This is a genomic window from Arthrobacter sp. NPDC057009, assembly GCF_042673905.1.
Lineage (GTDB): Bacteria > Actinomycetota > Actinomycetes > Actinomycetales > Micrococcaceae > Arthrobacter.
The window spans coordinates 111,820-168,384 of the sequence record NZ_JBHUSB010000009.1; the positions used below are offsets into that span (position 1 = coordinate 111,820).

The window sequence follows — 56,565 nt, forward strand, 5'->3', positions numbered from 1 at the left end:
CCCAGGTCAGGCCGAAGGAGTAGGCCAGCACGGCAACGGTCGCGAGTGACTGGATGCCCAACTGCTGCAGCCCGCCGCCGTACAGCAGGCCGCTGACCCCGTTCGGGGCGCTGCTGGTGGCGAAGATGCCGATCAGGAGCGTGCCGATGATGCCGCCCACCAGGTGCACGCCCACCACGTCGAGTGAGTCGTCGAAGCCCAGGCGGAACTTCCACTCGATAGCCAGCGAGCAGACAGCGCCGGCGATGGCGCCGATGGCCACGGCGCCAAGCGGGCTGACCGCGCCGCAGGCGGGGGTGATGGCCACGAGGGCGGAGACGAGGCCTGAGGCCGCACCCATGCTGGTGGTGGCGCCGTGCCGGATCCGTTCCACGAGTGCCCAGGCGAGCAGGCCGGCGGCTGCAGCCACGGCCGTGTTGAGGAACACCACCGACGCCGAGTGGCCCGCGGTCAGTGCGGATCCGGCGTTGAACCCGAACCAGCCGACCCAGAGCAGGCCGGCGCCCACCAGCACCAGGGGCCGGCTGTGCGGCTTGGTATGCTCCATCTTCGGCCAGCCGGAGCTGCGGCCGAGCACCAGCGCGAGGGCGAGGGCGGCGGCGCCCGCGTTCATGTGCACGGCGGTTCCGCCGGCGAAGTCGATGGCCTTAATACCGCTGGCGATCCAGCCGCCCGCCACCGAGCCGTCCGCGGAGCTAAACGCGAAGACCCAGTGGGCGATGGGGAAGTACACCAGTGTGGCCCACACCCCTGCGAACACCATCCAGGCACCAAACTTCATCCGGCCGGCGGCCGCCCCGGCCACCAGCGCGGTGGTGACGCACGCGAAAAACAGCTGGAAGGCCGTGAACAGCGCCGCCGGCAGGGCGGCGTCGGGATTGTCCTTCAGCATTGGCTCCAGGCCCGCGTACTGCGTGATGTCCCCGATCAGGCCCAGTCCGTTCACGGAATTGCCAAAGGCCAGCGAGTAACCGAACAGTGCCCACAGCACGGCCACCAGGCTGGCCCCGCCGAAGCACATCATCATCATGTTCAGGATCCGGCGCGAACCCACCATGCCTCCATAGAAGAGGGCCAGGGCGGGAATCATCATGCACACCAGTGCAGAACTTGCGAGGATCCAGGCAACATCTCCAGCGTTCATTTCGAACTCCACTCAAAAAATCGGTGGGTGGCATTTTGCTGAGACCTGACGAATGCCGTTAGTCCCCACAACATAGGACTCCGGAAACAGCCTTAGGTTTCAGGAATGTAAATTGCCTGTTACCAGAATTTCTCGCCACAACGGCGACGGCGACCCCCCGGAAAAGGACCGCCGTCGCCGTGTCAGCTGTGCAGTGAAATAGCCCTAATGGGGGATGCCGTGCGTGGTGTTCCCCGGGGTGCCAACGTCGCCAAGCCACCCGGGAACGGCACCGGCTACGCCCAGGGATCCGATGGCGACGGCGCCCACCACTGCGAGTGCACGGACGTGGGCCGACGCCGCTGTCCGCCTCTCCGTCCCGGCTGTTCCCCGGTGCCTGCTGCGAAACAGGACGACGGCGATCACCAGGGTGCCAAGCTCCAGGAGCCCCGCGGCCGAATCAGCGAGGCCGACGGGTTCCGCCGTGCCGGGGTTGGGCCCGACCGGCAGCCCCGAGGTCCGGGACCACAGCCACAGCGCGAGCGGAACCACGCAGACGGCGGCGACAGCAACCAGGACGTTCCGGCCTGGCCGGCCGAGGAGCAGGACGCCGCCCACCACCTCCGCCAGTGCCAGGGCGAGGAAGAAAGCGCTGGCGACCACCCAGTGGTCGAGGTGGCCCGGGATGACCGCGAGGTGGATGGCAGCACAGCCAAACAGTGCCACCGCCGCCAGCGTCTGCCTGAGGTCCATGCCTGCGATCCGCGCAAGGCGGGTGCGGTGGGAGGCCGCCTTCGGCGGGCGGCTGACGTCCAGCCGCCCGCCCAGGATCGCCACCGTCCAGCCGGTCACCACGAGGTTGGTGGCCAGAAGCAGGCCGGCGCCATAGCCCAGAGCGGCCAGCTGCAGTCCCAGCGACGCCTGGTTTAGCTGTTCCACAGACTGTCCGGAGCCCGCATGGTGCATGGTGCTCATCAGCTCGTGCTGCAGGGCGTAGTCCCAGGCTTCACTTGCAGCCAGCGTGAGCGTTCCGGCCAGGGTGCCGGCCGCGGCAACCAGCAACGCAGCCGTGCAGAAGGCCTTCCTGCCCGACAACACCGGCCCGAACCAGCGCAGCGCCAGCGTCAGGGCCGCGATGACCGCCAGGACAAACACCGGGAGCAGCGCGGTTGACTCCCGGAGCCAGCTCATAAAGGGCTCCTGGGTGCGTTCGATGGCCCCCACGGCACCCCTGAGGGACACCATCCAGAACCCGTCGGCGTAGGCCATCATCGCCGCCAGCGGGATGACCGTTCGCCACGGGACCGCCGTCATGGCGTGATCTCCCAGCCGAACATCATGGCGTGGTCCTCGTGGGCAAGGTTGTGGCAGTGGGCCACATACGGGCCCACGAAGTCCCGGAAGCCGCGGTAGATGATCACCGACTCGCCGGGATCCAGGGCCACCAGGTCCTCACGGGAGACATCGTCCGGATGGGCCTTGTCGCCGCCCCTGGTCACGTCCCGGCCGTTCCGCATGACGGTGCGGTGCTCCTCCATGTGCAGGTGAAAGGGATGGACCCAGCCGCCACCGCCGTTGCGGATCTCCCAGAGGTTGAAACTGCCCTTCCGCTGCTGCGCCAGAGGGGAGCGGCCGGCCCGGTTCTTCAAACTTGTCGCCACCGTGTCCGGCACGAAGGGCTTCCCGTTGATGAGCCATTCCGTTTCGCCGCCGCCCGAGCCGCGCTCCACCTCGAAGATCAGCCGGTTGTCCAACATCGTCTGCCAGTTGCCCGGCAGCGGCGGCAGGTCGCGCATCTTCACCGGAATCTGGCTGTTGTCGGGGGCATCGTCGCCGATCACGATCTTCAGGACCGGCACCTTGTAGTTCGGGTCCGGAGAGAAGCGGGACGAGTTGGACCACATCCGCCCGTTGGGCATCTTCATCACGTTGGTGAGGTAGATGACGTCACCTTTAGTGGTGGGGGTGCCGTCCTGGTAACGGCTGAAGTCGACCACCACCTCGCGTCTCTTGGCGGGCCACAGCTCAAAGGAATCGCGCTTGATCGGGAACGGCAGCAGCCCGCCGTCGGACGCGATCTGGGTGAACTGCATGCACTGCTGCGCGTCCGGGATGCGGTACTGCCCCTCGAGCTCATCACCCTTGTAGCCCAGTGACGCCGACGTCCTGGGGCCCTTCGTGGAGCTCATCAGCTTGAACTCGTAGATGCGCGCCACTGAGGCGTCCAGGAACCGGAAGCGGTACTTGCGCCGCTTCACCTCCAGCACCGGGAAGGCCGTGCCGTTCACCGTGAAGATGTCGCCCACGAACCCGTGGTTGGGGAAGTGCTTGTAGAAGGTCTTGCCCCACCACTCCGGGTGCTTGGCCGGATTCTTGGCGTCCGGGAACTCCTTCTGCACGTCGTGGATGTCCTGGTGCACGGTGACGCCGTCATCGAGCCGGCAGTCGAAGATCGCCAGCGGGATGTCGTAGTCCACGTCGAAGGACCCGTCCGGGTTGTCCTTCCGGACCCCTGGCAGCCGCAGGCCCTGGCGCTCGTCGCCCATGTCCATGCCGTTCTTCGGGTCGTAGATCGGGTACAGGCCCACCATGCCCTTGTAGACGTTCGAGCCGGTGTGGTCCATCCGGTGGTCGTGGAACCAGAAGAAGCTTTGCTTTTCACGGTCATCGTTCCCGGCGGGCCAGTTCAGGTACAGGTTGTCGCAGAAGGTCTTTGGCAGGTACCCCTCGTACTTGGGGCCGTTCACCATGGAGTAGTGCGGGTTGCCGTCGCTTTCCGGTGCCGTGTGTCCGTTATGCAGGTGGGTCAGGAAGGACCAGTCCGGCGAGCCGAAGTCCTGGCGGTCCAGGTTCAGTGGATTCTCGTCGAGGCGGTTCTCCAACCGCACCAGGACGGGCTTGCCGTACTCGGCGTTGATCATCGGGCCGGGAAAGGTGCCGTTGAACCCGTAGATCGTGCTGAGCGGCAGCGTGCGCCTGGTGCCGGCCGGGTACGTCTTGCGCTTCTCGTCGAACGAGATCGTGGGCCTGCCGTTCGCGTCGATCGGCAGGACCTGCGAGGTGGTGAACGCGTGCTGCCGCAGGAGCAGGTCGATTTTGTAGACAAGCGGGTCCGGGTAGTTCAGCTTGGAAGGCCAGATCTGGTGCTGCTCATTCTTGAAGGAACTCTGCTGTCCCTGCCCCGGGCCCGGAGGATCATTCCACTCGGTGTAGCCCTTGGTGATGCCGTCACCTACGGCCGGCACCGGGGCCAGGGCCCTGGGGACGGGCAACTGGTCCTTGAACGGCGACAGGATCAGCGGGCTCGTGGGGAATGCCTCGATGTAGAACAGCAGGTCGCCCAGGGCGGTGGACGAGGCGGCGAACGCGCCGTCGGGCGAAAGGAGTCCCTTCTGCGCGAGCAGCGGACCGGCCCAGCCCTCGGCGGCGACGACGGCCGCGCCGGCACCTCCGGCTGCGCCGAGCCGCAACAGGGTGCGGCGGGACACGTTGTTCCTGCTTCCTGATTGTTCTGGCATGGGTCTTCGCCTCCTTCGGGGCGGTCTGCTCTTGTTGTTGCCCCGCGCAACTACAGTGGGGGCGGTGGCTTGGAAAAACGTTGGGTGTTTTAGGCGCACGCCCCCTCATTGAGATGGTGGCAAGGGGCGAAACCGGGCTAGAAGAGCGGGGCGAGCCCGTTCCAGCCGGCACTGATGCGCACCCGGGAGGCGAACTGCCCCGTCCCGAGCCCGGGGTAAAGCCACAGGACACCGGCGGTGTCCCGTGCCAGCAGGTCCGGGTTGCGGTCGCCGTTGAAGTCACCGGAGCTTACGACGGCGGTCATCGCGTTCCAGCCTGCGCCCACCCGGATGCGGGGGAGCCACCCGCCCGTGCCGCTGCTGCGGTAAAGCCACAGGACGCCGGTGGCCGCCTCCCGCGCCAGCACATCGGCGGCCCCGTCGCCGTTCATGTCGCCCGGTCCCACCAGGGCGTTGAAGGCGTTCCAGCCGGAACCGACGCGGACCCGCGGCAGGAACCCGCCGGTGCCGTTGCCGCGGTAGAGCCAGAGGACGCCGGTGGCAGACTCGCGGGCGAGGATGTCAACGCGCTGGTCGCCGCTGAAATCACCGGGGCCGATGATTGCGCTGAAGCTGTTCCAGCCGGTGCCGATCCGGATCCGGGGGAGGAACCCGCCGGTGCCGTTGCCGCGGTACATCCACAGCTGGCCGGTGGCGGCCTCCCGGGCAAAGACGTCCTGGGGGCCGTCGCCGTTGAAGTCGCCGGGCGTTTCAAGGGCGCTGAACCCGTTCCAGCCGGTGCCGATGCGCACGCCGGGCAGTCGGCCTCCGCGGCCGTTCCCCGGGTACAGCCGCAGCTCGGCAGTGGCCGTTACGCGGGCCAGGATGTCGGTGTTCCAGTCCCCGTTGAAGTCGGCCGTCGAGCGGGACAGGGTGGACGCCGGAACAGGCAGCGGAGTGAAGGCGTAGGGGTCGCAGGTCAGGTCGTAGTCGCGGACGTCGTCGTACCACTGGGAAATGTACACGCGGCCGCCGGAGAAGCTGGCCGTGCGGCAAAGGTTCTGGGCTTCGCCGGGGAAATCCAGCCGGCCGGCGGTGGCCCATACCGGGACGCCGGAGAGCCGCCAGGAACCGGTGATGCTGGCCCAGCCCGAAGCGAACGAGTACAGGCCGTACGAGTAGCCGGAATCGCGCAGCCCGCGCATCAGGCCCTCGATGATGTACCGGTTTTCGCGCTGCTGGGCCGCGCTCGCGGTTGGCCACGGCTGGGCGGGGCGGGGCTCGACGTCGATCCACACCACGCGCGGTGCGAACCCGACCCGCGCCAGGCTCGCCGCGGCGAACTTGGCTTCCGCATAGCCGACATTGGACAGCTGCCCCGCCCGGGTGGCTGCGGACCACGGCCCTTGGGCCCGGTAGGTGGTGAGCTGCGCGGCGGTAGGGAAGGCGGCCATGGTGTACGCCTGCGCCGGCTTGCGGTTGTTGGCCGCCCACGCAACCTGGCTGGCCAGGCACGGGTTCTCGGTGAAGGGCAGCCCCTTCGTCAGTCCGATAATCACGAACTGGGACGACGCCGGCGGCAGCGGCAGGCCAAAGCCGCCCACCGCCGTCGGGCATTGGGGCCAGGAGATATCGTGGCCGTTGAGCGATACAGCGCGTGCCGGGGCTGCCCCTGTCAGATAGCCGGCGAAAAGAGCGAGCAGAAGCAGCAGGCCCGTCAGCATGTGCCGTGCGGATGATCCGCCCCCCGAATGATGAACTTTGCCGTCCATCGCCAGCGCTCCTTTGCTCCCATCAGTTTACGTCCGGCCGCGTCGGTTGGCGCCGGGTCCATTCGTGCAGATGGCTGCGGGTCACGCACAATTACCCCATGGCAAAAAGCAGCGGCCGGATGCCCCGGCTTGAGGATGTGGCGGAACGCGCGGGAGTCTCGCACCAGACCGTCTCCCGGGTGATCAACAACCACCCCAACGTCAGCAAGGGCACGCGCGAGCGCGTGGAGGCCGCCATTGCCGAGCTGGGCTACCGCCGCAACACCGCAGCCCGGAGCCTGGTCACCCGCAAGTCGCAGACCATCGGCGTGCTCGGCAGCGAGCTGTCGCAGTACGGTCCCGCCAACACGCTGCTGGGGGTTGAGCAGGCCGCGCGCGACGCCGGCTACTTCGTCAGCATCGCAGCCCTCCGCTCGGTGAACCGGGAAGCGATCTTCGACGCCATCCGGCACTTCCTCGACCAGTCCGTGGATGGCATCGTGGTGATCGTGCCGCATTCGGAGACACTCCTGGCCCTGGCCGAGCTGAACCCGGGCGTTCCCGTGGTGGCTGTGGGTTCCCTGGGCAGTGAGGCGGTAAGCGGTGCCATGGTGGACCAGAAGCGGGGAGCCGAGCTCGCCGTCGGGCATTTGATCGAACAGGGGCACCGGCGGATCGGGCACATAGCCGGCCCGCAGGACTGGATCGATGCGGTGGCGCGCGCCGAGGGCTGGAGTGCTGCGCTGCGTTCGGCGGGACTGGACGACAGCCTGGTGGTCGAGGGGGACTGGAGCGCCGGCAGCGGCTATGAGATCGGCCGGAAGCTTGCCGCCGAGCGGGCCGCCACCGCACTGTTCGTGGGCAACGACCAGATGTCCCTGGGCCTGCTCCGGGCCTTCAACGAGGCCGGCGTCAGGGTTCCCGAGGACGTCTCTGTGGTGGGCTTCGATGACCAGCCGGAGTCGGGCTACTTCACCCCGCCGCTCACCACCGTGCGCCAGGATTTCGAGGAGCTGGGCAGGCGGTGCATGGACCTGATGCTGAACGCCATCGCGAACGGTGACACGGTGAGCACCACCGTGGTGGAGCCCGAGCTCGTGGTGCGGCGCAGCACTTCCGCCCCCGCCTGACCGCGCACGTCCCCCAAATCAGTGACCGCCAGCACTTGACGGGCAAAGTTGTTAGCGCTCACAATGGTTTCAGCCCGATGCATCAGGCGGGCGGTTGATCTGGAGGATTCATGGACGTCACAGCAGACGGCAGCGAAAACTATGTCATCGGGGTGGACTACGGCACCCTGTCCGGCCGGGCCGTGGTTGTGCGGGTCCGGGACGGCAAGGAACTTGGCAGCGGCGTGTTCGACTACCCCCACGCGGTTATCACGGAGGCACTTCCGGCGGACGTGGCCGGCGCAGCGGGCGGAACAGCCGCCCGGCTTCCCGGGGAATGGGCACTCCAGGTGCCCAACGACTACCGTGACGTGCTCCGGCACGCTGTTCCCGCCGCCATCGCTGACGCCGGAATCGACCCTGCCGCCGTCGTCGGAATCGCGACGGACTTCACGGCTTGCACCATGGTGCCCGTCAAGGCGGACGGGACCCCGCTGAACGAGGTGCCGGGTTTCGCGAACCGCCCCCACGCGTATGTAAAGCTGTGGCGCCACCACGCCGCGCAGGGCCAGGCCGATCGCATCAACGCGCTGGCCGCTGAGCTGGGCGAATCCTGGCTGCCGCGGTACGGCGGACTGATCTCCTCCGAGTGGGAGTTCGCCAAGGGGCTGCAGCTGCTGGAGGAGGACCCCGGGGCCTACGCCGAAATGGACCACTGGGTGGAAGCCGCCGACTGGATCGTCTGGCAGCTCTGCGGCAACTACGTCCGCAACGCCTGCACCGCCGGATACAAGGGCATCTACCAGGACGGGCGCTACCCGTCCGATGACTTCCTCGCCGCGCTGAACCCGCAGTTCAAGAATTTTGTTAGCGCTAAGCTCTACCACGCCATCGGCCGCCTGGGCGACGCCGCCGGGTACCTGACCGCCGAGGCCGCGGCCTGGACCGGGCTGCCGGAGGGAATCGCCGTCGCCGTCGGCAACGTGGACGCGCACGTCACCGCCCCCGCGGCCAAGGCGGTGGAACCCGGCCAGCTCGTGGCCATCATGGGCACCTCCACCTGCCACGTCATGAACGGGGCCGAGCTCCGTGAAGTGCCGGGCATGTGCGGTGTGGTGGAAGGCGGGATCATGGCGGGGCTCTGGGGCTATGAGGCCGGCCAGTCCGGCGTGGGAGACATCTTCGGCTGGTTCACCAAGTACGGCGTTCCGCCGGAATACCACCAGGCCGCTGCCGAGGCGGGGAAGGGCATCCACGAATACCTGACGGAGCTGGCATCCGGGCAGGCGATCGGCCAGCACGGCCTCATCGCGCTCGACTGGCATTCGGGAAACCGCTCCGTGCTGGTGGACCACGAGCTTTCCGGCATCGTGGTCGGCCAGACGCTGGCCACCCGGCCGGAGGACATCTACCGGGCGCTCCTCGAAGCCACGGCCTTCGGCACCCGCACCATCGTCGAGGCCTTCCGGGACTCCGGCGTGCCGGTGAAGGAGTTCATCGTGGCCGGCGGCCTGCTCAAGAACAAGCTCCTCATGCAGATCTACTCGGACGTGACCGGCCTGCAGCTCTCCACCATCGGCTCCGCACAGGGTCCGGCCCTCGGTTCGGCCATCCACGCCGCCGTCGCCGCCGGAAAGTACGCCGATGTCAGGGCCGCCTCCGAGGCGATGGGCGCCGCACCCGGGGCCGTCTACACACCCATCCCCGAAAACGTGGCAGCCTACGATGCGCTGTTCCGCGAATACCGCACCCTGCACGACTACTTCGGCAGGGGAACCAACGAGGTCATGCACCGGCTCAAGGCCATCCAGCGCAGCAGTACCCAGTCCCTGCCCGACGAATCCCTGAACTCCGTCCCCCTGACTGCCGAGGAGGTTTCGGCATGAGCGCTCTGCTGGAATCCATTGCCCGTGTCCGCCGCGAGGTCTGCGACCTGCATGCCGAGCTGACCCGCTACGACCTCGTGGTGTGGACTGCCGGGAACGTGTCCGGCCGGATCCCCGGCTATGACCTCATGGTCATCAAGCCCTCCGGCGTCTCCTACGATGCCCTGACTCCCGAGGCGATGGTGGTCACAGACCTCTACGGGACACCGGTCAGCAGCCTGAGCGCGGACGCCAGCGGCGTTCCGGCCCAGTGGGAGAACCCGGACCTCACGCCGTCGTCGGACACCGCTGCGCACGCCTACGTGTACCGGAACATGCCCGACGTCGGCGGCGTGGTCCACACCCACTCCACCTACGCCACGGCCTGGGCCGCCCGGGGCGAGGAGATCCCGTGCGTGCTGACGATGATGGGCGACGAGTTCGGCGGCCCCATCCCGGTGGGCCCGTTCGCGCTGATCGGCGACGACTCGATCGGCCGCGGCATCGTGGAAACCCTGCGGGGCTCCAACTCGCCCGCCGTGCTGATGCAGAACCACGGGCCGTTCACCATCGGCAAGGACGCCCGTTCCGCGGTCAAGGCCGCCGTGATGTGCGAGGAAGTGGCCCGCACGGTCCACGTCTCCCGCCAGCTCGGCGAACCGCTGGCCATCGACCCGGGCAAGATCGAGTCGCTCTACGACCGCTACCAGAACGTTTACGGACGCTAGGTCCGGACCCCTACACCCCAAGACTTTCCAAGGAGACACCATGTCCAACGCCAACAGCACCTCCCTCGAGCACTATGAGGTCTGGTTCCTCACCGGCAGCCAGCACCTCTACGGCGAGGACGTCCTGAAGCAGGTGGCCGCCCAGTCCCAGGAGATCGCGGCGGCCCTTAACGAGTCCTCCGAGGTCCCGGTCAGGCTCGTATGGAAGCCCGTGCTGACGGACTCGGACGCGATCCGCCGCACCGCGCTGGAGGCCAACTCGGACGACTCGGTGATCGGTGTGACGGCGTGGATGCACACCTTCTCCCCGGCCAAGATGTGGATCCAGGGCCTGGACCTGCTCCGCAAACCGCTCCTGCACCTGCACACCCAGGCCAACGTGGACCTGCCCTGGGCGGACATCGACTTCGACTTCATGAACCTGAACCAGGCCGCGCACGGCGACCGCGAGTTCGGTTACATCCAGTCGCGGCTGGGCGTACCGCGCAAGACGGTGGTGGGCCACGTCTCCAACCCGGAGGTGGCCCGCCAGGTGGGCATCTGGCAGCGCGCCTCGGCCGGCTGGGCCGCCGTCCGGAACCTGAAGCTGACCCGCTTCGGCGACAACATGCGCAACGTCGCCGTCACCGAAGGCGACAAGACCGAGGCCGAGCTCCGCTTCGGCGTCTCGGTCAACACCTGGTCCGTCAACGAACTCGCCGACGCCGTCCACGGCGCAGAGGAGTCCGACGTCGACACTCTGGTGGCCGAGTACGAGCGGCTCTACGACGTGGCACCGGAACTCAAAGCGGGCGGAGCCCGCCACGACTCCCTCCGCTACAGCGCCCGGATCGAACTGGGGCTCCGCAGCTTCCTCGAAGCCAATGGATCCGCCGCCTTCACCACTTCCTTCGAGGACCTCGGCGAGCTGCGGCAGCTGCCCGGCATGGCCGTGCAGCGGCTCATGGCCGACGGCTACGGCTTCGGTGCCGAGGGCGACTGGAAGACTGCCATCCTGATCCGCGCCGCCAAGGTGATGGGGGCCGGACTGCCCGGCGGCGCCTCGCTCATGGAGGACTACACCTACCACCTCGCGCCGGGCCAGGAGAAGATCCTGGGCGCACACATGCTGGAGGTCTGCCCCTCGCTGACCGCCAAGAAGCCGCGCGTCGAGATCCACCCGCTGGGCATCGGCGGCAAGGAGGACCCGGTCCGCATGGTCTTCGACACCGACGCCGGCCCCGGCGTCGTCGTCGCCCTGTCCGACATGCGCGACCGGTTCCGCCTCGTGGCGAACGCCGTCGACGTCGTCGACCTCGACCAGCCGCTGCCCAACCTGCCGGTGGCACGCGCCCTCTGGGAACCGAAGCCGGACTTCGCCACCTCCGCCGCCGCCTGGCTGACCGCCGGCGCCGCGCACCACACCGTCCTCTCCACCCAGGTGGGCGTGGACGTGTTCGAGGACTTCGCGGAGATCGCCCAGACCGAACTCCTCACCATCGACGAGGGAACCACCATCAAACAGTTCAAGAAGGAACTCGCCTGGAACGCCGCCTACTACCGGCTGGCCGGCAGGCTGTGACCGAAAATAGGCCTGTGACCGAATACAAAATCCGGGCGGGGGAGTACACCGCCACCATTGCGGCACTTGCAGGTGCGCTGCGCGAGATGCGCCATCGGGGGCGGGACCTCATTGTCCCCTTCCCGGAGGGCGGCCCCATCCCTGACTACCGGGGCATTGTCGCCGCGCCCTGGCCCAACCGGATCGCCGACGGCCGGTACACGTTCGACGGCGCCGAGTACGAGGTCCCGGTCAACGAGACCGACCGCGGCTGCGCCCTCCACGGGCTGGTGTTCCCCCTGGAATGGACGCTCGAGTCCCATGATGAATCGTCCGTCACGCTGTCCTGCTCCCCGCAGCCGACGGCGGGCTACCCGCACGAGCTGCGCATCGCCGTCGAATACCGGCTGGCGGAGGACGGCCTGCACAGCACCGTCACGGCCAGGAACCTCGGCGGCACGGCGGCGCCCTACGGGGTCTGCCCGCATCCGTACCTCGTGGCAGGCCCGTCACGCCTCGATGAATGGGTCCTCGAAATCCCGGCCGGAACGTTCCTTGAGGTCACCCCGGACCGGCTGCTGCCGAAGGAAACGCGCAGCGTGGACGGCCATGAGTTTGATTTCCGGACACCGCGCGCCATCGGCGCCACGGAGATCGACCACGCCTTCACGGACATAGCGTTCGACGGCGGCGGGCAGGCCCGCGTGCTGGTCCGGGACCCGGCCGGGACCGGCGTCGGCATGGCCTGGGACCGCACCTGCCAATGGCTGCAGATCCACACCGCCGACAAGCAGCCTCCGTTTCCCAACCGCCTGGGCCTCGCCGTGGAGCCGATGACCTGCCCGCCCGATGCCTTCAACAAAGGCATGGACCTGATCCGGCTGGAGCCGGGAGCCACGCACCGGGCATCCTGGAGCATCTTCGCCACGTGACAACCGACCCCATACAGTGACAGCCAGCCCCGCGCCACGTCCTCCCGTCATGGAGGACGTGGCGCGCCTCGCTGGCGTGTCCCATCAGACGGTGTCGCGGGTGCTGAATATGCACCCAAATGTCAGCGCCCGGACCCGTAAGCGCGTGGAACGTGCCATCGCCGAGCTGGGCTACCGCCGCAACACCGCGGCCCGCAGCCTGGTCACCCGGCGCTCCCAGGCCATCGGGGTCCTGGCCGCCGGCACCGCACACTACGGCCCCGCCAACACGCTTCTTGGCGTCCAGCACGCTGCCCGGAACGAGGGCTATGCCGTCAGCATGGCCAGCCTCAGCGAGGTGACACCTGCCGCCATCCGCGCTGCCCTCGAGCACTTCCTGCTGCAGTCCGTGGACGGGATCGTGGTGATCGTTCCGCACGAAACCATGCTTGCCTCGCTGCGCGCCATCACCGTGTCCGTCCCGCTGGTGGCCGTGGGCTTCGGGGCGGATGAACGCCTGACGGTCGCGGCCGTGAACCAGCGTGCCGGCGCAGCCCTCGCCGTGCAGCACCTCGTGAACCTTGGCCACACCGCAATCGCCCACATCTCAGGTCCGCAGGACTGGATGGACGCCGCGGCCCGGACCGAGGGCTGGCGCCGTGCCCTTGAGCAGGCCGGCCTGCCGGAAGGCGTGCTGATTCCGGGGGACTGGAGCGCCGAGAGCGGCTACCGTGCCGGGCTGGAACTGTCCGCCGTCCCGAACATGACGGCCGTCTTTGCGGCTAATGACCAGATGGCCCTGGGCGCGCTGCGCGCTTTCAGGGAGGCCGGGCTGCGCGTCCCGGAGGACATCAGCGTGGTGGGCTTCGACGACCAGCCGGAGGCCGGCTATTTCGTCCCGCCCCTGACCACCGTGAACCAGGGCTTCACTGAGCTCGGCGCCCGCTGCATCAGCATGCTCCTGTCCGATCTGGAAAACGGCCCCTCGGGCGCGGCATCGGTCCTCAACCCAAGGCTCGTGGTGCGGGGCTCGACGGCGGCGCCCAGGTAGATCTGGCTGGCGCCCCGGTAGTTCTTCGCAGCCAGTACGACGACGGTCCCGCACCTTTTCGCAAAGGTGCGGGACCGTCGTCGTACTTTAACTGTGCTGCCGCCTAGGCGTTGCTCGATTCCCGGGCGCTGGCGCCCACCGGTGCCGGCGTTTCGGCCGCTGCCCTGGTCTCCTCGGCGGCGGGCGGTGTGGTCTTCAGTTTGAAGCGCTTGGCGATGGAGGATCCGCCGCCGGCGCGGTTCTTGTTGAAGATGTCGAAGCCGACGGCGAGCAGGAGCACCAGGCCCTTGATCAGCTGCTGGTAGTCGGTGCCGAGGCCCAGGATGGACATGCCGTTGTTGAGGACGCCCATGATGAGGCCGCCGATCATCGCCCCGGCCACGGTGCCGATGCCGCCCTGGACCGCTGCTCCGCCGATGAACGCGGCGGCGATAGAGTCCAGTTCGAAGCCGGTGCCGCCCGCGGGCTGGGCGGAGTTCAGCCGGGCCGTGAAGATCAGGCCGGCCAGCGCGGCGAGGACGCCCATGTTCACGAAGAGCCTGAAGGTCACGGCCTTGGTCTTGATGCCGGAGAGCTCGGCGGCGTGCAGGTTGCCGCCGATGGCGTAGGTGTGGCGGCCGAAGATGCTGTTGTTCATCAGCGCGGAGTAGGCGATGACCAGGCCGGCAAGGACGATCAGCACGATCGGGGTGCCGCGGTAGCTGGCCAGGAGGAACGTGATGACGAGCATCAGCAGGGCGATGAACGCGGTCTTGGTGGCGAACCAGGCCATGGGTTCGTTCTCGAGGTTGAACTTCCGGCGGATGCGGCGTTCCTTGATGGCCTGGAACAGCAGGGCTGCGGTGCCGCCGACGCCGAGGATCACGGTGAGCCATTCAAGCACCGACGTACCGCCGGAGATGTCGGGCAGGAAACCGCCGCCCAGGGCGCGGAGCTCGTCCGGGAACGGAGTGATCTGCTGGTTCTTGAGAGTGATCAGGGTCAGGCCGCGGAAGATGAGCATGCCCGCCAGGGTGACGATGAACGCGGGGATGCCGACGTACGCGATCCAGTACCCCTGCCAGGCGCCGACGAGCGCCCCGACCAGGAGGCAGGCCGGGATGGCCGCCCACCAGGCCCAGCCCCAGTGCACGATCATCACGCCGGCGACGGCGCCGATGAACCCGGCAATGGAGCCGACGGAGAGGTCAATGTGGCCGGCGATGATGACCATGACCATGCCGATGGCCAGGATGAGGATATAGCTGTTCTGGACGACGAGGTTGGTGACGTTCTGTGGCTGCAGCAGGATTCCGTCGGTGAGGACCTGGAACAGCAGGACGATCAGGATCAGGGCGACGAAGATGCCGACCTGGCGGAGGCGGCTTGCAAGGAAGCCGAGGGATTCGCGTAAGGCGGACATGGTTCGTTATTCCTTCTCTTGGGTCATGTAGTGCATGAGGGTCTCCTGGGAGGCCTCGGCGATGGGGACTTCACCGGTGACGTGGCCGGCGGACAGGGTGTAGATCCGGTCGCAGATGCCCAGGAGTTCGGGCAGCTCTGAGGAGATCACGATGACGGCCTTTCCCTGCGCGGCGAGCTCGGCGATGATCGTATAGATCTCGAACTTGGCGCCGACGTCGATGCCGCGGGTGGGCTCGTCCAGAATCAGCACGTCGGGGTCCGAGAACATCCATTTGCTCAGGACCACCTTCTGCTGGTTGCCGCCGGAGAGTTTACCGGTGATGGCCGCGACGGAGGGGGCCTTGATGTTCATGCTCTTCCGGTAGCTGTTGGCCACCGTCGTTTCCTTGTTCTTGTCCACCCAGCCGCGCTTGGCGAGCTTGGGCAGGGCAGCCATGGAGATGTTCCGCTTGATGTCCTCGATGAGATTCAGGCCGTAGTGCTTGCGGTCCTCGGTGGCGTAGGCGATGCCATTGCGGATGGCCTCGGGAACGGTGGAGGTGTTGATTTCCTTGCCGTACTTGAACACCTTTCCGGAGACCGCCCGGCCGTAGGTGCGGCCGAAGACGCTCATAGCCAGTTCGGTGCGGCCGGCTCCCATGAGTCCGGCGAGCCCCACCACTTCGCCCTTGCGGACGTTGAGGCTGGCATTGTGGACCACGGTGCGGGTGTGGTCCTGCGGGTGCTGGACTGTCCAGTCCTCGATGCGCAGGACTTCCTCGCCGATCTGCGGTTCACGCTCGGGGTAGAGGCTGTCCAGGTCGCGGCCCACCATGCCGCGGATGATGCGTTCCTGGGTGATCTGGCCCTGGTCCACGCGCAGGGTCTCGATGGACCTTCCATCGCGGATGATGGTGACGGCGTCCGCCACCTTGCGGATTTCGTTGAGTTTATGGCTGATGATGATGCTGGTGACGCCCTGGCCCTTAAGGTGCAGGATCAGGTCCAGCAGGTGGTCTGAGTCCTCATCGTTCAGGGCCGCGGTGGGTTCGTCCAGGATCAGCAGTTTCACTTCCTTGGACAGGGCCTTGGCGATTTCGACGAGCTGCTGCTTGCCGACGCTGATGTGCTGGATGGGCGTGACGGGGTTTTCATCCAGGCCCACCCTGGCCAGCAGCTTGGCTGCCTCCAGATTGGTTTTGCGCCAGTCAACCCAGCCGCGGGAAGCCATTTCGTTGCCCAGGAAGATGTTCTCTGCGATGGACAGGTACGGGCTCAGGGCCAGCTCCTGGTGGATGATTACGATGCCGCGCTTTTCGCTGTCGCTGATGGACGCGAAGTCGCACGGCTCGTTCTCGAAGAGGATGTCCCCCTCGAAGGTGTTGTGGGCGTACACGCCGGAGAGCACCTTCATCAGGGTGGACTTGCCTGCCCCGTTTTCGCCGCAGATCGCGTGGACCTCACCGCGGTTCACATCCAGGGTGACATCCTGGAGGGCTTTGACGCCGGGGAAGGTCTTGGTGATCCCGCGCATCTGAAGAATGGGTACGTTCATTGGTCAATTCCCGCTGATCTGTTCTGATCTGTCTTATTGGGGCGGTTTTAAGGGGGCGGGGCGCCCGCGTGCAGGCTCCCCGCCGTCGTGCTGCCGGATTACTTGATGTCGGCGTCGGTGTAGTAACCGGAGTCGATCAGTTCCTGCTTGTAGTTGTCTTTGGTGACGATTACGGACTTCAGCAGGAAGGCGGGAACCACCTTGACCTTGTTGTTGTAGCTTTCGGTGTCATTGGTCTCTGGCTCCTGGCCCTTCAGGACCGCGTCCACCATCTTCACGGCCTGCTCGCCGAGCTTGCGGGTGTCCTTGAAGATCGTGGAGTACTGCTCGCCCGCGACGATGGACTTCACCGAGCCCTTTTCCGCATCCTGGCCGGTGACCACCGGCAGCGCGCCCTTGGAGTAGCCGCCGGTGCTGGTCAGCGCCGAGATGATGCCGATGGAGAGGCCGTCATAGGGTGACAGCACGCCGTCGAGCTTTTTGCCCGAACCGTAGGCGGCGGTGAGGATGTCCTCCATCCGCTTCTGGGCGGTGGCGGCCTGCCAGCGGAGGATGGCTGCCTGCTCAAACTTGGTCTGGCCGCTGGGGACCTTCAGAGTGCCGGCATCCAGGTACGGCTTCAGGGTGTCCATGGCGCCGGTCCAGAAGAAATTCGCGTTGTTGTCGTCCGGGCTGCCGGCAAAGAGCTCCACGTTGAACGGGCCCTTGCCCTCGACCTTCTTGCCGGATGAATCCACCAGGCCGAGGCCGGTCAGCAGGGACGTGGCCTGCTGGACGCCCACCTCATAGTTGTCGAAGGTGGTGTAGAAATCCACGTTCGGGGTGCCGTTGATCAGCCGGTCATAGGCGATGACCTTGACGTTCTGCTCCTTGGCTTTGGCCAGGACATCGGTCAGCGTGGTGCCGTCGATCGCGGCGATGATCAGGGACTTCGCCCCCTTGGTCAGCATGTTCTCGATCTGGGAAACCTGCGTGGGGATGTCGTCATTGGCGTACTGCAGGTCCGTCTTGTAGCCGAGCTTGGCCAGGGACTCCGAGACGTTCTTGCCGTCGGCGATCCACCGTTCCGACGTCTGCGTCGGCATGGAGATCCCCACCAGGGCGCCGGCAGCGTCGGCGCTGCTGGTGCTGGACGCGGCGCCGGGACGGCTTCCGCAGCCGGTGGCCCCCACCGTAACGGCCAGGACGACGGCGACGGCGCCCAGGAGCTTTTTGATTCTCACGTTTATTCTCCTTCCGCGGCCCGGGAGGGCCACGAATCGGTGCTTGAGCGGAAAGCGTATGTACTTTCCGCCGAGGCCGGCCATTTGTGTCCGGCGTACCGAGGCCGTTCCACAGGAGCGGCACCGGAGGCTGTCATCGCCGGAGTTCTAAGTCCGGCTTGCCCCAACGTTTCTGTTAGCGCTAACAATTATGGACAATATTATCGTTGCCGATGCTGTGAAGCAAGACACAGATTGGTGACAGTTCGGTGGTCTTTGTACGGATATCCGGCAGCGCGGGTACCACGCTCTGGCGCTGGTACCCGCGCTCCGATCGGGGATTGACTTCCAGCTCGGCGTCCCACTCGTCGAGCTCGGCATCCTCCCAGGAGCCGTAGGTGGGGTTGGGCAGTATGAACCAGTCATCGCCGAAGTGCCCAGAGTCTTTTTCGACGAGCTGCCGCTGCTGGCCTAGATCGGCTTTAGCGTAGTGCCCGGCGAAGTCATGCAGCGTGTCGCCCAGTTGCATGACGACCTTGTGTTTCTCTTGAATCTTGGTGCGCCGCTCCTCCTTCGACGGGCCCAGCAGCATCACCTGGTCCTTCGATACTTGGGGGAAGTCCAGGCGCTTCAGCGAGGCGATGGTGGCATCGAGGTTCTCCTCGGTCCGGTCGGAGAGGTAGTAGATGGAGACGCCCAGCTCATCGGCCTTTTGGAAGAACTCGGCGGCGCCCGGGATCGCGGACGGTGACCCCTTCAGCTCCCACTGGTCCCAGGTGTCCCAGGTGCTGTAGTCGTGGCAGGCGGCCACATCGCGCGCCAGCAGCTCGGTGTTGTTGATTGCCGTCTCGTCGAGATCGGTGATAATCGCGAGGTTTTCGGATTTGGCTTGCTTGATCTTCTCCTCAAGGCGCTCGCCTGCGATCCGGTAGATCTGGGACTGCAGTGCCTGTGCCTCCGCGCTTTGCTGCTGCCAGCGCAAACCCATGGCGTGCTCCTGTACCGCGCAGTTCCCGGGGTTAGGGCTCTCCGCCGGCGCCGCGCCGGCCTGGTCGGTGGCGGCGCAGCCGGACGCGGCCAGCATGGACTCGATGGCGATACTCGTGCAGGCAATGCTCGTGGATCTCTTCAATGTGAACCTCCTTGTTCGGTGCATGACTTGTTCAGTGCAGGACTTGATCAAGCACATACGGAGGACAGTAGTGGAGGTTGAACAAGCGTTCAATACCTCTGTCGGCCCGTCAAGATAAGGGTTTGGATGTGAACCCTGTCCCATTCACTGCTGTTGGATTAGTCTTTTGCGATGGCTGACATGGAATTCAAGAGGCGCTTGAATCAAGTTGACGAGTTGTACAACGATCTCTATGAATTGCGGCAGCGCGGTGATGATGCCGGCAAAGAAGAAATCGTCCTGGCCGAGATGCGTTTGGATAACGCATGGCGGGAGCTTTATGAATTCATGGGGCTGCCGTTATCGCCCGAGGCTGATATCGCCGACAGTTCCGAATAACAGCTGACAACCTTATTTCCGTTCCTCTACTGCAGCACCCTGCGGGCTAGGTATGCTCTGCCCATGAGCAACGTGGAGGAATCCCCGAGGTCAGAGGTTTTGAGTGTCCATGAGTGCTGGAGGCACCTGCGGTCCTCATCGGTCGGCCGCTTGGCCTTTACCGGCGGCGCAGGGCCGGAGATTTTTCCTGTCAATTATTTGCCGGAGGATGGCACGCTGATTTTCCGGACGGGGGCCGGGACCAAGATGAATGCGCTGCTTGAGGGCAATGTGGTTGTCCTTGAGGCAGATGGGCTCAATTCCTACGGCACCATCGCCTGGAGTGTGGTGGTGAAGGGCCGCCCCGAACCCGTCGCGGAGGATGATCCGGGTCAGGAGGCGGCGGAGCAGGCACTCTCACCTTGGGAGCCGGGTCTGAAGGACTACGTATTCCGTATTTCGCCAACGGAGGTTACTGGCCGCAGATTCGTCATCGATGATTCCAAGCGGTGGTGGCCGGCAAGGGAGCCCCGACCTGGCAACTGAAGGACGGGTCATGAATGCAGAACCAATGCCCAGTATTGTCGTCGGAGTGGACGGCAGTAAGGCTTCAATCCTCGCCCTGCGCTGGGCGGGCGTGATCGCACCGTTGATGAACGCAGAGATCAGGGCTGTGACCGCGTGGGACTTCGATGTCCCGTTCCCCCTGATGGCGCCTGCCGCGCCCAACCCCGACCGTGCGGCGGAACGCACCTGCTCCCTTGCGGTGGAACGGGCATATGGAACCACCGCACCAGCGCCAGTGAACCAGGTGATCCGCCGTGGCGCCCCCGCCAAAGTCCTCATGGATGAGTCCCTGACCGCGCAGCTGCTGATCCTTGGCAGCAGCGATCACGGCCACATGAAGGAGCTGTTCATGGGTTCGGTCAGTACGCTGGCCGCCCAGCAAGCGAAATGCCCGGTCCTGATCGCCCACGGAACCGAGCTTCCCGCCGCGCTCATGCCTGCAGCAGCGGCTGCCCCCGTACAACCGGCCAACAAGGAGACGCGCCGTGAATGATTCCAGAACCGTCGTCGTCGGGTATGACGGCTCAGTCGAAGCGGCCCAGGCAGTCCGATGGGCGGCACGGCAGGCGGCGGCGCGTCATTGCCAGCTCCTTCTGGTCCATTGCTCACTGTGGCCGCTGCTAACGGACAACCTCGGCCCGGTGCCCGGAGTGGCCGACAGCGGACTGGAGCGCTCCGCCCAAATAACGCTTGAAGAGGGACTCTCCCATGCCCGTCACCTTGAACCTGAGCTGGACATAGAAACCAAACTTGTTTACGGGTGGCCCGCCGAACATCTGGTGAAAATCTCGGCAGGCAAAGACCTGCTCGTTGTGGGCAGCCGCGGCATCGGCGGGTTCATGGGATTGCTGATCGGCTCCGTCTCCTTGGAGATGGCTGCCACAGCAGCTTGTCCCGTGGCCGTGATCCGTTCCGACGATCACCCCAAAGGACCAGTCGTTGTTGCTGTGGACGGGTCCGGTTCTCCCACTGCTCTTGAAGACGCCTGCGCCATGGCCGCCACAAGCCAGAGCAGCCTCACCATCATCCACGTCAGGCACACGCCAGCCGGGTACCGGCAACTCCGTGATCCAGTGGACGCCGAAGCTGCAGCGGACGAAGTCGTTAACACCGCCATCGAGACTGCACGCGCCCTCGCGCCAGCCATCGCCGTCGAAGGAAGGGTACTCACAGACACTTCAATCCCGCGTGCGATCCTCAACGCCTCCAAAGGCGCCGGAATAACAGTGGTGGGAACCAAAGGTCAGGGACTCATCAGGGGCACCATAGGATCGACCGCGCATGCCGTCCTGCACCACGCCCACGGGCCCGTACTCATCTCCCGCCGTAGCACTACCAGGGGCGGTCCGGCTGAAACTGACAGCAACGGTCCCTTTGTGGGGTTCGTGTAGCCGTTTGCCCGAGCAGTAGGAAGCCAGCCGGGGAAGCGACTGCCGGGGGCATTAATCCCTTGATGTGGTCAGGGTTCCCCGGATCCGCAGTGTTCCCGGGATCCGGCTGACGACGTGTGCAGGTTCGAGACCGTTGATCAGGTCCAGCAGTACTTCGGCTGCCTTTGCACCCATCTCCGCGAGGGGCGGGGCGAAGGTGGTGATCCCGGGTCCCCAGATCTCAAACCAATCAGGATCACCGTATCCGGCCAGTGAGAGGTCTTCGGGAACCCGGATGCCCGATTCCCGTGTCGCCTTAAGTACGCCCATCACCAGCCTGCTGCTGAGGGGCATGACGGCCTGGGGCAGGTCGGAAAGCAATGTCTGCATTGCGCTGGCACCGCCCTCGGCGGAGAAGTCGGAGGACATTATCCGGAAGCGTTTTCCTGTAGTCGCCTTCTCCGTGAAGCCGGCCTGCTCTGCGGCGGCTTTGAAACCTGCGAGCCGTTCCCGGCTGGTGCTGTAGGTATCGGGGCCGACGATGGCGGCCACGTCTGTATAGCCGGAGGCGATGACCAGTTCGGTCAGTTCTTTCACGCCCACGAAGTCGTCGCTGACGATTGCCGGTACGCTTCGTCCGCTGTAGCGGTTGAGCTCGACGACCGGGACCGGCGACGCGGCGGCGGTACTTGGACCGGAGGGTACGTGGACGATCCCGTCCACCCTGCGGGCCGCCATCTCCTGCAGGGCTTCCTGCTCACGCCCCGGGTGGTTGCCGGTGGTTGCGACGAAAAGGTGGTGGCCGGCGTCGCGAAGTACTTCCTGGAGGACTTCGGCGCTGGCCGTGTAGAACTCGTTGGTCATGTCCGGAACGATGAGCCCGACGCTTCGGGTGCGGCGTTCCCGCAGGGCCCGGGCGGTGGCGTCTCCGGTGTAGCCAAGTTCGCGTGCCGCTTCCAGAACGCGTGCCCGGGCGTCGCCGCCCACCGGGCCCTTCCCGCTGAGGGCGCGGGATGCCGTGCCGTACCCGACCCCGGCGGCGCGGGCGACGTCCGTGAGTTTGACCATGGAGTCCATCCTATTGGCGGGGTCGGGTACGGGCAGGCTAGGGCAGGGACAGCCCGATGGCGCTGCCGATGCCGATGACGGTAAGGAGGATCAGCGGGATAGTAACCAGGTCGGCCACGACGCCGGTTTTGATCATGCGCAGCATCGGCACGTAGCCGGATCCGTAGACAATGGCGTTCGGGGGTGTGGACACAGGGAGCATGGCCCCGGCGTTGCCGCCGAAGATGGCTGCCATCGCTGGGATGAGCGGATCGACCCCGATAGCCAGGGCGATCGGGATGATGATAGGGACGACAATGCCGACGCTGGCAGTGTTGCTGGTGGTTTCGGAGATGACCATGCCAAGGACCACTGCCACAAGGCAGAGCAGCAGGACGCTGTTGACCCCCGTGACATCGGCGACGGCGGTGCCTATGGTTTCGGCCAGCCCAGTGGCTTTCATCATCGCCCCGACGGTCAGTCCGACGCCGACGAGGATAACAGTGCCCCAGTCGATCTTGGCGGCTTCGCTCCATTCGAGCGTGGGGGTCTTTTTCTCGGTGGGGATCAGGAACAGCAGGCCGGCCAGCAGAACAACAACGGATCCCTCATTCAGGTGCGAGGCCATTGTTTCCAGGACCGGGTTGGTGATGCTGAAAGTGGTGACGACGGCGGGGAAGGTCCACAGCACGACGGTCAGGGCGAAGACGAGGGCGACAATCTTTTCGCCGCGCGTCATGGCGCCAAGCTCGGCATACTGCCGCCGGAACGACGCCGTCCCGTTGGGGATGTGGTGGGTTTCCGGTTTGTTCATGAGCACCAGGGCGATGAACATGAGGGTCCCCAGGCCCAGGACATAAGGGCCGGAGATGGAGACCCAGTCGAACAACGGGATTTGGTACCCGGTCATCTGCTCCACGGTGCCGCGGCCAATGACGTTGGCGATGCCGGTCACCGGAGTCAGCACAGAGCCGACACCGGCACCGTACGCGATAGCCAGCATCAGCATGCACGAGAAGCGGGTCTGGTAACTCTTGCGGCCGCTGGCCGGATCGTGAATGAGATCGCCGACCGTCCGGACTACGCCGATGCCAATGGGCAACAGCATGGCGGCGGTTGCGGAGGCGGAAACCAGCATGGCAAGCAGGGTTGCCACGGTCATGAAGGCCAGTGCGGTCAGGTGCGTGCTGTCACCGACCTTGGGAAGCGACAGGACGCGGAGCGCGAACCTTCGGTCCAGGCCGTGGACTGTCATGGCGCGGGCGAGGATGAAAGCGCCGATGACCAGGAACACGGTGGGCGATCCGAAAGCGGAGTACACCTCGGACGGCGAGCCGACGCCGAGGAGCACCAGCAGGGCGATGCCGATCAGGGCGGTAGCGGGAATGGGGATGGTTTCGGTGATCCAGAACAGGACGATGAAGCTCAGCACCCCGAGCATGGCGCGCTGTTCCCAGGGCAGGTCCTGGGGCAGGAAGAGGGCCAGGGCCATCAGCGGCAGCGCCGCGAAGAGGCCGGCGCGTGCGCGGAGGTAGTCGAAGCGGCTGGCCTCTCCGACGTCGTTATGGGTGGTGACTTCTGTTGCGCTCATGCGGGGACTCCTTCGGCTCCGCTTGGGGCTGTTGCCAGTTCAGCGATGGGAGGGCAGGCAGCCTGGAGCGGGGTGTGTGAGTGCCAGATGCTGACTGCAGTCTTGCAGATGGATTCCGCCTCGCCCAGGTAGTCGGCAGCCTGCACGAGCGCTTCGGGCAGCAGGTCCGTCATGCCCTGCTCGGCGGCGACGGTACGCAGGGCATCGGCGAGTACAGTGCCGGTTTCGCGGGCGCGGGTGGAGGCGGCGTAGAGAAGGTCGTGGGCCTGTTCGCGGCCCACCTTCTCGGCGAGCTGGATCATCTGTGCTTCGGCGAGGACAAGGCCGCCGTCCAGTTCCATGTTCCGGCGCATCCGCTCGGCATCGACGCGTATGCCGTCAACGATGACGAGAGTTTCGCGCAGAGCGCTGCCGGCCAGGGAAGCGAGCTGGGGGATGACCTGCCACTCGATCTGCCATTCACCGGCGCTGCGTTCGTGGCCTGCCTCCTGAATCCGGGCCAGCGATGAGGCAAGTGCTCCTGCCGTGCCCGAGAGCCCGATGATTAGTTCGGATGAGATCGGATTGACCTTCTGGGGCATCGTGGACGATGCGCCGCGGTGCGGGGAATACGGCTCGAAGACTTCGGCGATTTCCGTGCGGGACAGGTCCACAATGTTGCGGGCAAACTTCGCGCAGGAGGCAGTGATTGTCACGCACAGCCATCCGAACTCAGCCAGGCTGTCACGCTCGACGTGCCACGGGACGTCGGTGCCCTCGAGGCCAAGCAGTTCTGCGACCCGGGCACGCAGGACCCCCGACTGGGGCCCGTAGGCTGCCGAGGTGCCGCCGGCGCCGAACATGGAGATGGCAGCGATGCGGGGGAGTGCCTGCGCGATGCGCTCCCGCTGCCGCGTGAACTGGCTCAGCATGGTGGCCAGCGTGGCGCCGAAGGTTGTCGGTACAGCCTGCTGGGCGTGGGTGCGGCCAGCCATGACGGTATCGCTGTGGGCCAAAACCTGTTCAGCAAGGCGATCACCCAGCCGTTCGAGATCCTCGTCCAGGAGCTTGAGGGACCGCTGCAGCTGCAGGGCCAAGCCGGTGTCCATAATGTCCTGCGTGGTGGCTCCATAGTGCACCCGGCCGTTGGCACCTTCCGGGAGCGCGGCGGCGATTTCACGGACCACACCCAGGATTGGGTAACCCACGTTGCGGGCAGAGGACCAGAGCCGGTCCAGGTCAACGTTCTCCGGGATGGCGGCCTTGGCAATAGCCTGGGCATCCTCCGGGGAAATGATGCCCAGTTCCGCTTGGGCCAAAGCCAGCGCCCGTTCTGCGGCCAACCAGGATCTGACTGCTTCTGACGGGGAGAACAGTTCAGCCTGTCGGTCATCACCGACGAGATGCATGAGGAGGGAGAAAGGTGTGGAGGTCAACGGTGGCCTGCTTTCGTTGCGTCGTTGCAGTGGATTCGAATCCACTATCAGGTAGCTGAAGTTCCTAAGGGGAAATGGATTCGAATCCATTCGAGCAGTTGCGCGATTTGTTGTCAAGGTCACACAGAAAGGGGTCCGGCCGCCGTAAGGGCTGTTTCACTCCACCCTGGCGCCGGCCGCGAAGCCAGCCGCGTGCGTTATTCCTGGCGGGGCGGGTTCATGCGTTGCTGAACGTGTTCTGCAACAGCAACCAGGCGGGCTGGCAGGCCGGCCTGCTTTTCTTTGTCTTCCATGCGGTGGCGAGGGCCAACCACCGACACGGCACCGATGAAGGTTCCGACGGAGTCCCTGACCGGGCCGGCGAAGGCGATGATGCCGTCCTCAAGTTCCTCGACGGTGCTCGCCCAGCCGCGTTCGCGTACCTTTTTAAGCTCCCGGTCAAGGTCCTCGAAGCTCGTGATGGTCTTCGCTGTGAGCGCATCGAGGTGGTCGCCCAACACCATCCGCCGTTGTTCAGCGGTGAGCTCAGCCAGTAGGAGCTTGCCGGTGGCTGACGCGTGGTGTGGCCACTGCATGCCGTACATCTCTGACATCGTCATGCCCAGGAGGCGCGGTGACGACTGCAGCACCAGGTCCAATTCGTAAAGGCCACGGCGGAGGCTGAAGGTGACGGTCTCGCCGGTCTCATCGGCAAATTCGTCGAGAATGTCCTTGATGCGGGGCACCAGGCCGGAAGCCGGGTCGACGGACTGGGCAATGCGTCCCAGATCCCACCCCAGGGAATACAGCGTGTCCTGCCGGTCCACGAGCCCCTCCTCCTCCAGTGTCATCAGGAGTCGGAAGGTCGTGGCCCGTGCAAGATCGATCCGCTTGGCCACATCAGTGACAGTCATTGGAGTCCCGGATGCCGCCAGCGCGCGCAGTATTCGAACGGCCCGTGAAACGGAGCGGTTGGCCGCGAATCCCTGTTGGGGTGTTTCCTGAGTGGTGCTCATCGTCGGTCAAGGCCTTTCGAGTAGTGATCTACTCAACCTTAACCGGCGGCGGTGTAGTCGAAGCTAACCTCTCCCCAGCCCTCGAAGCGGCCGGTGATGCGGGTACCGGGAACCATCCTGGCTGCAGCAAGGCAGCTGCCCGGGAGGATCAGCTGGCCGGCCCTCAGGGTGATGTCGTACTCGGCGATCCGGTGGCAGAGCCAAACAAGGGCGGAGAGCGGGCTGCCGTAGATTGCGTTCGTGTTTCCCTCGGCCACAACCTCACCATCGAAGGTGATCAGCCCGGGAGTGTCGGAGAGGTTCACCTCGTTGAGCTTCCGGGGCTGGCCGCCGAGGATGATGCCGGCGCTCGAGCCGCTGTCAGCCAGGGTGTCGAAGATGCCGATGTTCCAGTCGCGGACGCGGGAGTCGATGATTTCCAGGGCCGGGACCACGTAGTCGGTTGCGGAAATGATGTCTGCCACGGTGACGTGGGGGCCGCCGATGTCGCGCTTGAAGACGAAGGCAGGCTCGAGTTCGACGAAGGGTTCGATGAACTCTTCTTCGGAACGCGGCAGGTTCTCCGGGTAGAACTGGCTGGCCAGCAGGTACCCGTAATCAGGTTCGTCTACGCCGAACTTTGCCTGCATGGCCTTGGCAATGTTCCCGAGCTTGAAGCCCGCCACGCTGTCGCCGCCGGCCACCTGCAGCCGGATCACTTCCTGCTGGACACGAAAGGCGTCCGCGATGGTGGGTCCGTCTTCGCTGCTGATAAGGGTGTCGACCGGCTTCCTGCTGGCCTTGGCATCCAGGATGCGCTGGGCGGTCTCCGTGATATTAATCGGCAATTTTCTCTGTCTTTCGGCGCTGGGAGCGCTGGTCACCGAGGTGCCAGATGCTCATGGATGAAAGCATTTCGCGGGGATCCCACACCACAGCTTCTGAAGTGATGAGTCCGTCGCGGTGGCTGATGAACGAGGCGCCGCGGACGGTCACGGTGCGGCCGGTTGGAGGGACGCCCATGAATTCGCCGGTGTGTTTTCCGACGGTTTCCCAGTGGATGGCCACGAGGTTATCGTCCTCGATGGCGCGAAGGACCGTCACGTGGAAGTCGCTGAAGGCGCGGTGGGATTCCTCGATCTGCTCGACCACCTGGGCCAGCCCTTCGGAGCCGGTCTTTGACTGACGTTCGTAGTCGGGGGCGACGAGGCGTTCGAAGGCTGCCGTGTCCCCTTCGCCCCAGGCCTTGGTCCAGGCTTCTGTCACGCGGTTAAGCATGCTGGTCATTTCACTAGGCCTTTCCGGTAGGAGCCGGAGTCGCTGCAGGAGCAGGAACCGGCCACTGGTTGAAGTCACCGAACTTGCCACCGCGGAACAGCAGGGCCTCGCCCTCGCCGGGGACAAGTTCCTCGATGGAACCGACGATCATGTAGTGATCGCCGGCCACGACCTCGGAGAGGACTTCGCAGTCGACCCAGGCGGTGGCGCCCAGGATGCGGGGAGTGCCGATGGGGCTTGCTTCGTACTCGACGCCGGCGAATTTTTCATCTCCCTTACGCGAGAGGGCGCGGCATACCGGCAGCTGCTCCGTGGAGAGGATGTTGGCGGTGAACCGGCCCAATGACCTGAGCGTGGGCCAGGTACTGGACGACTTGTCCACGCAGAACGTGACGAGGGGAGGTTCGAGGGAGAGGGACTGGAACGTGCCGACGACGAAACCGCGGGGCGTGCCGTCCTCGGTCAGGCCTGTGATGGCGGTGACGCCCGTGGGCAGTGCGCCGAAGACCTGGCGCTGTACGGCGGGGTCGATCGACGGGGTTTCGGCTGTGACAATGATGGACATGGTGGGTTCCTACTAAGCCTGGTGGGTACGGGTGCGGTGGTAGGCGGCGCCCGGGTGGTCAGAAGCCAGCCGATCCTGCCCGGCGCCGAAGAGGGTCTCGCGCAGGGTGTTGCCGTCGTACGCGGTGCGCATGACGCCGCGGGCCTGCAGTTCGGGAGCGACATAGCGGGCGAAGTCCTCGATGTCGCGGAACTTGACGGCGTGCGAGATGTTGAAGCCGTCGGCGCCGGTTTCCTCGATCCAGGAGATCAGTTCGTCGGCCACGGTTTCGGGGCTGCCAACGATCACCGGTGATGTTCCGCCGATGCCGTTGTACTCGGCGATGTCGCGCGGGGTCCAGCGCTTGTCCGGATCAATCTTGGTGAAGAAGTTGACCATGGTCTGGCCAGCGTTGGTCTTGACGCTCTCGAACGGCTGGTCCGGGTCGAACTGGGCCATGTCCATGCCGGCCCAGCCGCTGTAACGCGCCATGGCGCCGTCGTAGTCGACGTACTTGAGGTAGTCCTGGTACTTGGCCTGGGCTTCTTCATCGGTGGGGGCGCTGATAATCGTGATCATCTGCAGGACGGCGATATGTGACGGTTCGCGGCCGACCTCCACTGCCTTGGCGCGCAGCGCGTCGACCTGCTTTTTCAGGCCGGCCTTCGTTGCGGAGTTCATGAAGACGGCCTCGGCGGTCTTTGCCGCCAGTTCCACGCCACGGGGTGATCCGCCGGCCTGGAAAATCACCGGGGTGCGCTGGGGTGACGGTTCGCAGAGGAAGATGCCCGGTACCGTGAAGTGCTTGCCCTCATGGCCGATCTCGTGCACGCGGCCGGGATCCACATAGGTGCGGGTTGGCTTGTCGCGGACGACCGCGTCGTCGTCCCAGGAACCTTCCCAGAGCTTGAGTGCGACGTCGATGAATTCCTCGGCGATCTCGTAGCGGTCGTCATGTGCCGTCTGGGTGCCGGTCCCCAGGTTGCGGGCGGCACTGTCCGAGTAGGAGGTCACAACGTTCCAGCCGATGCGGCCACCGGTGAGGTGATCGAGCGTGGCGAACTTCCTGGCCAGCGCGTACGGGTGGTCGTACGCGGTGGAGGAGGTCACACCGAAGCCCAGGTGCTTCGTCGCCGCCGCCATCGCAGGAATCAGGTACGCGGGGTCGTTAGCCGGAATCTGTGCGGCATCGCGCAGCGCACCGTCCACGTTCCCGTTGTATTTGTCGTGGTAGCCGTTGTTATCGGCAAAGAAGATGCCGTCGAAGCCCGCGCGTTCCAGCATCTGCGCGTACTCGACCCACCGGTGGATGTTCGTGTACTCGCCGCCGCCGTCGTTCTCGTGCCGCCACAGGCCGGCGGAGAGGTGGGCAGGGCCGTTGAAGTCGAAGGCAAACACCTTTATTTGCTTTGTCATTCCATTCCCTTGATGTGTGTTCACTCAGTGAACAGAGTATTTATCTGATGAACACAACGGTAAAGTGGCCCGCAGCACATCGTCAAGTGCGATGCTCATTTTTCGAACTGCACGTTCAAGTCTTGACGTGGTGATGAACGTCACTTTATGCTTTTGATCACCCAATAACCAAACCGTTCAATCAGTGAACGTACCGCTAAGCCAGCCTCGGAGCCCCCAGTCTCCGGGTGACCCTCACGAATCCTCCCTCTTCTTTCGGTGTCACCGTCGATGTCAACGAAGCGGTGGAGGACTAACGCTCATCACTGAGGAATTCATGACAGCCCAGCCCACCGCATTACCCACCACTCTTCACCGCGAGGAATCCATGGACTCTGACAAACCATTCGTTCGTGTGGAAAACCTCTCCAAGGTCTTCCATACCGGCAGTACCCGGCGAATGCTCGGGCTCCTGCCTCCGAAGTCCGGCCGAAAGGGATTCGTCGCCGTCGACGACGTCTCTTTCGAGGTGGAACGAGGCCAGATATTTGTCATCATGGGCCTCTCCGGCTCGGGCAAGTCGACCATCATCCGGATGGTCAACCGGCTCATCGACGCCAGCGACGGAACCATTACGGTCGATGGCAAGGATGTCCGCTCACTGCCGCCGGCCGACCTCCGCGACTACAGGAACCGGACCATCAACATGGTCTTCCAGCACTTCGGGCTGTTCCCGCACAAGTCCCTCGTGGACAACGTGGCCTTCGGTCTCAAGGTCCGGGGCGTCGACAAGGAAGCCCGGGAAGCCAAGGCGGCCGAAGCGCTGGCCATCGTCGGCCTCGGAGACCGCATCCACGCCATGCCGGACCAGCTAAGCGGCGGCATGAAGCAGCGCGTTGGGCTTGCCCGCGCCCTGGCAACGGACGCAGAGATCCTCCTGATGGATGAACCGTTCAGCGCGCTCGACCCGCTCATCCGCAAGGACATGCAGGAGCTGCTGATCAAGCTGCAGCAGAACTTCAAGAAGACCATCATCTTCGTCACCCACGATCTCAACGAGGCCATGTACCTCGGCGACAAGATCATGGTGATGAAGCAGGGAAAGAACATCCAGTGCGGCACCGCCCTGGACCTGCTGGAAGCACCTGCCGACCCGTACATCGAGGACTTCGTTGCCGAAGTAGACCGGAGCAGGGTCCTCACGGCCGGGATGGTCGCGCGCCGGACAGGACGTCACGGTACCGAGGGGCAGGGGGCAGACCTGCTCAGTTCCGTCTCGGCAAGGGTCCCCGAAAGCACGGTCGTGCAGGACCTGCTGCCTATTCTCGCAACCGGAACAGAGCCTGTGGAGGTCGTCGACCAGGACGGCGCCACAATCGGCAAGATCACCGCCGGGGACGTCTTCTCGGCACTCGCACCCAGCAAGGGGAACAGCAAAAATGCAGCTTGATGTCGGTACTTGGTTCGCAGCTTTCATCGACTGGTCCTTGGCCACTTTCGGTTGGTTCTTCGACGCGGTTTCCTGGCTGGTCAGCCTCCTCGTCGGGAATGTGGAGGGTGTCCTCGTTGGCCTGCACCCCATCCTGATCATTGCCGTTCTGGCCGGCGCGGCGGCCTTTCTCACCCGTAGCCTGGGCCTGACCATCTTCTCGGCCCTGGCATTCCTGCTCATTGTCTCGATGGGACTATGGGTGGAAAGCATGTCCACCCTGGCCGTTGTCCTGGTGTCGGTGGTCTTCTCGCTGGCCATCGGGGTGCCCCTCGGAATCTGGGCAGCCCTGAACGGGACCGTCAGTGCAGTGGCACGCCCCGTCCTTGACCTGATGCAGGCAATGCCCGTGTTCGTTTACCTAATCCCTGCGGTCTTCTTCTTCGGTGTCGGGATGGTCCCGGGCATCGCAGCCACCATCATCTTCTCCATCCCGCCTGCCGTTCGCCTGACCGAGCTGGGCATCCGCAAGCTGGACGTCGAACTGCTCGAAGCTGCCACCGCCTTCGGAGCCAAGAAGGGCCTGATCCTGAAGGACGTCCAGCTTCCCCTGGCATTCCCGTCCATCATGGCCGGTGTCAACCAGGTCATCATGCTCGCCCTCTCCATGGTGGTCGTCGCCGGCCTGGTCGGTGCCGGCGGGCTCGGCGGTGTCGTCGTCGAAGGCGTCGCGCAGCTGGACACTGCGCGCGGCTTCGAAGGAGGCCTCGCCGTCGTCATCCTCGCGATCTACCTGGACCGCGTCACCAGCGGCGCACGCTCCCTGGGGGAAGTTCTCCGGAGCCGGCGCATCAGGAAAGAACAACGAACCGCAATCAAGGCGCCCGCTCCTGCGGCCGCCGTCTAAGCCACAAACTCGCCCCCTACCTCTCATTGGAGACCTACATGATCAAGAAGAAAATCGGCGCGGTCATTGCCAGCGCACTCCTCGTTACCGGTGTCAGTGCCTGCTCCGGCGTCAGCGCGGGATCCCAGTCCAGCGAGAAAACCATCACCGTTGCCCTGCCTGCCGGTTATGACGACAGCGTCGCCGTCACCGGGCTTTGGCAGGAACTGCTTGCAGAACGCGGCTACAAGCTCGAAACGAAGAGCGTGGACCTGGCAGCCGGTTTCTCCGGCATCGCCCGCGGCGACCTTGATGGATACCTCAACGCCTGGCTGCCCACAACGCACGGTACCTTCGTAGACAAGTACAAGGACCAGGTCGAGATCCTTGACAAGCCGTTCTTCGACAATGACCGGCTCGTGCTGGTTGCCCCGAAGTCAGTTCCGGAAAACACCATCGCCGACGTCGTGAAAAATGCGGAAGCCTATGATTCGAAGATCATCGGCATCGAAGCCGGGTCGGGCGAGATGAAGATTCTGCCCGATGTGCTGAAGAAGTATGGAGCAGAAGACAAACTCAGCATCGTTGCGGGCAGCACACCCGCCACCCTGGCTGCCCTTAAGGACGCCACCGCGAAGAACAAGCCCATTGTGGCCACCCTGTGGACTCCCCACTGGGCCTTCGCCTCCATGCCGATCAAGGTGCTCGAGGATAACCTCGAGGGCTGGCCCAAGCCTGACGGCTCCTACGTCGTCCTCTCGAAGAAGTTCGCCGAGAAGGAGGCGGACGTCGTCAAGTGGATGTCCAATTTCAAGATCACTGAAGACCAGTTCTCCAGCCTGATGCTGAACGTCAGCGAGGCCTCCAGCCCCACGGAGGGTGCAAAGAAGTGGCTCGAGAACCCTGAGAACAAGAAGGCAGCGGAAAGCTGGTTCAACTGACGGGATGCCGCCCCGGCGCCTCGTCCCATTCGTGAATGCTCCGCAGTGCGCGCCTGCCGGCGCGTGCCGCGGAGCGGCGGTCCGCCTGGGCCGGTGAGCTTTGTTACCCCAAGATTTCCTGGGCGTTTAACCCGCATTAAAAGCGCCCAAGTTACCGGGAAAGCCCTTGTTTTAACAGTGCTTTGCTCGGATAAAATGAATAAATCATCCATTCAGTGAACGCGCTTCTCCTTGGGGTCGAGGGTTTTGGGCCTCCAGAAGCAGACAGGAAAACCGATGACACTGCAGCTCACCGGAGTACTCACCGCCCTTGCCACGCCCTTCACGGACGATGGCCAGGTCGACGTTCCGAAGCTTCGACTCCTCGTGGACCGATCGATTGACGGAGGTGTCGACGGCGTGGTGGCCTGCGGCTCAACCGGTGAATTCGCGGCCCTCAGCCACGCGGAACGGCGCCTGGTGGTCGAAACTGTCGTGGAGCACACCGCAGGGCGGGTGCCTGTGGTAACTCAGACCGGTGCCACCAGCACCGCGGAGGCTATCCAAAACTCCCGGCACGCACAGGAATGCGGCGCGGATGTGATCATGCTGATCGCCCCCTACTACGAGGCGCTCTCGATGGCTGAGACCGCCGGATACTTCCGCGCCGTGGCCGAAACAGTTGAACTTCCCGTGATGCTGTACAACTACCCGTCCGCCACCGGAGTGAACCTCGATGCCGAAACGGTGGGAAGGCTGGCCCGCGAGGTAGAGAACATCCGCTACGTCAAGGATTCCAGCGGCGACATGGGCCAAGCCACGCAGCTCATCCATCACCACAGCCAATACATTTCCACCATCGTCGGTTCGGACAACCTGATCCTTGCAGCTCTGACGGAGGGGGCCCCCGCTGTCATGGCGGGGACGGCGAATATCATCCCGGGCGAAATCGTGGCCGTCCACCGGGCCGTCGCCGCCGGAGACTTCGTGACGGCCCAGGCTGCGTGGAACCGCATCTACCCCCTTATCGACGCCGTGCTTTCCGCGCCCTTCGTTCCGGCTGTGAAGGCTGCGCTGGAAGTGCTGGGACAGCCCATCGGCAAGCCGCGCCGTCCCACTGCCGATCTGGACAGCGCCTCCCTTAACCGCATCCAAAAACTCGTCACCGAACTCCAACTGGCGCCCGCCCCGGCCTGACCCCGAGGCCCCCAGTGCCATCCGCATGGCCCGGCCAGGAAAATCCCAACTCAACCTCAAACGATCAGGAGCACATGAAAGTGACAACCACCGCCACTACCAACGCACCAACAGTCCGACGGGGGACCGGAGGTTCCCCGCTTCTCACTGCTGATGCATTGCCGCCGAGCGGGCACTTTATCGCCGGAGAATTCCGTGCAGGCCTTGGCAGCGAGACCCAAACCATCGTGGATCCATGCAGCGAAGCCACCATCTGCGAGGTCAGCCAGGGAACCGCGGACGACGTCGATGCCGCTGTCGCCGCAGCGCTTGAAGCCAAGAATGCCTGGGGCCGTACCCTCCCCAAGAAGCGGTCAGAGATTCTGCTTGCCATTGCCGACCGTCTCGCTGAGAACGCGGACATGCTTGCCCGGCTGGAAGCCTGGAACACCGGCAAGCCCCTCATGGTTGCAGAAGACGATATTGCCGGGTCCATCGATTCATTCCGCTTCATGGCCGGAGCGGCCCGTGCAACAACCTCGCTCGCTGCGGGCGAGTATGCCGAGGACCACCTGTCAGTGATCGTCCGTGAACCGCTGGGCGTGGTCGGCGTCGTGACCCCGTGGAACTATCCCCTGCTGATGGCGGCCTGGAAAATCGCTCCCATCCTGGCCGCCGGCAACACGATCGTCCTCAAACCTTCGGAGCAGACGCCTCTCACGACGCTGAAGTTCGCGGAACTGGTTGCCGACCTCCTGCCGGCGGGTGTCTTCAACGTTGTGACCGGGCTTGGGCCGGTCGTGGGCGCACGGCTGTCCGAGCACCCCAAGGTGGACATGATTGCCCTGACGGGCTCGGTGAACAGCGGCCGCGCCGTGGCTCGGGGCGCTGCGGAGACCATCAAGCGGGTTCACCTGGAACTGGGCGGCAAGGCCCCGGTGGTCATTTTCGCCGACGCTGACCTCTCCGCCGCCGCGGAGTCCCTCCGCGCGGCCGGCTACTGGAACTCCGGGCAGGAGTGCGGTGCAGGCTGCCGCGTGCTGGTCCACGAGTCAGTCGCCGAACGCTTCACCCAGCTGCTCGTCGAGCAGGTACGGACCCTCGTGGTCGGCGAACCCACAGCCGGCGCCGACGTTGAAATCGGCCCCCTCATCTCCAAGGCGCACTACGACCGCGTTCTGAACCACCTCGAGCGTGCGCAGGCCGACGGCGCAAAGGCTGCGCTTGGAGGCGGAGCCCTGGAAGGCCCCGGCTACTTCGTCGCCCCGACCGTGCTGACTGACGTCCCTGAAGGCGCAGCCTGCACCCTCGAGGAAATCTTCGGCCCGGTGGTCACGGTCGAGACCTTCTCCACGGAAGAAGAAGCCATCGCCCGGGCCAACGAGGTGCCGTACGGCCTGGCAGCGTCGGCCTGGACCCTCAACCCGCAGCTCGGCCACGATGTCGCCTCCCGGCTGGATGCGGGTACCGTGTGGGTCAACTCCCACCTGGTCCTGGCCAACGAGATGCCCTGGGCCGGCTTCAAGAGCTCCGGGTACGGCCGCGACCTGTCAGCCTACGCACTGGACGACTACTCCCGCACGAAGCACGTCATGCACAACAAGGCGCGCTAAAGCAGCAGGCCAATAGCCTACGGCGGACCACCCGATCCCGGGGCGGTCCGCCGTAGCTTTAGGTGCCAGCCTGTTTCCGCGCCGCCCTGTCGAGCTCTTCCAGCACCCGTGCGTTGTTCGCCGCGTCCGCGAGGCCGTAGTGGAGCGGAGTGCCGTTGAGGACGCTGTCGGCGAAGTGTTCGCCCATCCGTACGAAGTGGTTTTCGCCCTTGACCTGGTGAAATACGGTGTCCTGGCCGAAATGGTGCTCCTCCAGGACTGAATCCTCCTCCAGGAGCCCAAAAGGATTGTCGAGGTAGAGGCGGCCCTCAGTGCCCGTCAGCTCCAGAAAGTTGCGGCGCTCAAGGTTTACTCCGGTATCAAAAAGCACGGTTGCGCCGCCGGGAAAGCGCAGCATGCCCGCAATGCTGGTGTCGATCTGGCCTCCGTCATTGGCGTCGCGGTAGTTGCCGAAGGCGGCGGACTCGGCCGGCTCCTGGCCCGTGACCATCCGGCTTACGTTGACGCAGTAGCACCCCGTATCGAAAAGTGCCCCGCCGCCAAGACTGCTGTACCACCGGATGTTGTCCCCGTCGCCCGCGTCGAAGGAGTGGGCGACGTGGACAAATGTCAGTTTTCCCACCGCGCCGTCAGCGAGCAGCTCCTGGAGCTTCTCGAAGCGGGGGTGAAAGCGGTACATGAAGCCTTCCAGGACCTTGAGGCCGGTCTGCTCGGCCTTGCGGGCTATCTGCTCGACCTCGGCGGCGCTCATCGCCAGAGGTTTTTCGCAGAGGACGTGCTTGCCTGCGTCCAGAGATTTCAGGATCCACTCAAGGTGCAGTGTGTTCGGCAGCGGAATGTAGACGGCGTCGATGTCCGGGGAGGCGAGCAGTGCCTCATAGGAGCCAAAAGCCTGCGGGATGCCGTGCTTGCCGGCGTACTCCCGGGCCTTCTCCTCGGTTCGCGAAGCAATGCCTACAACCTCACCGTTTTTTGTTTCCTGCAACGCCGGAATTGTCTTGCGGACAATGCGGGCGCTGCCCAGGATGCCCCAACGCAATTTCTCGCTCATTCAACTCTCCTTCTCTCCAACCTGCCCCGCCTGTTGGCTGTGTTCTGCAACTCCTGCATCCGGGCCACCCCCCAGCGTTTCACCGGACACTGGCCGGTCGTCAACAGGGGACCGCGTACCGGGCACGGCTGCAGCCTTCGGTAGACATAGTCGGTAGGTAGACTGGTCTACCTACTGCCAAACTGCCGGAGGAATAGCCGTGGCCCCACCTGAAGACCGATCAACATCCAAGCGGCCTGCCCGTGCATCGCTCCTTGAGGCTGCGGCCCGCCTCTTCTACTCCGACGGCGTCGCGGCCACCGGCATCGACTCCATTACGGCTGCCGCCGGCGTGGCCAAGAAAAGCCTCTACAACAACTTCGCCTCCAAGGCGGACCTGGTGGCGGCCTATCTGGCCGTCCGGCATGAGGAATGGCTCGCCCTGTACCGTGAACGGGTTGCTGCGGCTGGGACGCCGCAGGACCGGGTCCTCGCCGTGTTCGACGCCTACATCGACCACGCCAACTTTGCGTATGAGCACGGATTCAGGGGCTGCGGCCTGCTCAATGCTGCCGCCGAACTGCCTGCCGGCGCTCCCGGAAGGCAGGCCGTGCGGCAACACAAGGAGGAGGTCGAGGGCCTCCTGCGCCGGCATGTGGCGGAGCTGCTGCCGCGGCAGGATGCTGAGGCCGGCAGGGTGGCCCGGCACCTGGCGTTCCTGCTCGAGGGGTCAATGGCCAGGGCCGGCCTTGAAGGCGAAGACCGTTGCCTGCGCGAGGCCCGGCTGATCGCCGTCCGAATGCTGGAGGCGCTGTGAGGGCGGCGCTTGGCCGGGTGAACGGCGCGCTCCTGGGCGCCGTTTTCGTCGTCGGAGCCTCCACCCTTTGGGGCACCACGGGAACTGTTGCCACGTTCGCGCCGTCGGTGAGTCCACTGGCGATCGGTGCGGTGGCGATGGGCGTGGGCGGGCTGCTGCAGGCGCTGTACGCAGCCCGGCCGATCGCGGGCCACTGGGCCAGACTCCGGGACCGAAGGCTCCTTGTCTCCCTCGGGGCCGCGGCGGTGGCGGTGTACCCGCTTGCGTTCTACAGCTCCATGCACCTTTCCGGCGTCGCGCTTGGAACAGTCATCTCGATCGGTTCGGCCCCTTTGGCGTCGGCGGTCATTGAGCGGATGGCGGACCGGAAGGAGCTGACCCGCCGCTGGATGCTCGGCGCGCTGATCGGGGTGGCAGGGGCCGGACTGCTGTGCTTTGCCGGCGAGGCGGCGGAACGGCCGGGTGCCCTTGCCGAAGCCTGGGCCGTGCCGGCGGGAATTGTGCTGGGGCTGGTTGCCGGCGTCACCTACGCGCTGTATTCGTGGGCTGCCCACCGCCTGATCAGCGGGGGAGTGCCGTCCCGGGCAGCCATGGGTGCGGTGTTCGGCCTGGGCGGCCTGCTCCTGATGCCGGTGCTCGCAATGACCGGCCAGCCGCTCCTGGAGTCGTGGGGCAACTTCTCCGTGGGCGCCTACATGGCGCTTGTCCCCATGTTCGCCGGTTACGTCCTCTTCGGTTGGGGACTGGCGCGCGTGCGCGCGAGTACCGCAACGGGCCTTTCGCTTATGGAAACTGTTGTCGCCGCCGTACTGGCCGTCGTCGTCGTGGGGGAACGGCTGCCTCTTCTCGGCTGGCTTGGCATAGCCATGGTGCTGGCGAGTCTCTTCGTCCTGACTCCCCGACAGCCCGCCTAGCAAACCAGCAGTCATGTTTCCAGCATGTTAACTCCATGTTTCAGACATGTTAACTGCAATGGCAAAAGGGACCGCTGAATTTCTCATGGAAGTTCGCGAAAAGCCCTCCCCTAAAGGAATTGGCTGGCGTACTTTTAGTACAGGAAAGAAATGCAGGTGACGGTCACCGGTTCGGCGGAACTCCACGCAGAGCTGTTCTGACCCCAGTGGCCGTCCCGGTACCCCAAGGCTTGATGGAGGAAGACAATGACACGCGAGGAAGCCTTCGCACGATGCACCTCGGACTCGTATGTCGAGTTCTATGGCGGCCGCTGGCTCGTAGTGCCGTTCGCGCAGGTGGAACAGCCGGCCTTCTTTGTCTGCTCCCCCGCAACCGTCCGCAGCAGCCATTAACCTGGAATTGAAGAACTGTGGCAGCGAAGTAAATAATCCCATTTGGCACATATTGCCTGGTAATTACTTTACGCAGTCAATTTCCCGGCGCAATATTGGCGGGGCTAAAAACTCCGGAGACTTCCCGGAGCGCAAACGAAAAACTGCGGCTGCTCAACCGGCTCGAACGGAACAACCAGCCACCGGCCGCCGTAGAACTCGACATAGGAGTCCTGGGGGCACCTTGCGTAAGCTTCTTCCCGGGTCATGATCTTCCCTCTCAATTCAAACGATGTGGACCTTTCTGTTGCTATTCATCATTTCGAAACGAGGGGGCGGGGGTAACGCCGTTTTCTGACGGTCCTGACTATCCTTTGGGGTGGCGGTGGCAGGGCCGGCGACGGGCCCTCCGTGGACGCGATGGTCACCGCTGATTCCTGCAACCCCACGTAGCAACCCTTGGCCTGGGCCGGCTCTATCGCCGGCTCTACTTGGCGCCCACTGGTCCGCCGAAGTTCCCAGTGACCTCGTCTCGATTCGTCAACCGGTTGACCGCTCAGGAATAATGGAAGGGATCGAATGTCCGGCAAAGCCGGGCACGGCCCCAAGGCGACGCAACAGACGCGCTGAACAGACGGCGTCGTAAGCCTTCCGCCGGACCCCTTCGACTTCCCCCCAAGAACAAACCTTTTTGACATCGCTCTGGAGAAAATATGCAAAGCGCCGGCATGATGGCCCTCTTTCTGTCCCGCTCTGACAGCCTGGCCACCAGCGCCCTGCCCGGGGCCCCGACTGTCGTTGAGGAAGCGAAGTCGCGCTCCGCAGCGTGGAACAGGTTCAGGGGCCGGACCGCCAGTTTCCTGCACCGCCTCGCCTGGGCGGTCGAGCCCAAGGTGACCGAAGGCCGCTGACCTGGTAGCTGAACGGCTCAGCGGAAGCGGCTCCAGCCGAGCCGGGCGTAGAATCGTTCCGTTGATTTTCTGCCCGTTCGAGCACTTTGGAGTTTCAATGATCCGCAAGGCCATGGCCAGCGACGCTGCCGCCCTGGCTGAACTGGCGGCGGTCACTTTCCCGCTCGCCTGCCCGCCCGGCTCCTCGCCGGAAGACATCGCGCTCCACCTTAAGCGGACGCTCAGCGAGGAGAAATTTGCGGAATACCTCGCGGACAGCAGGATCGCCATCCTGGTGCTCGAGGAAGGCAGCCGGCTTGACGGGTACACCCTGCTCGTCGACCGGCAGGCAACGGACCCGGACGTGCTCCGCGCCCTGGCCGCAAAGCGGTCCGTGGAGCTGAGCAAGTGCTACGTTCACCCGGACCATCACGGACGGGGCGCAGCCTCCATGCTCATGCAGGCCTCATTGGACTGGGCTGCTGACCAGGGAGCGGCCAGCGTCTGGCTGGGCGTTAACAGCCAGAACGCCAAGGCCATCCGCTTCTATGAGAAGTCCGGCTTTACCAAGGTCGGGACCAAGTCATTCACCCTGGGCGATTCAGTGGAAAACGACTTCATTCTGGAGTACGCCCTCACGGCGAAGGGCTGACCGGCTCGCCGGGCCCGCGCGGCGCGCGCCTTCTCCGGAAGGAAGCGGACAGCTGCTGCTGCCAGGACAGGGGGCTGTTCCGGAGCACGACGGCGACTGCGAGCAAGCCGGCCAGCAGCACCACCGCGCCGCCGGCAGCCACCGACCAGCGGGCGCCGAAAGCGGTGCCAAGCCAGCCCATGAGCGGGGCCCCCAGCGCGGTGCCGCCCTGCAGTGTTGCCAAGTAGAGGGCAAGCACCCGTCCCCGGAACTGTGGCTCCACTGAGAGCTGGATGCTTGTGTTGCAGCTGTTCAGGAAGGTCAGGGAGGCCAGTCCCACCGGGACCAGGACGGCGGCGTACAGCCAGAACGACGGCGAGACGCTGGCGATCAGTGTGAAAAAGCCCAGTCCCAGCGCCCCACCCAGCAGGTAGCGCAGGCGGGGCCGCGCCCTGCGGGCGGCAAGCAGCGCACCGGACAGGGTTCCGACGGCCATAATGGAGCCCAGTAGTCCGAATTCGCCCGGCCCCATGCCGAATTCCGCCGTGGACATGAGCGCGTTGATGATGGGGAAGTTCATGCCAAAGGCGCCGAGGATGGCCACCAGGACCAGGATGAGCACCAGGTCAGGGCGCCTGCGCACGTAGCCAAGGCCCTCCGCAACCTGATGCTTGCCGCGGACTGCCGGTGCGGCCGGGGCCAGGTCCGATCTGCGGATGCGGGTCAGCGAGATGATCACGGCGATGAAACTGGCTGCGTTGAGCAGGAACACGGGGCCGGTGCCGGCCCACGCGATCAGGATTCCTGCGAGTGCAGGGCCGGTGAGCCTGGCGGTGTTGAAGGACGCGGAGTTGAGGGACACGGCGTTGGCGATGTCGTCCTGTCCCACGAGTTCGGAGACGAAGGCCTGGCGCGCCGGCCCGTCAATGGCGCTGGCGATCCCGAGGAACAAGGCGGCCGCGTAGACCTGCCAAAGCTGCGCAGAACCGGTCACCACCAGGACTCCCACAACCAGCCCGCACAGGCCCATCGCCGACTGCGTCCACAGCAGGATCGCACGCTTGGAGTGCCGGTCCGCGAGGACGCCGGCATACGGCCCGAGCAGCAGCATCGGAAGGAACTGCAGGGCCGTGGTGATGCCGACGGCGGTGCCGGAATGATCCGTGAGGACTGTCAGGACCAGCCAGTCCTGCGCCACCCGCTGCATCCAGGTGCCGATGTTGGAGACCAGGGCGCCGCCTGCCCACAGCCGGTAGTTGGGGTTCCGCAGCGCCCGGAAGGTGGCACTCATCGGGAAATCATCTCCTGGAGGATGTGCGCCGCGCGGCTTAGGGTAAGCCGGTCCTCCGGGCTTAAGGTGTCGACGCGCTGGGCCAGCCAGGCCGTCCGCTGGTCGCGTGCTTCTTCCAGCGCAGCCTCCCCGGCGGGGGTGATGCTGACCTGGATCTGCCGGCCGTCCTGCGGGTGGGCTGACCGCGACACAAAGCCCAGTTCCGCGAGGGCGTTCACGATCCGCGTCATCGACGGTGCCTGCACGTGCTCCCGGTCAGCCAGCTCCCGTGGCGTGTGTGGGCCGTGGCTGTCGAGTTGGGCCAGGACGGTGTACTGGCCCGGGGTGATGACATCGCCCGTGGCCTCGACCCGCAGTCGACGGGAGGTCCTCATGACCGCGGTCCGCAGGTCGATCGCCAGGGTATCCGGACTGATGGAAGCGGGAGCTTCTGCGTCTGCCGCTTGGGATGGTGGCATCTGACGCCTCCTCAGGATGTGGTTAGCTCAGCTAATTAGCATTGCTAACTATTATTCTCCCAAGTTGCCCGCGCGGCAAGGCAAATCAGCGTGTTGTTGGCTACCCGGGGCCTGACATGAGGCGCTGCATCTGGCTGCTGGCCTCGCTTCCCGGAACCGGGGTGTACACCACAATGTGGAGATCGGGCCGGTCGGAGGGGGAAAGCTGGTGATGCTCCAGCTGGAGGACTCCCACCGCCGGATGGTGGAACAGCCGCTCACGGGATTCAAAGCCCAGGATGTCGTACCGGTCCCATGCTGCCCGGAATTCGGGGCTGGCCTCCTGGAGCCGTTCCACCTGGTACTTGATGTCGGGATCACCCAGGCGCTGTCCGGTTTCGGCCCGGAATTCTGCCAGGAAGCGCTTGCTCGTGACGTCCCAGTCGGGAAGCAGGTCGCGGACATAGGGGTCCGTGAAGACCAGCCACAGAAGATTGCGGTCCGGCGCAGGAGCCTTGGCGATATTTGGATAGAGCGCGGCATAGGCCGTGTTCCACCCCGCAACCCCCCAGTCGGGAAAGAGCGCGAACGCCGGATTGGGATCCAGCGCATCCATCAGCCGCTGGACATGGGCCGGCGCCGTGGCGGCAGCAGGGCTGGACGGCGCCGCTGTTGCGTAGCCCCCGAGCGACAGGACATACGCGAGGCCGGTGTCCGAAAGGTGCAGGGAGCGGCAGATGGACTCCAGCACCTGCCGGGACGGACTGATGTCCCTGCCCTGCTCCAGCCACGTGTACCAGGTGACGCTCACCCCGGAAAGGAACGCGATCTCTTCCCGGCGCAGGCCGCGTTCGCGCTTGCGGGCTATCGGCGGCAGGCCGTACTCGGCCCGCACTGCCTGGTCACGCCGGGCTCTGAGGAAGAGTCCCAGTTCCTTGCGTCTCTCCGAACCCTGCACTCCAGTACCCTGCACCCCCAAATACTATTACTCTGGTACTCCCACTACTAGTATCAGGACCGTCTTCCAGTCGCCGGGAGGGCCATGCAGGATGGTAGGCATGCCTGCACTACGCTCTAAAACAGTCACCCACGGCCGCAACATGGCCGGAGCCCGCGCCCTGCTGCGCGCTTCCGGCGTCGCCAACTCAGACATCGGCAAGCCCATCATCGCCGTGGCTAACTCCTTCACCGAATTCGTTCCCGGCCACACCCACCTCGCCCCCGTGGGCCGGATCGTCTCCGACGCGATCCTCGCTGCCGGCGCCGTGCCGCGCGAGTTCAACACCATCGCCGTCGACGATGGCATCGCCATGGGCCACTCCGGCATGCTCTACTCGCTGCCGTCCCGTGACCTGATCGCCGACTCCGTGGAGTACATGGTCAACGCCCACTGCGCCGACGCCCTGGTCTGCATCTCCAACTGCGACAAGATCACCCCCGGCATGCTCATGGCCGCGCTGCGCCTGAACATCCCCGTCGTGTTCGTCTCCGGCGGCCCCATGGAGGCCGGCCGGGTGACCTTGACTGACGGCTCCGTGCGTTCCCTTGACCTGGTGAACGCGATCGCCGACGCCGTGGACGAGTCCATCTCCGACGCTGACATCAACCTCATCGAGGAGAACGCCTGCCCCACCTGCGGTTCCTGCTCCGGCATGTTCACCGCCAACTCCATGAACTGCCTCACCGAGGCCATCGGCCTCTCCCTGCCGGGCAACGGCTCCGTGCTCGCCACTCACACCGCGCGCAAGGCGCTGTACGAGAAGGCCGGTGCCACCGTCGTCGAGCTGGTGAAGCGCTATTACGACGGCGACGACGACTCCGTGCTGCCCCGCTCCATCGCCACCGCCAAGGCCTTCGACAACGCCATGGCCCTGGACATTTCCATGGGCGGCTCCACCAACACCATCCTGCACCTGCTGGCCGCGGCCCAGGAGGCCGGCGTGGACTACGGCCTGGCCGAGATGGACGCCAAGTCCCGGCAGGTGCCCTGCCTGGCCAAGGTGGCTCCCAACGTGGCCAAGGACAAGACCTATTACATGGAGGACGTGCACCGCGCCGGCGGAATCCCCGCCCTCCTGGGCGAGCTGAACCGCGGCGGGCTCCTGCACAAGGATGTCCACTCCGTGCACTCCGCCGACCTGGACGGCTGGCTGGATGACTGGGACATCCGCGGCGGCAAGGCCACCGAGGAAGCCAAGACCCTGTGGCACGCCGCTCCCGGCGGTGTCCGCTCCTCCACTGCGTTCTCCCAGTCGAACGAGTGGACCTCCCTGGACACCGACGCCGCGGACGGCTGCATCCGCTCCGTGGAGCACGCATACTCCAAGGACGGCGGGCTGGCCGTGCTCCGCGGCAACGTGGCCGTCGACGGCGCCGTGGTGAAGACCGCCGGCGTGGACGAGTCCATCTGGACGTTCTCGGGCCCGGCCGTTGTGTGCGAGTCCCAGGACGAGGCCGTGGAAAAGATCCTGAACAAGACGGTCAAAGAAGGCGACGTGGTGGTCATCCGCTACGAAGGCCCCAAGGGCGGCCCGGGCATGCAGGAGATGCTCTACCCGACGTCGTTCCTCAAGGGCCGCGGCCTGGGCAAGAAGTGCGCCCTCATCACCGACGGCCGCTTCTCAGGCGGTACCTCCGGCCTGTCGATCGGGCACATCTCCCCGGAGGCCGCCTCCGGCGGCACCATCGCCCTGGTCAAGGACGGCGACATCATCAGCATCGACATCAGCCAGCGCTCCATGCAGCTGGAGGTCTCCGATGAGATCCTCGCCGAACGCCGCGAAAAGCTGTTGGTCAACGGCGGTTACAAGCCCAAGGACCGGGACCGCCAGGTCTCGGCAGCACTGCGCGCCTATGCAGCCATGGCCCTGTCCGCGGACAAGGGCGCCGTCCGCGACGTTTCCCTCCTGGAAAACTGACCGGCAAAGGTTGCGACAGAGGCCAGGTCCTGTTCGCTCAAGCGGACGGGACCTGGCCTCTTTGTGTTGAATCCCCGGGGCGGGACTCAGTCCGCTCCGCCCCACAGGGCCTTGCGCAGCAGCATTTTCAACTGTCCGGCTTCGTACTCCGAAAGCGCTGTGAGCTGTTCATGCTCGCAGGCTTCCAGCGCCGCCCGGGCCTTGGCGTGGATGCGGCGGCCCTCCGCGGTTGAGACGATGATCCTGGCACGCCTGTCCTGCTTGCCGGTAGAGCGTTCCACGAGTCCCCGGCGCTCCAGGTCGTCCACGAGGCTGACCACCTGGCTGGGGTCGAGGCCCAGGAACATGGCCAATTCCCGCTGGGTCGGCTCCTGGCCGCTGCAGGCGAGCGTCAGTACCCAGAAGGAGCGTTCCCGCAACCCGAAATCCCCGAGGGCCCGGTTGTTCAGCGGAGAGCCCGCCGTGTGCAGTTTGGCCAGCAGCAGCCCGACGTCGTTGCCGATCCTGGCGGCCCCCAGCCGCGACGCACCGACTTTAATCTCCTGCATAGCCCTGCCAGCTCCACTAGTGGTGAAAAACAATCATTGACTTTATCAACGAAAGTCCCACGCGCTGTCGCCGGACCAAATTCCGCCGCCTCTATCCCGCGGCGGAAGCCAGCCCGGCGGGGTCAGCGAGGAACCGGGCGAACCCGAGTTCCGCCGCACCGATCATCATCAGGTTGGAGCCGAGCGCCGCAGGATGGACCTTGGCCTGGCCTGCCGGCCCGTCCATGGCCTGCGACCGCAGCAAGTCATCCAGAGTGGACGGTGCCAGTTCGTAGAGCACGCCCAGGAAGCCGTCCAGGATGATCACCTCCGGATTGAAGGTGTTGACGGTATTCCGCAGCGTGATGGCCAGGTAGCCCAGCTGGCGGATTATCTCTTCTGTCACGGCGGGGCTGCTTGATGCATGGAGTGCCTGTTCCAGCTGGGACGTGTCGCCGCCGGGAAGGTCCAGCAGTTCGAAGAGCCGCCCCTGGGAGACCTCGGTTTCCAGGCAGCCGGTGGCGCCGCAGTGGCACTCGGCGCCGTCGGTGCGGACGAAGGTATGGCCCAGTTCCCCGGCGTAACCGGAGGTGCCGCTCAGGAGCCTGCCGCCGGAAATGATCCCGCCGCCGATGCCGCTGGGCCCGCCGTTCAGGTACACGAGGTTGTCCCGTCCGGCGCCTGCTCCAAAGATCAGTTCAGCTTCGGCGGCGAGCGAGGCGTCGTTCGCGGCCTGGCACGCGTAGCCGGTGGCCTCGGCCAGCATCCGCGCCACGGGCTCGTCCCGCCAGCCAAGGTGCGGCGCATGGCGGACCGTCCCGTCGTCGGCGTTCACGAGGCCGGGCACCGCTATGCCGATGCCCGTGATCCGGTACGAGTGGTCCAGCTCTGTGCGCATCCCCTCGATCACGGCTGCGGCGATGTTGACCGCTTCCCGGGCGCTGGGGATCCGTTCGGTGGCGAACCGGATTTTTTTCTGGACGATGCCGCCGAGGTTGACCAGTCCGATGGTGACGGCGTCGATCTCCGGGTAGACGGCCAGGGCCGCAATGGACGGGCTGGGGCGCACCTCGGGGCTCGGCCGGCCCACCTGGGCCTCACCCGTTGGCGCCGTCTCGTACACCAGGCCGAGGGTGGCCAGCTGGCCGATCAGCGTTCCCACGGTGGACCTGTTCAGGCCGGTCCTTCGCGTCAGCTGCGCCCTGCTGAGGACGCGGTGATGGTGGACCAGGGACGTGATCAGGGCCAGGTTGTTCCGGCGGGAGGGGTCGAGCTCGCTGGGCGCGGCGGTCGGGGCAGCCCGTTGGCGAGGGGAAGGCATCATCGGAACACTATCAGCTGCCGAAAACTGCCCGGTCCAGGAAGCTGTTGCGGAACTTCCCCTCAGGATCGAGCCGCTCTGCGAGGGCCTTAAAGTCGGCAAAGCGCGGGTACAGGGGCGTGAGGCTGGCGGCGTCGCCGTCGAACAGTTTGCCCCAGTGGGGGCGGGCGCCGAACGGCGCCAGTTCAGCCTCGATCACGGGAAGTACGGCCTCGACGGCGGGCTGGTCCTGCCGCCAGGTGAGGTGCAGGCCAATGCCGTCGGTGTGATAGTTCGGGCTCAGCCAGAGGCTGTCCGCCGCCATGGTGCGGACTTCCGAAACCAGCAGCAGCGGCGTCACCAGATGGGACAGCCGGCGCATGGCCTGGATGGCGTCTACGGCATGTTCACGGGGGACCAGGTATTCACTCTGGAGTTCGTCGCCCTTGCTGGGGGTGAATTCCATCCGGAAGTGGGCCAGCCGGTCGGACCACGGGCCGGGTACGCCAAACTGCTGCGTGCAGGTTGTTCCGGGGACGCCGGCGATCGGGTGCCTGGGTTCGGTGGCCGGGCTGCCCCCAAAGAATTCCGTCTGCTTCGGCTCCGCTTCCGGGTCCGCCGCCGCCCGGGACTTCAGCCACGCCTGGGCAATCCTGTCCCCGCTCCAGTCGGTGAAGAGGCTGACGCTGTACGCCGAGGAGGTCACGTCGTCGAAATTTTCCAGCACCCGGTCCCAGTCCAGGTCCTCGAACACCGTCTGGGACACGGCGAACGTGGGTTCGATGTCCAGCGTCAGGCTGCTGACCACGCCCAGGGCGCCCAGGTTCACCACCATGCCGTCAAAGCCGGCGTCGCCGCGGCGGGCGGTGAGTATCCCGCCGTCGGCCGTGACAATTTCAAGCCCGGCGACGGCGGTGGCCAGGTTCCCGTTGCGGTCACCTGATCCGTGGGTTGCGGTGGCGACGGCGCCCGCCACCGAGATGTGGGGGAGGGAAGCGAGGTTGTGCAGGGCGTAGCCCTGCCGCTGGAGTTCCGCCGCCAGGGTTCCGTACCTGGTGCCGCCGCTCACGGTCACGGTCATGGAGGCCGGGTCAACGTCGATGGCGGGTGCGAGGTGCTCCAGTGACACCAGGACGCCCGGGGTGTCTGCGATGCGGTTAAAGGAGTGCCGGGAACCGAGGGCGCGGAGCTTTGGCGCAGCGGCAACCAGGTCCTGGAGATCGGCAACGGTTGCCGGCTCCCGGAGCTCGGCGGCGGCATACCTGAGATTGCCGGCCCAGTTGTACTGCTCGGTGTGCAGCTTGGTTCCTGCTTCGCTAACCATGGCCAGCCCTTCGTTTTTTGGTGTTTCCGAGAACATAACACCGATCGGGTGTCAGAAGATAGCGTATTTTGCTCCCCCGAGCGTCCATGAAGTCCCAGAAAAAACCTTGACAGCCACGCGGATTCGAATATGTTTGTTTGTGGAACATTTCCCCTCCACACCAACCGGGAGCACTCAATGGCGATTCAGCCCACGCGTGAAGACAAGTTTTCCTTCGGCCTTTGGACCATCGGCTGGGAGGCGCAGGACCAGTTCGGGTCCGCCACCCGTCCGCCGCTGGACACGGTGGAGGCCATCAACCGCCTCAGTGACCTGGGCGCTTACGGCATCACCTTCCACGACAACGACCTTTTCCCGTTCGGCTGCTCCGCCGCTGACCGGCAGCGGGAGATCGACCGGCTGACCGGCGCGCTGAAGGCCACCGGCATGGTGGTGCCCATGATCACCACCAACCTGTTCAGCCACCCGGTCTTCAAGGACGGCGGCTTCACCAGCAATGACCGCGGCGTACGCCGGTTCGCCCTGCGCAAGGTCCTGGAGAACATCGACCTGGCAGCAGAACTCGGCGCGGAAACCTTCGTGATGTGGGGCGGGCGTGAAGGCAGTGAGTACGATGCCGCCAAGGACATCCGCGGCGCCCTCGAGCGCTACCGCGAGGCCGTGAACCTGCTGGGCGACTACGTGACGGACAAGGGCTACAACATCCGCTTCGCCATCGAACCCAAGCCCAACGAGCCGCGCGGCGACATCCTGCTGCCCACCCTGGGCCACGCCCTGGCGTTCATCGAGACGCTGGAGCGGCCGGAGTTGGTCGGTATCAACCCGGAGACCGGGCACGAGCAGATGGCCGGGCTGAACTTCACCCACGGCATCGCCCAGGCCCTCTACCAGGGCAAGCTCTTTCACATCGACCTCAACGGCCAGCGCAGCATCAAGTTCGACCAGGACCTCGTCTTCGGCCACGGTGATCTGCAGAACGCCTTCTCCCTCGTGGACCTGCTGGAGAACGGCGGTCCCCAGGGCGGGCCTGCCTACGATGGCCCCCGCCACTTCGACTACAAGCCGAGCCGCACCGAGGACATCAATGGTGTCTGGGATTCTGCAGCAGCCAACATGCAGACCTACCTGCTGCTCAAGGAGCGGGCCAAGGCCTTCCGCGCCGACCCCGAGGTGCAGGCTGCCCTGGAGGCGTCGCGGGTTTCCGAGATCAACGTTCCCACCCTCAACCCGGGCGAAGGCTACGAGCAGCTTCTCGCGGACCGCTCCTCCTACGAGGATTTCGACGCCGATGCCTACTTTGGCGGCAAGGGCTTCGGTTTTGTAAAGCTCCAGCAGCTGTTCATCGAACACCTGCTCGGCGCGCGCTGATCCCGTGGCGGCTGTTCCCATGTCAACGGCTTTTCCTGTGTCGTTGGTTGCCGGGGTCGACTCCTCGACCCAAAGCTGCAAGGTGGTGGTTCTCGATGCGGCTACCGGTGCCCTGGTCCGGGAGGGCCGTGCCGGCCATCCCGAAGGTACCGAAGTCCACCCGGACCACTGGTGGCGGGCGCTGTCCGCAGCGTTCGACGACGCCGGCGGGCTCTCCGGGGTCAGTGCGGTTTCCGTGGGAGGCCAGCAGCACGGCATGGTGCTGCTGGACGCGGACGGCAACGTGCTGCGGCCCGCGCTGCTCTGGAACGACACCCGCTCGGCACAAGCCGCCGCAGCACTCACCGAAGAGGTGGGCGCTTCGGATTACGCCAAGCGGACTGGCCTGGTTCCGGTGGCCTCTTTCACTGTCACCAAAATCCGGTGGGTCCGCGACAACGAGCCGGACATCGCCGGCCGGGTGGCCGCCGTCGTGCTTCCGCATGACTGGCTGACCTGGCGGCTGCGGGGCTACGGCCCCGCGGACACCAGCCCACTCGGGCCTGAGCTGGAGCAGCTCACCACGGACCGCTCCGATGTCAGCGGCACGGGCTACTGGAACCCCGCCACCGGCGAATACGACCTGGAGCTGTTCCGCCTGGCTTTTGGCCGGGAGGCTGTTGAGGCTTCGGACGGAGCCGGTAACGCCGGCGGTGCGGTGATCCTGCCGCGCGTGCTGGAACCCGGCGCTTCACCCGGTTCCGTCCACCCGTCCATCGCGGGGGAGTCCATCCTGCCGGGGCAGGCTGTCCAAGTGGGCGCCGGAGCGGGGGACAATGCTGCAGCGGCATTGGGCCTGGGCGCCCGGCCTGGGGACGTCGTCGTATCGGTGGGCACCAGCGGCACAGTGTTCGCCGTCTCCGACACTCCGATCGGCGACCCGAGCGGCACCGTGGCGGGTTTCGCGGACGCGAGCGGGCTGTTCCTTCCCATTACCGTGACCCTCAACGCGGCGCGCGTGCTGACGTCCATTGCCGGGCTGCTCGGAGTGGACTTCGACGAGCTGTCCCGGCTGGCGCTGGAGGCGGAACCCGGGGCGGGCGGCGTGGTGCTGGTTCCTTACTTCGAGGGGGAGCGGACGCCCAACCTGCCACGTGCCACGGCGAGCTTCTCGGGGCTCAGCATCGCGTCGACCACGCGCAGCAACTTCGCGCGGGCCGCCGTCGAGGGGATGCTGTGCGGGCTGGCAGGGGGACTGGACGCGCTCCGTGCGCTCGGTCATCCCGCCGAGCGGCTGCTCCTGATCGGTGGCGCCGTGCAGAACCCTGCCGTCCAGCGGATCGCGGCCCAGGTGTTCGACCTGCCCGTCCTGATTCCCAGCCCCGGCGAGTACGTGGCCCGGGGAGCCGCCGTCCAGGCCGCGTGGGCGCTCTCCGGGGAGAGGCCGCAGTGGGAGGTAGCGCTGGACAGCACTCCCAAGCCGGACTTCCGGCCCGCCATCGCGGAGCAGTACAGGGCGGAACAGCGCAAGGTGGCTCAAGCCGCTGGTTGAGCCGTCCCGTCGCGACCAACTGGGTAGCCGATCAGGGCGTTTTCACATCTGGGAGCGCCCTGATCCGGCCCATAGGATTCGTCCCAGGACGGAGCCAAAAAAGTTTTTCAGATCCGTCTCCGTCTGGGCTCGAAACGGGCCTTTAATGTCAGTGCCCCTCGGCAGACTGTGTTCATGGAGGTTCCCGGGAATTCAGCAGTGAAGGCAGGGACGCCGAACGGCGACGCCCCGGATGCTGCCCCGGTTCCGGACGCCCTTTTCCCATACGCAGTTTTCGATGATGAATTCGCGGCTGGCGGGTTCGTGTATGACGATTACCTCGACGAGGTGGTTCCGGAGGACCCTTTCCCCGGTGGGGAGTATCCGGACGGCGTTTTCCCGGAGGACCCGTTTCCCGAGCTTCTTGATAACCCGTTTCTCGAGCTTCATTCTAGGGACTACGTGTTCGCGGACGCCTTCGACGCCCATATAGCTCCTGCACAGAGGCTGAGTCTCGACGGCAGGCTGGCGGGGGCACAGGATTTCTTGAAGCCCGACCTGACAGCCGACGGTCCCGGGTTGATCGACCAGACCGCGGTTCTGGAGAAATTCAAACGCTGGGCCACCGGGCAGCAGGCCAGGCTGGCCGTCGAGTTCGAAGCGAGACAGCGCCAGGAACAAGCCGAACCCGATGCCGCGAGCAGCCCGGCGCAGAGCAGTCCCGGTAACCTGTCGGCTGAGGATCTGGGCAGGAAGCGGCACAAGGAAACGGGCCTTGGTGTGGCTGAGCAGATCGCCCTGGCCCGGGGTGAGTCCCCGCACCGCGGCGGCCGGCTGCTCGGCATGGCCAAAGCCCTCGTCATTGAAATGCCCCACACCCTCACCGCTCTGGATACCGGCCGGCTGAGCGAAGAAAAGGCCATGCATGTGGTGAAGGAAACGGCCGTCCTGACCGTCGAAGACCGGGCCGCGGTCGACGAGGAACTCGCCGCCGATACCGGGACCTTCGACGGGGTCGGTACCCGCGGTGTCATCGCCGCGGTCAAAGCCGCTGCGATCCGACGGGATCCGCGCTCGGTCACCCAGCGGGCCAGCCACGCCGCCACCGAGCGGGGCGTGAGCCTGCGCCCGGCCCCGGACTGCATGACCTACCTCACAGCCCTGTTGCCCGCCCACGAGGGCGTCGCCGCCTACAAAGCGCTCAGTGCCCACGCCGATGCCCTCCGCTCCGCCGGGGACCCGCGCTCCAAAAACCAGGCCATGACCGACACTCTCGTCGAATCCGTCACCGGCACCCCCGGCGGGATCAGCGGCATCGACATCAACCTCGTCATGACCGACCGCACCCTCCTCCAAGGCGACAGCGAACCCGCGCGCCTCACCGGCTACGGCACCGTCCCCGCAGCATGGGCACGCGAACTCCTCAACCCGGAAAAGGGAGACAAGAGGCGCGGCCGGTCAACCACGGGCGATGCACACACTGCCGGCCAGAAGGACGCAGTGCAGGAACTGAAGATCTGGCTCCGCCGGCTCTACACAGCCCCTGACACCGGCGACCTGGTCGCCATGGACTCGAAGCGGCGGCTCTTCCCGCCACCGCTGCGCCGCTTCATCCAGGTAAGGGACGACACCTGCCGCACCCCTTACTGCGACGCCCCCATCCGACACCACGACCACATCATCCCCTGGCACGACGACGGCCCAACAAGCCTCGAAAACGGCGCCGGACTCTGCGAAGCCTGCAACCACACCAAAGAACTCCCCGGCTGGAAAGCACAACCCAGACCAGGACCGAGACACACCATCGAAATCACCACCCCAACCGGCCACACCTACCGCTCAACTGCACCGCTGCTACCGGGAACGAACCGGCCCGCCGCCTGCCTGCCCGAAAACGGTCAACGAAGTGGCCAGGGCCCGCCCCACGACGAGTAAGCCACCATGCAACGAGCACGGCGGCGGCGGTAACACCGCCGCCGCCTGGGAATCGGGCGTAACCAGGGCCAGCCCTACGAGCTGACCTCCGCGACCTGGGCTGCCAGGGTCGTCAGTTCCACGGCCGCCGGACGGGCCGCCGTGCTCTGGATCTGCACCGCGGAGCCGCTCTTTGCCGAGGCGAGCACGGACTCCATTACCTCGAGGGCGTGGTAAGCAAGCTGCCCCCCGGCGCGCGGCTCGGAACCCGGGGGAGTGGCGGCGAGGTCGGCGATCCCGAAGCCCCGGCCGGAATCCACGTAGCCGGCCGAGACGGGAAGGGTCTGCCAGTCCTCGGCGCCCAACGCGAAGAGCTGGACGTCGCCGTCGAAATGGTTCGGATCCGGCACCACCAGCGAACCGCGTTCACCGTGGATTTCGATGTTCGGCGACTTGGACTTCACGGCGTCGAAGCTCATGAACAGCGTCGACAGGGCGCCGGACGCGTGCACCAGAACCCCGGTGACGTGGGAATCAATATTCACCGGCACCGTCTCGCCGACGCGCGGCCCGGAGCCGATGGTGCGCTCGTTCCGGGTATGGCTCGCGGCGCCGATCACCGAAACCACCGGGCCGAGCAATGTGACCAGCGCGCTGACGTAGTACGGGCCCATGTCCAGCAGGGGGCCGCCGCCGGGCTGGTAGTAAAAGTCCGGATTCGGGTGCCAGCGCTCGTGGCCGGGTGTCACCATGGTGGCCGTTGCGCTGATCGGCGCGCCGATCAGGCCGTCGTCGATCGCCTTGCGGGCCGTCTGGATCCCGGTGCCGAGCACCGTGTCCGGGGCGCAGCCGACGACGACCCCCGCCTCCCGTGCCGCCGCCAGGACCTGCTGCGCCTCGGCAGTGGTCGCCGCGAGCGGCTTTTCCCCGTAGACGCTCTTCCCGGCAGCAATAGCCTTCAGTGCAACGTCCGCATGGGCGGCCGGAATGGTCAGGTTCAGGACGAGATCGACGTCGTCCGCCGCCAGAAGCTCGTCGACGGAAACCGCACGGACGCCGTCGTAGTCGTCCGCCACGGCCTGGGCGCGCACGGGGTCCAGGTCCGCCACAGCCACCAGTTCGATCTGGTCCAGCCGGCGGAAGTTCGTCAGATATTGGGCAATGATGGCTCCGCAGCCAATGATGCCCACTTTCAACGGTTCAGCAGTTTCTACCGGCTTGCCCACAGCAGGCCCCTTTCAATGATGGTGCGGACGTTCGTGTCCTGGAGGATGTCGACGCGGTGGCCGGGGGTGGCCACGAAAATCCGGCCCTTGCCCCACTGGCGCGTCCAGATGGCCGGGGAGGTGACTTCGCGGTGCCACGGGTCCCACTCGCGGACCTTCTGGGTGGTGGTGGCGAGGACGTCGATGTAGTCGTCGGCCAGGACCCAGTACTGCTCCGTGACGAGGTCGAAGTCGCCGATGCCTTCGGTGATCGGGTGGTTGGCGGCTTCGGGGAGCATATTGACCGTGTAGGGGACATAGTTGTCGGACTGCTCACCAGTGCACTCATCAGGGTGCTTGCCCGGGTGGCAGGCGAACTGGCCGCCGATCAGGTGCAGGTAGTCCGAGTTGTTCCGGTAGGAGTCGGCGATCCCGCCGTGCCAGCCGGCCAGGCCGGTGCCGTTTTCGACGGCGGCACGCAGTCCGGCGAACTCCTCCTTTTCGATGGTTGTCATGGTCATGCACTGCATGATCAGATCGACGCCTGCCATGTAGCCGGCGTCTGCATAGACCTTTGGCGATTCCTCGACCCTGACTTCGTAGCCGTTGTCCTTGAGGTACGGAATGAAAAGTTCGGTGGCTTCAAAGGGCTGGTGGCCGTCCCAGCCGCCCCGCACCACCAGGGCGGATTTAGGTTCTGTCATAACGGAGTTCCTTTTGCTTGCAGCCGATGGCTGGTTGAAGTGGGGTTCAGCGGGTGGCGAAGGCGGCATCGAAAGCCGCGGCCGGCGGGGCAATCGCCGCAAGGCCCTTGACCAGTTCGAGCGCCTGCGGGGCGCCGGTCAGCCGGTCCATCCCGGCGTCTTCCCATTCGATGCTGGTGGGTCCGGTGTAGCCGATCGCGTTCAGCGTGCGGAAGATCCTGTTCCACTGCACGTCGCCGTGCCCTGCGGTGACAAAGTCCCAGCCGCGGCGCGGATCGGCCCACGCCAGGTGCGAGCCGAGCCTGCCGTTGCGCCCGTCCAGCTGGCGCACCGATTCCTTCACATGCACGTGCAGGATGTGCTCAGCGAAGTCCTGCAGGAACATGACCGGATCAAGGTCCTGCCAGATGAAGTGGGACGGGTCGAAGTTCAGGCCGAAGGCCGGCCGGTGGCCGATGGCTTCCAGGGTCCGCTTGGTGGTCCAGTAGTCGTACGCGATTTCGGAGGGGTGCACTTCGAGGGCGAAGCGGACCCCGACCTCGTCAAAAACGTCCAGGATCGGGTTCCACCGGTCAGCGAAGTCCCGGTATCCGCCGTCGATCATTGACTCCGGAGCGGGCGGGAACATGGCCACGGCCTTCCAGATCGACGAGCCGGTAAAGCCGGTCACGGTCTTGACGCCCAGCCTGGCAGCCGCGCGGGCGGTATCCATCATCGATCTTGCTGCCCGGGCACGGACGCCCTCGGGATCGCCGTCGCCCCAGATTTCGGGGGGCAGGATGCCCTGGTGGCGCTCGTCGATGGGATCGTCGCACACGGCCTGGCCGGTGAGGTGGTTGGCGATGGCGAAGACCTTCAGGTTGTTTTTCTCCAGGATGTCCAGCCGGCCCTGGAGGTAGGAATCGTCCTCTGCGGCGCGGCGCGGATCGAGGTGATCGCCCCAGCAGGCGATCTCCAGGCCATCAAAGCCCCACTCGCCCGCGAGCCGGGCCACCTCCTCGAACGGCAGGTCGGCCCACTGGCCGGTGAAGAGCGTAATGGGTCGTGTCATCGGGGTTCCTTCTGCGCTCATGCTTCTCATACTTTCTGCCATTGGCTGGAGTTGGCGGCGCTCGCCTCCACCGCGGCCAGTACGCGCTGGACCTGCAGGGCGTCCGCGAAGGACGGCTCCGGCTGCGTGCCCTGCGCTATCGCGGTGACCAAGTCCACCACCTGGTGGGTGAAGCCGTGCTCGTATCCAAGGCCATGGCCGGTGGGCCACCAGTTGCCCACATAAGGGTGTTCCGGCTCGGTGACGAAAATCCGGCGGAAACCGGCGTCGGGGGATTCGGCGGCATCGTAAAAGGACAGGGCATTCATGTCCTCGAAGTCGAAGGCAAGGGACGCCTTGGTGCCGTTCAGTTCCAGACGCATCGCGTTCTTCCGTCCCAGCGCGTAGCGCGTTGCCTCGAAAACGCCGACGGCGCCCGCGCCGGCCGCACCGCCGTCGGACCTGTTGGCTTCAAAACGGGCGCTGAAAATGGCCGCATCATCAACGGTGACGGCCCCGCGCGGGGCATCCCGGCCGACGTCGCCGTGCCCGCCCAACCCCACCAGGTCCCCGGCCAGGGGACGCTCGCGGACGAATGTTTCCAGCAGTGCGGAAACGCCGCTGATTTTCTGTCCGGTGATCCACTGGGCTGCGTCGATGCTGTGGGCGCCGATGTCTCCCAGCGACCCGGACCCGGACTTGCTTCGGTCCAGCCGCCAGGTCATGGGGGCGTTCTCGTCGGATAGCCAGTCCTGCAGGTACTGCGCGCGCACATGCCGGATGGTCCCCAGCCGGCCCTCGTCCACCATCCGCTTGGCCAAGGCCAGGGCAGGAGTCCGGCGGTAGCTGAAGCCGCACATCGCAAACACGCCGCGCTTGGCGGCCGCTTCGGCCACAACGGTCATCCGCTCCGCCTCCTCGACCGAGTTGGCCAGCGGCTTCTCGCACAGGACATGCTTGCCGGCCTCCAGGGC

51 protein-coding genes (2 of these 51 cut by a window edge) are annotated in these 56,565 nt (G+C 65.5%); 24 read left to right on the plus strand and 27 right to left on the minus strand.

What is annotated here, in order from left to right:
- The 4 genes from ACFTR6_RS11640 to ACFTR6_RS11655 all read right to left on the minus strand — a co-directional run.
- Positions 1–1,144, minus strand: partial view of an ammonium transporter gene (locus ACFTR6_RS11640; protein ID WP_076799248.1) — the 5' portion only. It extends 146 nt beyond the left edge of the window; only the first 1,144 of its 1,290 coding nucleotides appear in the window; it begins with the start codon at positions 1,142–1,144; its stop codon lies beyond the left edge, outside the window.
- A 204-nt stretch (positions 1,145–1,348) separates the two neighbouring features.
- Positions 1,349–2,437: a hypothetical protein gene (locus ACFTR6_RS11645; protein ID WP_377958039.1), complete on the minus strand. Its 1,089-nt coding sequence runs from the start codon at positions 2,435–2,437 to the stop codon at positions 1,349–1,351.
- Entirely contained in the window at positions 2,434–4,641 is a 2,208-nt protein-coding gene (locus ACFTR6_RS11650; protein ID WP_377958040.1) for a multicopper oxidase family protein, read from the minus strand. Before ACFTR6_RS11650 ends, ACFTR6_RS11645 begins: the two co-directional genes overlap by 4 nt.
- Before the next feature lie 137 nt (positions 4,642–4,778).
- Positions 4,779–6,392 (minus strand): FG-GAP-like repeat-containing protein, encoded by a 1,614-nt coding sequence (locus tag ACFTR6_RS11655; protein ID WP_377958041.1) that lies wholly within the window; start codon positions 6,390–6,392, stop codon positions 4,779–4,781.
- Between the two features lie 98 nt (positions 6,393–6,490).
- Between ACFTR6_RS11655 and ACFTR6_RS11660 the strand changes: the two genes are divergently transcribed.
- From ACFTR6_RS11660 to ACFTR6_RS11685, 6 genes are all read left to right on the plus strand, one after another.
- Positions 6,491–7,501, plus strand: coding sequence for a LacI family DNA-binding transcriptional regulator (locus ACFTR6_RS11660; protein WP_377958042.1), 1,011 nt, complete (start codon positions 6,491–6,493; stop codon positions 7,499–7,501).
- A gap of 110 nt (positions 7,502–7,611) precedes the next feature.
- The gene (gene araB / locus ACFTR6_RS11665) at positions 7,612–9,366 is read left to right on the plus strand and encodes a ribulokinase (RefSeq protein ID WP_377958043.1); all 1,755 of its coding nucleotides are present in this window, start codon (positions 7,612–7,614) and stop codon (positions 9,364–9,366) included.
- Positions 9,363–10,073 (plus strand): L-ribulose-5-phosphate 4-epimerase, encoded by a 711-nt coding sequence (locus tag ACFTR6_RS11670; protein WP_377958044.1) that lies wholly within the window; start codon positions 9,363–9,365, stop codon positions 10,071–10,073. Before araB ends, ACFTR6_RS11670 begins: the two co-directional genes overlap by 4 nt.
- Before the next feature lie 40 nt (positions 10,074–10,113).
- Positions 10,114–11,634 (plus strand): L-arabinose isomerase, encoded by a 1,521-nt coding sequence (gene araA, locus ACFTR6_RS11675; protein WP_377958045.1) that lies wholly within the window; start codon positions 10,114–10,116, stop codon positions 11,632–11,634.
- A 14-nt stretch (positions 11,635–11,648) separates the two neighbouring features.
- Positions 11,649–12,545, plus strand: a complete 897-nt coding sequence (locus ACFTR6_RS11680; protein WP_377958046.1) for an aldose 1-epimerase family protein — start codon at positions 11,649–11,651, stop codon at positions 12,543–12,545.
- 49 nt (positions 12,546–12,594) lie between these two features.
- Positions 12,595–13,575 (plus strand): LacI family DNA-binding transcriptional regulator, encoded by a 981-nt coding sequence (locus tag ACFTR6_RS11685; RefSeq protein ID WP_377958087.1) that lies wholly within the window; start codon positions 12,595–12,597, stop codon positions 13,573–13,575.
- 103 nt (positions 13,576–13,678) lie between these two features.
- Here ACFTR6_RS11685 and mmsB read toward each other — a convergent pair whose 3' ends face one another.
- The 4 genes from mmsB to ACFTR6_RS11705 form a co-directional block, all read right to left on the minus strand.
- Entirely contained in the window at positions 13,679–14,977 is a 1,299-nt protein-coding gene (gene mmsB / locus ACFTR6_RS11690) for a multiple monosaccharide ABC transporter permease (protein ID WP_076799238.1), read from the minus strand.
- A 6-nt stretch (positions 14,978–14,983) separates the two neighbouring features.
- Positions 14,984–16,513 carry a multiple monosaccharide ABC transporter ATP-binding protein gene (gene mmsA, locus ACFTR6_RS11695; RefSeq protein WP_076799237.1) on the minus strand — a complete coding sequence of 510 codons (1,530 nt, stop codon included), beginning with the start codon at positions 16,511–16,513 and terminating at the stop codon, positions 14,984–14,986.
- Between the two features lie 98 nt (positions 16,514–16,611).
- On the minus strand, positions 16,612–17,736 hold the full coding sequence (chvE, locus tag ACFTR6_RS11700) for a multiple monosaccharide ABC transporter substrate-binding protein (protein WP_377958047.1): 1,125 nt from the start codon (positions 17,734–17,736) through the stop codon (positions 16,612–16,614).
- Positions 17,737–17,917: 181 nt separating this feature from the next.
- On the minus strand, positions 17,918–18,847 hold the full coding sequence (locus tag ACFTR6_RS11705) for a 5'-nucleotidase, lipoprotein e(P4) family (protein WP_377958048.1): 930 nt from the start codon (positions 18,845–18,847) through the stop codon (positions 17,918–17,920).
- Between the two features lie 171 nt (positions 18,848–19,018).
- Here ACFTR6_RS11705 and ACFTR6_RS11710 point away from each other — a divergent pair, with 171 nt between their 5' ends.
- The 4 genes from ACFTR6_RS11710 (at position 19,019) to ACFTR6_RS11725 (ending at position 21,162) form a co-directional block, all read left to right on the plus strand.
- Positions 19,019–19,225, plus strand: a complete 207-nt coding sequence (locus ACFTR6_RS11710) for a hypothetical protein (protein WP_377958049.1) — start codon at positions 19,019–19,021, stop codon at positions 19,223–19,225.
- 63 nt (positions 19,226–19,288) lie between these two features.
- Complete coding sequence (locus ACFTR6_RS11715) at positions 19,289–19,750, plus strand: pyridoxamine 5'-phosphate oxidase family protein (RefSeq protein WP_377958050.1); 462 nt, start codon at positions 19,289–19,291, stop codon at positions 19,748–19,750.
- Positions 19,751–19,760: 10 nt separating this feature from the next.
- Positions 19,761–20,264 (plus strand): universal stress protein, encoded by a 504-nt coding sequence (locus tag ACFTR6_RS11720; protein ID WP_377958051.1) that lies wholly within the window; start codon positions 19,761–19,763, stop codon positions 20,262–20,264.
- Positions 20,257–21,162 carry a universal stress protein gene (locus ACFTR6_RS11725; protein WP_377958052.1) on the plus strand — a complete coding sequence of 302 codons (906 nt, stop codon included), beginning with the start codon at positions 20,257–20,259 and terminating at the stop codon, positions 21,160–21,162. Before ACFTR6_RS11720 ends, ACFTR6_RS11725 begins: the two co-directional genes overlap by 8 nt.
- A gap of 51 nt (positions 21,163–21,213) precedes the next feature.
- Here ACFTR6_RS11725 and ACFTR6_RS11730 read toward each other — a convergent pair whose 3' ends face one another.
- The 8 genes from ACFTR6_RS11730 to ACFTR6_RS11765 form a co-directional block, all read right to left on the minus strand.
- Complete coding sequence (locus tag ACFTR6_RS11730) at positions 21,214–22,209, minus strand: LacI family DNA-binding transcriptional regulator (protein WP_377958053.1); 996 nt, start codon at positions 22,207–22,209, stop codon at positions 21,214–21,216.
- A 37-nt stretch (positions 22,210–22,246) separates the two neighbouring features.
- Positions 22,247–23,779: an SLC13 family permease gene (locus ACFTR6_RS11735; protein WP_377958054.1), complete on the minus strand. Its 1,533-nt coding sequence runs from the start codon at positions 23,777–23,779 to the stop codon at positions 22,247–22,249.
- Positions 23,776–25,194, minus strand: a complete 1,419-nt coding sequence (locus ACFTR6_RS11740) for an adenylosuccinate lyase family protein (protein WP_377958055.1) — start codon at positions 25,192–25,194, stop codon at positions 23,776–23,778. The genes ACFTR6_RS11735 and ACFTR6_RS11740 overlap by 4 nt, the downstream gene beginning before the upstream one ends.
- A gap of 197 nt (positions 25,195–25,391) precedes the next feature.
- Positions 25,392–26,189, minus strand: coding sequence for an IclR family transcriptional regulator (locus tag ACFTR6_RS11745; RefSeq protein ID WP_377958056.1), 798 nt, complete (start codon positions 26,187–26,189; stop codon positions 25,392–25,394).
- Between the two features lie 38 nt (positions 26,190–26,227).
- On the minus strand, positions 26,228–27,016 hold the full coding sequence (locus ACFTR6_RS11750; RefSeq protein WP_087872087.1) for a 2-keto-4-pentenoate hydratase: 789 nt from the start codon (positions 27,014–27,016) through the stop codon (positions 26,228–26,230).
- On the minus strand, positions 27,006–27,455 hold the full coding sequence (locus tag ACFTR6_RS11755) for an ester cyclase (protein ID WP_253250276.1): 450 nt from the start codon (positions 27,453–27,455) through the stop codon (positions 27,006–27,008). The genes ACFTR6_RS11750 and ACFTR6_RS11755 overlap by 11 nt, the downstream gene beginning before the upstream one ends.
- A 4-nt stretch (positions 27,456–27,459) precedes the next feature.
- Positions 27,460–28,011 (minus strand): flavin reductase family protein, encoded by a 552-nt coding sequence (locus ACFTR6_RS11760; protein WP_216359066.1) that lies wholly within the window; start codon positions 28,009–28,011, stop codon positions 27,460–27,462.
- A 12-nt stretch (positions 28,012–28,023) separates the two neighbouring features.
- The gene (locus tag ACFTR6_RS11765) at positions 28,024–29,406 is read right to left on the minus strand and encodes an LLM class flavin-dependent oxidoreductase (protein ID WP_377958057.1); all 1,383 of its coding nucleotides are present in this window, start codon (positions 29,404–29,406) and stop codon (positions 28,024–28,026) included.
- Between the two features lie 316 nt (positions 29,407–29,722).
- On the opposite strand from ACFTR6_RS11765, the gene ACFTR6_RS11770 reads away from it, so the two are divergent.
- The 5 genes from ACFTR6_RS11770 to ACFTR6_RS11790 all read left to right on the plus strand — a co-directional run bounded on the left by ACFTR6_RS11770 (position 29,723) and on the right by ACFTR6_RS11790 (position 35,409).
- The gene (locus ACFTR6_RS11770; RefSeq protein ID WP_377958058.1) at positions 29,723–30,835 is read left to right on the plus strand and encodes a betaine/proline/choline family ABC transporter ATP-binding protein; all 1,113 of its coding nucleotides are present in this window, start codon (positions 29,723–29,725) and stop codon (positions 30,833–30,835) included.
- Positions 30,825–31,721 carry an ABC transporter permease gene (locus tag ACFTR6_RS11775; protein WP_377958059.1) on the plus strand — a complete coding sequence of 299 codons (897 nt, stop codon included), beginning with the start codon at positions 30,825–30,827 and terminating at the stop codon, positions 31,719–31,721. Before ACFTR6_RS11770 ends, ACFTR6_RS11775 begins: the two co-directional genes overlap by 11 nt.
- Before the next feature lie 38 nt (positions 31,722–31,759).
- Positions 31,760–32,641: a glycine betaine ABC transporter substrate-binding protein gene (locus ACFTR6_RS11780; RefSeq protein ID WP_377958060.1), complete on the plus strand. Its 882-nt coding sequence runs from the start codon at positions 31,760–31,762 to the stop codon at positions 32,639–32,641.
- A gap of 276 nt (positions 32,642–32,917) precedes the next feature.
- Complete coding sequence (gene dapA, locus ACFTR6_RS11785) at positions 32,918–33,817, plus strand: 4-hydroxy-tetrahydrodipicolinate synthase (protein WP_377958061.1); 900 nt, start codon at positions 32,918–32,920, stop codon at positions 33,815–33,817.
- A gap of 74 nt (positions 33,818–33,891) precedes the next feature.
- A complete protein-coding gene (locus tag ACFTR6_RS11790; RefSeq protein WP_377958062.1) occupies positions 33,892–35,409 on the plus strand; it encodes an aldehyde dehydrogenase family protein in 1,518 nt (505 codons plus the stop codon).
- Between the two features lie 58 nt (positions 35,410–35,467).
- On the opposite strand, the gene ACFTR6_RS11795 is transcribed toward ACFTR6_RS11790, so the two are convergent.
- Positions 35,468–36,460 (minus strand): Gfo/Idh/MocA family protein, encoded by a 993-nt coding sequence (locus tag ACFTR6_RS11795; protein WP_377958063.1) that lies wholly within the window; start codon positions 36,458–36,460, stop codon positions 35,468–35,470.
- A 199-nt stretch (positions 36,461–36,659) separates the two neighbouring features.
- On the opposite strand from ACFTR6_RS11795, the gene ACFTR6_RS11800 reads away from it, so the two are divergent.
- The 5 genes from ACFTR6_RS11800 (at position 36,660) to ACFTR6_RS11820 (ending at position 40,084) form a co-directional block, all read left to right on the plus strand.
- Positions 36,660–37,256, plus strand: a complete 597-nt coding sequence (locus ACFTR6_RS11800; RefSeq protein WP_377958064.1) for a TetR/AcrR family transcriptional regulator — start codon at positions 36,660–36,662, stop codon at positions 37,254–37,256.
- Positions 37,253–38,170: a DMT family transporter gene (locus ACFTR6_RS11805; RefSeq protein ID WP_377958065.1), complete on the plus strand. Its 918-nt coding sequence runs from the start codon at positions 37,253–37,255 to the stop codon at positions 38,168–38,170. Before ACFTR6_RS11800 ends, ACFTR6_RS11805 begins: the two co-directional genes overlap by 4 nt.
- Positions 38,171–38,416: 246 nt before the next feature.
- Positions 38,417–38,563: a hypothetical protein gene (locus ACFTR6_RS11810; RefSeq protein ID WP_157365123.1), complete on the plus strand. Its 147-nt coding sequence runs from the start codon at positions 38,417–38,419 to the stop codon at positions 38,561–38,563.
- Between the two features lie 707 nt (positions 38,564–39,270).
- The gene (locus tag ACFTR6_RS11815) at positions 39,271–39,453 is read left to right on the plus strand and encodes a hypothetical protein (RefSeq protein WP_236783155.1); all 183 of its coding nucleotides are present in this window, start codon (positions 39,271–39,273) and stop codon (positions 39,451–39,453) included.
- Between the two features lie 97 nt (positions 39,454–39,550).
- Positions 39,551–40,084, plus strand: coding sequence for a GNAT family N-acetyltransferase (locus ACFTR6_RS11820; RefSeq protein WP_377958066.1), 534 nt, complete (start codon positions 39,551–39,553; stop codon positions 40,082–40,084).
- Here the strand turns inward: ACFTR6_RS11820 and ACFTR6_RS11825 are convergent.
- The 3 genes from ACFTR6_RS11825 to ACFTR6_RS11835 all read right to left on the minus strand — a co-directional run bounded on the left by ACFTR6_RS11825 (position 40,068) and on the right by ACFTR6_RS11835 (position 42,764).
- Positions 40,068–41,354: an MFS transporter gene (locus ACFTR6_RS11825; protein ID WP_377958067.1), complete on the minus strand. Its 1,287-nt coding sequence runs from the start codon at positions 41,352–41,354 to the stop codon at positions 40,068–40,070. The genes ACFTR6_RS11820 and ACFTR6_RS11825 overlap by 17 nt on opposite strands.
- The gene (locus ACFTR6_RS11830) at positions 41,351–41,812 is read right to left on the minus strand and encodes a MarR family winged helix-turn-helix transcriptional regulator (protein ID WP_076799225.1); all 462 of its coding nucleotides are present in this window, start codon (positions 41,810–41,812) and stop codon (positions 41,351–41,353) included. Before ACFTR6_RS11830 ends, ACFTR6_RS11825 begins: the two co-directional genes overlap by 4 nt.
- 100 nt (positions 41,813–41,912) lie before the next feature.
- Positions 41,913–42,764, minus strand: coding sequence for a helix-turn-helix transcriptional regulator (locus ACFTR6_RS11835; RefSeq protein WP_377958068.1), 852 nt, complete (start codon positions 42,762–42,764; stop codon positions 41,913–41,915).
- A gap of 85 nt (positions 42,765–42,849) precedes the next feature.
- On the opposite strand from ACFTR6_RS11835, the gene ilvD reads away from it, so the two are divergent.
- Complete coding sequence (gene ilvD, locus ACFTR6_RS11840) at positions 42,850–44,709, plus strand: dihydroxy-acid dehydratase (RefSeq protein WP_377958069.1); 1,860 nt, start codon at positions 42,850–42,852, stop codon at positions 44,707–44,709.
- 86 nt (positions 44,710–44,795) lie between these two features.
- Here ilvD and ACFTR6_RS11845 read toward each other — a convergent pair whose 3' ends face one another.
- The 3 genes from ACFTR6_RS11845 to ACFTR6_RS11855 form a co-directional block, all read right to left on the minus strand.
- Complete coding sequence (locus tag ACFTR6_RS11845; RefSeq protein WP_076799222.1) at positions 44,796–45,257, minus strand: MarR family winged helix-turn-helix transcriptional regulator; 462 nt, start codon at positions 45,255–45,257, stop codon at positions 44,796–44,798.
- Between the two features lie 91 nt (positions 45,258–45,348).
- Positions 45,349–46,560 (minus strand): ROK family protein, encoded by a 1,212-nt coding sequence (locus ACFTR6_RS11850; RefSeq protein WP_377958070.1) that lies wholly within the window; start codon positions 46,558–46,560, stop codon positions 45,349–45,351.
- Positions 46,561–46,570: 10 nt separating this feature from the next.
- The gene (locus ACFTR6_RS11855; protein WP_377958071.1) at positions 46,571–47,860 is read right to left on the minus strand and encodes an FAD-binding protein; all 1,290 of its coding nucleotides are present in this window, start codon (positions 47,858–47,860) and stop codon (positions 46,571–46,573) included.
- Between the two features lie 177 nt (positions 47,861–48,037).
- Between ACFTR6_RS11855 and xylA the strand changes: the two genes are divergently transcribed.
- From xylA to ACFTR6_RS11870, 3 genes are all read left to right on the plus strand, one after another.
- Positions 48,038–49,228 (plus strand): xylose isomerase, encoded by a 1,191-nt coding sequence (gene xylA, locus ACFTR6_RS11860; RefSeq protein ID WP_076799220.1) that lies wholly within the window; start codon positions 48,038–48,040, stop codon positions 49,226–49,228.
- 19 nt (positions 49,229–49,247) lie between these two features.
- Positions 49,248–50,759, plus strand: coding sequence for a xylulokinase (xylB, locus tag ACFTR6_RS11865; RefSeq protein WP_253250273.1), 1,512 nt, complete (start codon positions 49,248–49,250; stop codon positions 50,757–50,759).
- A gap of 174 nt (positions 50,760–50,933) precedes the next feature.
- On the plus strand, positions 50,934–52,673 hold the full coding sequence (locus ACFTR6_RS11870) for an HNH endonuclease (protein WP_377958072.1): 1,740 nt from the start codon (positions 50,934–50,936) through the stop codon (positions 52,671–52,673).
- Positions 52,674–52,747: 74 nt separating this feature from the next.
- Here ACFTR6_RS11870 and ACFTR6_RS11875 read toward each other — a convergent pair whose 3' ends face one another.
- The 4 genes in view from ACFTR6_RS11875 to ACFTR6_RS11890 are tightly spaced (at most 46 nt apart) and all read right to left on the minus strand, a layout consistent with a single transcriptional unit that may run on beyond the window.
- Entirely contained in the window at positions 52,748–53,878 is a 1,131-nt protein-coding gene (locus ACFTR6_RS11875; protein ID WP_377958073.1) for a Gfo/Idh/MocA family protein, read from the minus strand.
- A complete protein-coding gene (locus ACFTR6_RS11880) occupies positions 53,863–54,561 on the minus strand; it encodes a ThuA domain-containing protein (RefSeq protein ID WP_087872771.1) in 699 nt (232 codons plus the stop codon). Before ACFTR6_RS11880 ends, ACFTR6_RS11875 begins: the two co-directional genes overlap by 16 nt.
- 46 nt (positions 54,562–54,607) lie before the next feature.
- Complete coding sequence (locus ACFTR6_RS11885; protein WP_087872772.1) at positions 54,608–55,612, minus strand: sugar phosphate isomerase/epimerase; 1,005 nt, start codon at positions 55,610–55,612, stop codon at positions 54,608–54,610.
- A gap of 26 nt (positions 55,613–55,638) precedes the next feature.
- Positions 55,639–56,565, minus strand: partial view of a Gfo/Idh/MocA family protein gene (locus tag ACFTR6_RS11890; protein WP_377958074.1) — the 3' portion only. The gene runs 282 nt beyond the window's last position; the window shows 927 of its 1,209 coding nt (coding positions 283–1,209); the start codon falls outside the window, past its right edge; its stop codon occupies positions 55,639–55,641.

What these genes read in the sequence shown, in the direction of transcription:
- ACFTR6_RS11645 (WP_377958039.1), bottom strand. Translation starts at nt 2,437, where the DNA reads ATGACGGCGGTCCCGTGGCGAACGGTCATCCCGCTGGCGGCGATGATG.
- ACFTR6_RS11650 (WP_377958040.1), bottom strand. Translation starts at nt 4,641, where the DNA reads ATGCCAGAACAATCAGGAAGCAGGAACAACGTGTCCCGCCGCACCCTG.
- ACFTR6_RS11655 (WP_377958041.1), bottom strand. Translation starts at nt 6,392, where the DNA reads ATGGACGGCAAAGTTCATCATTCGGGGGGCGGATCATCCGCACGGCAC.
- ACFTR6_RS11660 (WP_377958042.1), top strand. Translation starts at nt 6,491, where the DNA reads ATGGCAAAAAGCAGCGGCCGGATGCCCCGGCTTGAGGATGTGGCGGAA.
- araB (WP_377958043.1), top strand. Translation starts at nt 7,612, where the DNA reads ATGGACGTCACAGCAGACGGCAGCGAAAACTATGTCATCGGGGTGGAC.
- ACFTR6_RS11670 (WP_377958044.1), top strand. Translation starts at nt 9,363, where the DNA reads ATGAGCGCTCTGCTGGAATCCATTGCCCGTGTCCGCCGCGAGGTCTGC.
- araA (WP_377958045.1), top strand. Translation starts at nt 10,114, where the DNA reads ATGTCCAACGCCAACAGCACCTCCCTCGAGCACTATGAGGTCTGGTTC.
- ACFTR6_RS11685 (WP_377958087.1), top strand. Translation starts at nt 12,595, where the DNA reads ATGGAGGACGTGGCGCGCCTCGCTGGCGTGTCCCATCAGACGGTGTCG.
- mmsB (WP_076799238.1), bottom strand. Translation starts at nt 14,977, where the DNA reads ATGTCCGCCTTACGCGAATCCCTCGGCTTCCTTGCAAGCCGCCTCCGC.
- mmsA (WP_076799237.1), bottom strand. Translation starts at nt 16,513, where the DNA reads ATGAACGTACCCATTCTTCAGATGCGCGGGATCACCAAGACCTTCCCC.
- ACFTR6_RS11710 (WP_377958049.1), top strand. Translation starts at nt 19,019, where the DNA reads ATGGCTGACATGGAATTCAAGAGGCGCTTGAATCAAGTTGACGAGTTG.
- ACFTR6_RS11715 (WP_377958050.1), top strand. Translation starts at nt 19,289, where the DNA reads ATGAGCAACGTGGAGGAATCCCCGAGGTCAGAGGTTTTGAGTGTCCAT.
- ACFTR6_RS11720 (WP_377958051.1), top strand. Translation starts at nt 19,761, where the DNA reads ATGAATGCAGAACCAATGCCCAGTATTGTCGTCGGAGTGGACGGCAGT.
- ACFTR6_RS11730 (WP_377958053.1), bottom strand. Translation starts at nt 22,209, where the DNA reads ATGGTCAAACTCACGGACGTCGCCCGCGCCGCCGGGGTCGGGTACGGC.
- ACFTR6_RS11735 (WP_377958054.1), bottom strand. Translation starts at nt 23,779, where the DNA reads ATGAGCGCAACAGAAGTCACCACCCATAACGACGTCGGAGAGGCCAGC.
- ACFTR6_RS11745 (WP_377958056.1), bottom strand. Translation starts at nt 26,189, where the DNA reads ATGAGCACCACTCAGGAAACACCCCAACAGGGATTCGCGGCCAACCGC.
- ACFTR6_RS11755 (WP_253250276.1), bottom strand. Translation starts at nt 27,455, where the DNA reads ATGACCAGCATGCTTAACCGCGTGACAGAAGCCTGGACCAAGGCCTGG.
- ACFTR6_RS11760 (WP_216359066.1), bottom strand. Translation starts at nt 28,011, where the DNA reads ATGTCCATCATTGTCACAGCCGAAACCCCGTCGATCGACCCCGCCGTA.
- ACFTR6_RS11765 (WP_377958057.1), bottom strand. Translation starts at nt 29,406, where the DNA reads ATGACAAAGCAAATAAAGGTGTTTGCCTTCGACTTCAACGGCCCTGCC.
- ACFTR6_RS11770 (WP_377958058.1), top strand. Translation starts at nt 29,723, where the DNA reads ATGACAGCCCAGCCCACCGCATTACCCACCACTCTTCACCGCGAGGAA.
- ACFTR6_RS11775 (WP_377958059.1), top strand. Translation starts at nt 30,825, where the DNA reads ATGCAGCTTGATGTCGGTACTTGGTTCGCAGCTTTCATCGACTGGTCC.
- ACFTR6_RS11780 (WP_377958060.1), top strand. Translation starts at nt 31,760, where the DNA reads ATGATCAAGAAGAAAATCGGCGCGGTCATTGCCAGCGCACTCCTCGTT.
- dapA (WP_377958061.1), top strand. Translation starts at nt 32,918, where the DNA reads ATGACACTGCAGCTCACCGGAGTACTCACCGCCCTTGCCACGCCCTTC.
- ACFTR6_RS11790 (WP_377958062.1), top strand. Translation starts at nt 33,892, where the DNA reads ATGAAAGTGACAACCACCGCCACTACCAACGCACCAACAGTCCGACGG.
- ACFTR6_RS11795 (WP_377958063.1), bottom strand. Translation starts at nt 36,460, where the DNA reads ATGAGCGAGAAATTGCGTTGGGGCATCCTGGGCAGCGCCCGCATTGTC.
- ACFTR6_RS11810 (WP_157365123.1), top strand. Translation starts at nt 38,417, where the DNA reads ATGACACGCGAGGAAGCCTTCGCACGATGCACCTCGGACTCGTATGTC.
- ACFTR6_RS11815 (WP_236783155.1), top strand. Translation starts at nt 39,271, where the DNA reads ATGATGGCCCTCTTTCTGTCCCGCTCTGACAGCCTGGCCACCAGCGCC.
- ACFTR6_RS11820 (WP_377958066.1), top strand. Translation starts at nt 39,551, where the DNA reads ATGATCCGCAAGGCCATGGCCAGCGACGCTGCCGCCCTGGCTGAACTG.
- ACFTR6_RS11825 (WP_377958067.1), bottom strand. Translation starts at nt 41,354, where the DNA reads ATGAGTGCCACCTTCCGGGCGCTGCGGAACCCCAACTACCGGCTGTGG.
- ACFTR6_RS11830 (WP_076799225.1), bottom strand. Translation starts at nt 41,812, where the DNA reads ATGCCACCATCCCAAGCGGCAGACGCAGAAGCTCCCGCTTCCATCAGT.
- ilvD (WP_377958069.1), top strand. Translation starts at nt 42,850, where the DNA reads ATGCCTGCACTACGCTCTAAAACAGTCACCCACGGCCGCAACATGGCC.
- ACFTR6_RS11845 (WP_076799222.1), bottom strand. Translation starts at nt 45,257, where the DNA reads ATGCAGGAGATTAAAGTCGGTGCGTCGCGGCTGGGGGCCGCCAGGATC.
- ACFTR6_RS11850 (WP_377958070.1), bottom strand. Translation starts at nt 46,560, where the DNA reads ATGATGCCTTCCCCTCGCCAACGGGCTGCCCCGACCGCCGCGCCCAGC.
- ACFTR6_RS11855 (WP_377958071.1), bottom strand. Translation starts at nt 47,860, where the DNA reads ATGGTTAGCGAAGCAGGAACCAAGCTGCACACCGAGCAGTACAACTGG.
- xylA (WP_076799220.1), top strand. Translation starts at nt 48,038, where the DNA reads ATGGCGATTCAGCCCACGCGTGAAGACAAGTTTTCCTTCGGCCTTTGG.
- xylB (WP_253250273.1), top strand. Translation starts at nt 49,248, where the DNA reads ATGTCAACGGCTTTTCCTGTGTCGTTGGTTGCCGGGGTCGACTCCTCG.
- ACFTR6_RS11870 (WP_377958072.1), top strand. Translation starts at nt 50,934, where the DNA reads ATGGAGGTTCCCGGGAATTCAGCAGTGAAGGCAGGGACGCCGAACGGC.
- ACFTR6_RS11880 (WP_087872771.1), bottom strand. Translation starts at nt 54,561, where the DNA reads ATGACAGAACCTAAATCCGCCCTGGTGGTGCGGGGCGGCTGGGACGGC.
- ACFTR6_RS11885 (WP_087872772.1), bottom strand. Translation starts at nt 55,612, where the DNA reads ATGACACGACCCATTACGCTCTTCACCGGCCAGTGGGCCGACCTGCCG.